Genomic DNA, 55,869 nt, shown 5'->3' with positions numbered 1-55,869 from the left:
GGTCCTCGCGGAACAGGCCCTGGCGGATCATCTGGCTGAGATCGCGGTGGGTGGCGGCGACGATACGGACATTGGTCTTGATCGAACTGCGCCCGCCGACCATGGTGTATTCGCCCTCCTGCAACACGCGCAGTAGGCGGGTCTGGGCATCCATCGGCATGTCGCCGATCTCGTCGAGGAACAGCGTGCCGCCCTCCGCCTGCTCGAAGCGGCCGGATGAGCGGGTGTTGGCGCCGGTGAAGGCGCCCTTCTCATGGCCGAACAGTTCAGCCTCGATCAGGTCACGCGGAATGGCGGCCATATTGATGGCGACGAAGGGCCCGTTGCGGCGCTTGCCGAAGTCGTGCAGCGCGCGGGCGACCAGTTCCTTGCCAGTGCCGCTCTCGCCGGTAATCATAACCGTCAGGTCGGTCTGCATCAGCCGCGCCAGGGCGCGATAGATGTCCTGCATGGCGGTGGAGCGACCCACCAGCGGCATGGTTTCGCCCGGCTCATCGGCCTTGCGCTCCGCATTGGTCGGCTTCTTGGCGTCGGCCAAGGCACGGGCCACAACGGAAAGCACCTCGGTAATATCGAACGGCTTGGGCAGGTATTCATAGGCGCCGACCTCGGACGCCCGGATCGCAGTCATGAAGGTGTTCTGTGCGCTCATCACGATCATGGGCAGGTCGGGACGAAGCTTCTTGATTTTGGGCATCACCTCGAAGGCGTTGCCGTCCGGCATGGCGACGTCGGTGATGAGGATGTCCCCTTCCCCGCGGCTGACCCAGTTCCACATGGTCGAGATGTTGCCGGTTGGGCGCACCTCATAGCCCGCGCGCGTCAGTGCCTGGTTGAGCACCATGCGGATGGCGGCGTCGTCGTCGGCGAGCAGGACAACATGGCTCATTTTGCCACTTCCTCATCAATTGGTGTCTGGAATGCCCCGCTCGCAACGGGAAGGAGAATTCGGAACTTGGTGCGGCCCGGCCGGCTGTCGCAATCGATCACGCCGCCATGGTCGCCGACGATCTTGGCCACCAGCGCCAGCCCGAGGCCGGAACCGTTCTGCTTGGTCGTGACGAAAGGGTCGAACAGGAAGGGCAGGATATCTGGCGGCACGCCGGGGCCGTTGTCTTCGATGACGATTTCGAGCGGCAAGGAGATGCGCTCGGACACGCCCGTCACGCTGATGCGGATGCCGGGGCGGAAGGCCGTGGAAAACTTGATTTCGGGTTTCTGAGTCCGCTCAAGGGCTTCCGAGGCGTTCTTCACCAGGTTCAGGAAGACCTGAATGAGCTGGTCGCGATTGCCGAAGACTGGTGGCAGCGAGGGATCGTATTCTTCCGAGAAGGCGATGCCGCGCGCTACACCATTGCGGGCCAGCAGCTTAACCCGATCCAGCACGACGTGGATATTGATCGGTTCGCGCTCCATGGGGCGTTCATCGCCGAACACTTCCACCCGGTCGATCAGCCCGACGATACGGTCTGTCTCCTCGCGGATGAGCCGGGCCAGCGGGATTTCATCGCTGGTGACGGTCTGCTCCAGCAGCTGCGCCGCGCCGCGAATGCCCGAGAGGGGGTTCTTGATTTCATGAGCCAGCATGGACGCCAGGCCCGTCACCGAGCGCGCTGCTCCGCGCGAGACCATCTGGCGGTCGATCTTGTCGGCCATGGTGCGCTCCTGGATCAGCAGGGCGACGCGCCCGTCGCTGTCCGAGAGCGGACTGGCAAAAACGTCGGCAACCCGCTCGTCGCCGAAGCGCGAGGAACCGACGCGAACGCGATATTCGGTCATCGGCGCGCGGCGGAGCATCACGGTTTCCACGAGCCCGATAATGGGCGAGCCGAAGGCGATGAGGTCATCCAGCCGCTGCCGCGTCAGCACACTCAGCGAACCGCCGAAAAAGGCCTCGGCGGCATAGTTCACGAAGATGATCTGCCGGTTTTCGCCACAGACAATGATTGGCTGCGGCAGGGCCTGCAGAACCGCCATGGCCGGGATGGTGCTGGCCGCAGTCGGCGCAGTGGCCTCAATTGCACTCATGCCGCCGCCCTTTGTTCGCTGGAAAAGATGGAATCGATCTGGCGCAGTACGTCCGCCGGCGTTTCGCTGTTGAGGAAGCGGTTGCGCGTCGACTTGTCGAGCGTCAGGCCCGCGGCCTGCATATACCAGTCGAGATGCTTGCGCGCGGCGCGCAGGCCGACGGCAGTGCCATATTCGACCAGCATGTCCTCATAGTGCTCGGCCACCAGAGCCGTAAGCTCATGGCCCTGCGGCGCTGCCTGACTGGGCTGGCCGGAGAGCCCCGCCCCAATCTGTCCGACCGCCCAGGGGCGCCCCTGCGCCCCGCGCCCCAGCATCACCGCGGCAGCGCCGGATTGCTCGAGCGCTTCGCGCGCCGTTGCCAGATCCAGAATATCGCCATTGACCACGACCGGCACGTCGACGGCCTCGACGACGGCTCGCACCAGTTCCCAGCGCGCGATGCCCTTGTAGAACTGCTGCCGGGTGCGGCCGTGCACGGTGATCATCTTGGCACCGGCGTTGACAGCGCGCCGGGCCATTTCGGGGGCGTTGAGGCTGTCATCGTCCCAGCCCAACCGCATCTTCACGGTCACCGGAAGTGGCGTCGCGCTGACCACCGCGTCGATCAGGGTCATGGCATGGTCGGGCACGCGCATCAGCGCCGAGCCCGAATAACCATTTGTAACGCGTTTGGCAGGGCAGCCGAAATTGATGTCGATGATATCAGCGCCAGCGTCCTGGGCGATGCGGGCGCCGCGATCCATCCATTCGGCTTCGCAGCCGGCCAGTTGTACCATATGCGGGAGCGTGCTGGGACGGCCAAGTTTGCGCGCCATCTCGTGATTGCCGACGGCCAGGGCATTGCTGGCAATCATCTCGGACACGACCATGCCAGCACCGAAACGCTCGGCCAGCTTACGGAATGGGCGATCGGTGATTCCGGCCATCGGTGCCAGAAAAGCATTATTGCGAACCACGTGGTTCCCGATGCTCAACTTGCAGGCACCCTTAGACACTAACTGCCCCAGAAATGGTCATTTTCGGCATAATGCCTGCACAATAGTCAAAACCACCAACTGCGCAACACCTTATGTGGCGGTTACCGGGGTGCGGCTGCCCTGCACTTGCCGCATGTCATGGCGGGCGCTAGACCACGACGATGTGACGGTTTCAAGTCCCGAGTATCCCTTGTCCATGCGTCAAAAATCCATTGCCGTCATCATTGTTGCTGCGGGACGAGGCGAGCGCGCCAGTGCCGATGGCTCCAACGAGCCCAAGCAGTACCGGCCGATTACCGGGGTGGCGATGCTGGCCCGCACGATGCGTGCGTTTCTTGCCCTGCCGGAGGTGACGCGTCTGGTCACCGTGATCCATGCCGAGCACGCGGAGCGCTACGCAGCGCTCGGTCTCGCCGATGACAGGCTGCTGGACCCGGTTATTGGCGGCGCGTCGCGACAGGCTTCGGTGTTGGCGGGGCTCAAGGCGCTGGCGCCACTGCGGCCTGACCTGGTGCTGATCCAGGATGCTGCTCGTCCCTTTGTCACGCCCATGGTCATCGGCGATGTGATTGCTGCGCTCGACGAAAATGAAGGCGCCCTGCCCGTTCTGCCGGTCACGGACACGATCAAGCGCTCGCTCGATGGCCAGCAGGTGGCAATGACCGAAGACCGCAATCAGCTCTTTGCTGCGCAGACGCCACAGGGCTTCCGGTTCGGCCAGATATTCTCTGCCCATATGCGGGCGTCCACCATCCGTCGACAGTTTACCGACGACGCCGAGATCGCCGAGTGGGCCGGGCTGCGGGTCGCGCTGGTCCAAGGGGACCGCGACAATATCAAGCTGACCCATCCCGAGGACTTTGCCCGGGCCGAGCGTATCATCTCTGGAGATCAGGCAATGGAAACCCGTGTGGGCACCGGCTTCGACGTGCATCCCTTCGAGCCCGGCGATGCCGTGTGGCTGGGCGGTGTCCGTATTCCGCACAAGGCCAAGCTCAAGGGACATTCGGACGCCGATGTGGCGCTGCATGCCCTGACCGACGCCATTCTCGGGGCCATCGGCGAGGGCGATATCGGCGTGCATTTCCCGCCGTCGGACATGCAGTGGCGCGGCGCTGCGTCGACAATATTCCTTAAGCATGCCGGCGGTCTTGTTGCCAAGGCCGGGGGGCGCATTGTCAATCTCGACGTGACAATCGTCTGCGAAGCGCCGAGGGTTGCGGCTCACGTGCCGGCGATGCAGGCTGTCATCGGCGAAACCCTTGGAATCGCGACGACAAGGATCGCGATCAAGGCGACGACAAGCGAGCAACTCGGGTTTACCGGGCGAGAGGAAGGTATCGTGGCAATGGCCAGCGCAAGCGTAGAAATGCCAAGGGGGGAATGATGGCAGCCAAGGGTGCGCCCGATCCGGGCAAGAAGATCATCAAGATACTGACCGAGAAACAGCAGACCATCGTCACCGCCGAGAGCTGCACCGGCGGTATGATCGCCGCGGCGCTGACGGATATTCCGGGCGCTTCGGCGGCAGTCTATGGCGGTTATGTCACCTATGCCAACGCCGCCAAGTCACGCATGATCCATGTGCAGGCCCGGCTCATCCGCGACTATGGCGCGGTCTCCAACCAGGTGGCGCGAGCCATGGCCGATGGCGCGCGCAACACGGCGCGGGCCGACTTTGCGGTGGCGGTCACCGGCATTGCTGGCCCGGACGGCGGCAGCGAGAAGAAGCCCGTAGGGCTGGTCTATGTCGCGGTGTCCTCAGAACTGGCGACGGTGGTCATCGAGCACAGGTTTGGCGATCTGGGTCGCGACGAAGTCCGCAAGGCCAGCGTCAGGGCCTCGCTCGATCTCGTGCTGCAGGTACTGACCAGCGACCAGGCTTAGTCTTGGGCTGACCAATTGTGCCTAGGGCGCGGAGGTGCCCAGCCGGACATACCCTACCAAAGCTACGTCATCGAAGCGTCGATCTACCAGTCGAAGTCCCTCGTTTGTATTTCCGGTAATTATGACCATGCCGTCAGAACCGACTTCCTTCACGACGCCGGCAATACCCAGCCACACGCCGTCGTCTCGGGCGTTCTCGCCAGTAGTTCCCCGTGCGAAAAAGGCCAGATCGCCTGGAAGAGGTTTGGCTGGCGGCAAGATCGTCATCTTCTTGTCCAGGGCACTTTGCCACATGCGATAGTGCGCTGGAGATAACTCCAGACCATCAGGATTGCCCGCGCCGACGATGGCCCACGACAGGAATGCCGCACTCCACAACAGCCGGCTCTGTTCGTCGAGACTGCCTGCATCCGGAACAACCGACCAATATTTATCTATAGCTTCCCGTTGGTTGAATTCGTCCACATCGTTGTTGAGCTCCTCAACGGCAATTCTGAGAAGTATATTGGCCGCCTCGGTTTGCCCCTCGATGTTCGTAGGGATTGGTTCGTCATACGAAGGCGGCGAAAACTGGCCAATCGTCGATGGAATTGTCACGCTGGCCGTTTCGGCAGTGTTTTGTGCAATTGAGGCCAGCGCCTCCAGGTCAAGCCCCTGCAGGATGCCCACCTTCGTCAGGAAGAGCAAAACGTTGGCCCGCTCCGTCTGGTCGTCGGTCTTACTCAGTTCTGATGTTATGGTTTCGTACGAGAATTGTCGCTGGGCCTGAAGCGCACTCGCATCGGCGGTCTGATCGGACTGCACCCAGCTCACTGCACCATTTGCAGCAATGGTGATTACGCCTACCAGTGCAACGACCAGAGGAGTGTTGTGCCAGAACTCCAGGCGCTTTTGCCGCTGCTCCTCGCGTCGCTGCTCGCTAGTTTCAATGCGCTCCCGGCGGGCCGTTTGCGTGGCAAGATGGTCTTGCAGCAACATCGTTTTTAGTTCTATCGGGATGCCTTCATCCTTGATGAAAGCCAATGCCGTTTCATCAGTCAAGGCGCCCCCACAGCAACAGCATATTCCTACTATGCTACTATAGAGCTTCAGGGAACATCCATACTATTGGTAGTTTACCCATGGCGTGGAGATCTGGGCCGCGATGACATCCGCAAGGCCAGCGTCCGGGCCGCGCTCGACCTGGTGCTACAGGTGCTGACCAGCGACAAGGAATAGCTCAGGCGCCGACGAGCACGAAGACGTTGCCGTCCGGCGCCTCCATCACGGCGACGTGCCCTGATTCCGTAGCGAAGGGTTCGCGAATCCAGGTCACAGCCGGATTGCTGCGTATTTCGGCGTAGCTGACCCGCACGTCATCGACTGCAAGCTCGATTTCCGTGAAGTCGATTTCGGGATTGTCACTCAGCACCAGTTCCGAACTGGCAGCATCGGGGAATTTCAGCCCGATCAGTGTCCAGGTCGTGCCATCGGCCTGCGGCCGCTCAATGATCCATGCGCGGCGCAGGCCCAGCGACAGGTAGAAAGCTTCGGAGGCGGCAATATCCTTCGTCGGAACGCAGACACATTCGATTTTGCGGATCATGATCACTCGGTGAGTTTGCCCTGAACAAATCAGGAACCGTTACGCACCATAGCGACGATCGGCCTCGTCCGCAAATGCCTGCATGATCTCGTCCTGCTTGGCGGCGAAGGCCGGCTCGGCTACCGCCGCGATGAAGGGATTGGAGATCTTGAAGTCGATTTCGAACCGCACTCGTGTTCCCATGCCCTCGGGCTCGAAGCTCCAGACGCTGTCGAGATAGGCGAAGGGACCATCGACGGCCTTGGCCTTGATTGTCAGCGCCTCCGCATCGACCGTGACGCGGCTGGTATAGGCCTGCGTCACCGGGCCGAAATACAGCGTCATCCGGGCCAGGCGCACATCGGCATCGCCGGCGGCGGGGTCCCTGCGGACCACCATCGCCTTGCAGTTGGGAACGAAGCGCGGATAGTCATTCAGATCGGCGACAATCTCGAACATGCGCCGTGGCAGATGCGGCACGTGCCGCTCGAAAAAACGCTTCATCAGTGACCGAGCTTTGCCATCCGGGCGGCTTTGAGACGGGCGAAGTCCTCGCCGGCGTGGTGGGACGAGCGGGTGAGCGGGCTGGATGAAACCAGACCGAAGCCCTTGGCCGTCGCCACGGTGGCAAAGGACTTGAACTCATCCGGCGTCACGAAGCGGATCAGCGGCGTGTGTTTCTTGGTCGGCTGGAGATACTGGCCGATAGTGAGGAAATCGACGTCGGCCGAGCGCAGGTCGTCCATGAGCTGGAGCACTTCATTGCGCTCCTCGCCGAGGCCCACCATGATGCCCGACTTGGTGAACATGGTCGGGTCGAGTTCCTTGACCTTCTGCAGCAGCCGGATGGAGTGGAAGTAGCGGGCGCCGGGGCGTACCTTGAGGTACTTGGACGGCACCGTCTCCAGATTGTGGTTGAAGACGTCGGGCTTGGCCGCCACGACGATCTCCAGCGCGCCATCCTTGCGCAGGAAGTCTGGCGTGAGGATTTCGATGGTCGTGCGCGGATTGCCGGCGCGGATGGCCAAGATGACATCGGCGAAATGCTGGGCGCCGCCATCGGCAAGATCGTCGCGATCCACCGAGGTGATCACCACATGCTCGAGACCGAGCTTCTGCACGGCCTGGGCGACGCGCTCGGGCTCGTTGGCGTCGAGCGGTCCCGGCATGCCGGTCCGCACATTGCAGAAGGCGCAGGCGCGGGTGCAGATCTCGCCCATGATCATAAAGGTCGCGTGCTTCTTGCTCCAGCACTCGCCAATATTGGGGCAGCCAGCTTCCTCGCAGACGGTGACGAGGTTGTTCTCGCGCACGATCTGCTGGGTTTCCTTGTAGACTGGCGACCCCGGGGCCTTGACGCGTATCCAATCCGGCTTGCGCAGCACCACGCTGTCAGGCCGGTTGGCCTTTTCCGGGTGACGGGGCTTGAGCGCTGAAGTGTCGATCAGAGTGACCAAGGGATGTCCTGACTTCTAGGGTGTGATCGCTAGGCGATCAGCCGTGCAAGCAGCACGACGACGATGGCGCCGACCGTCGAGGTCACGATCTGGCGGACCAAATCGTTGCGGATGCCAAGCTCGATCCGCAGCGCCGTGAACAGATACCCTCCCACGAACGAACCGATCACCCCGCTGATGAGGTAAGTGATCAGCCCGCCGCCTCCGACGATCAGGCTGGCGAGAAACCCCGCCACAATGCCGATGCCCAGGAATACCAGGATCGCCCGGTTATTGTTGCCGCCCATGGTGAATCCGCCGCCCGCAGTTTGCCGTTCCGGTAATGCCATTCTTTGTGCCCTCTCAAACTCTCCGCGAGATATTGCGTCTCGTCGAGCGTCCTTCAAGCCCCTGCTCTTATCGCGCAACCACCCGGGCCACGACAATCACGACGATAGCACCAATCGTCGCGGTAATGACCTGGCTGACCAGTGCATTGCCGATCGGCAGCGAGATTCCCGCCGCCGATAGCAGCCATCCGCCTACGAAGGCGCCGATCACGCCGACGATCAGGTTGCGCAGCAATCCGCCGCCGCCCAGCACGAGGCCGGCCAGCCAGCCGGCGACCAGGCCGATGGCCAGGAAAATCAACAGTTCCGTCATGCCAACGCTCATTGCAGCAGTTCCTCTATTTCAACCCATTCGCCGTTTCGCGACGCCGATAGAATGGCGGCCTGGACCAGTGCCAGGGAATGTAGATTATCCTCACCCGAGCTGAAGCGCGCCGGGATCGAGCCGGTCTCGATGACCTTGGCGATAGCTGCCAGCGTGCCGGTGCGGTCGGGGAATTCGACGGCCTCGAGTGGAAAGCTCACCGCCTCGCCGTCGCGCTCGCGCAAGCTGAGCTTGTCGGGTCCGGCCTTGCCCATGAAATGATCGCGCGAGCTCCAGATGATCTCTCCTTCGGAGCAATCCATGGTCCATTCGCCTGCCCATGGCGTCACCGGGCCGCTGCTCATCCAGCTACCGCTATAGGACACGATGGTGCCCTTTTCGAATTCGAGCGTCGCCACGCCGATCGGGTGGTGGCCGAAGGGGCTTGCGGGCGGGTTCCAGGTGCGGCAGGAGACGCGCTTGGGGTTGTCGTTAAGCACCATGCGCATCAGGTCGAAATGGTGGATCGACATGTCGGCCAGCAGCGGATCGGGCATGTCCCAATAGCGGTAACCCTGGCTGGGTGCGTGCCGGCGGAAGTCGATCGAGACCAGGTTAACCGGCCCGAATTTCTGCGCGCCAATCAGCTCGGCCGCGGCGATCGGGGCCGGCTGATGACGATAATTCTGACTCACCATCAGCACCCGACCGTTTTCCTTGGCGAGGGTCACCAGTTCCTTGGCCTGGGCGATGGTGGAGGCAAAAGGCTTCTCAACGATGACGCTGAGCCCAAGCTCGAGGCAGCGCTTGACCACAGGGTAATGGGCCTCGGTGCGCAGGGTGCAGATTGCCAGCTGGGCGCTCGACGCGTTGACCGCGTCTTCCAGGCTCAGGAAGCACAAGCTCTCTGCGATGCCGAGTTCCGTTTGAACCCGCTGGGTGGCCTCAGGATTGGAATCCACATAGCCCACCATCTCGATATTGGGAACTTTGGGGATAACTTCCTTGGTCCAGCTGGAACCCCAGTGACCGAGGCCGACCTGTATCGCCTTGACCATGTGGATAACTCCTTGAAAAGCAGTGATCTGGCTGTGGAAAAGCCGCGCGCTACATGTTCAGCGCGCGGCCATACGCGTCCAGAACGCTTTCCTTCATGGTTTCGCTCAGGGTCGGATGCGGGAAGATGGTGTGGATCAGCTCTTCCTCGGTGGTTTCGAGGTTCATGGCGATCACGAAGCCCTGGATCAGCTCGGTCACTTCCGCCCCTACCATGTGGGCGCCGAGCAATTCGCCGGTCTTGGCATCGAAGATGGTTTTGACCAGCCCGTCGGGCTCGCCCAGAGCGATGGCCTTGCCATTGCCGATGAAGGGGAAACGGCCGACCTTGATCTCGCGCCCGGATTCCTTGGCTTTTGCCTCGGTCAGGCCAACGCTGGCGACCTGCGGCTCGCAATAGGTGCAGCCGGGGACCTTGGTCTTGTCGAGGCCATGCACCTTGAGGCCGGCGATCTTTTCGACCGTGATGACCGCTTCATGCTCGGCCTTGTGCGCCAGCATGGGCGGGCCGGCGACGTCGCCAATGGCCCAGATTCCCTCGACATTTGTCTTGCCGTAGCCGTCGATGACGATAGCGCCGCGCTCGGTCTTGACGCCGACCGTCTCGAGGCCAAGGCCTTCGATATTGCACTGCACACCGACAGCCGAGATCAGCTTCTCGCCGGAAACTTGCAGCTTGCTGCCGTCTTTCTGCAAGACATCTGCCGTTATGCCTGCACTTGTCTTGCTGACTTTCTCGACCTTGGCGTCGGTCAGGATCTTGATGCCGCGCTTTTCGAGACGCTTGCGGGCAAGGCCCGCGATCTCGGCATCCTCCACCGGCATGATCTGCGGCAGCAGCTCGATGATGGTCACTTCGGCGCCCATGGAGCGATAGAAGGAGGCGAACTCGACGCCGATGGCGCCCGAGCCCATCACCACCAGTGACTTGGGCATGGTGGCCGGCTTCATGGCCTCGAAATAGGTCCAGATCTTGTCGCCATCGGGCTCGATACCCGGCAGCACGCGCGGACGGGCGCCGGTGGCGATGATGATGTGCTTGGCCTTGTAGGTGCCTTCACCCAGCGCATTCTTGGGCACCGGGCCCTGCGGCTGGACAATGGCCTTCTTGGTCGGCGCGACCTTGACCTCGCCCGGCTTGGCGATGACCGCCTCGCCCCAGATGATGTCGACCTTGTTCTTCTTCATCAGGAACTGGACGCCATTGTTCATCTGCGCCGCGATGGCGCGCGAGCGCTTCACCACGCCGTCGATGTCGACGCCGAATTTCTCGACCGTCAGGCCATAGTCCTTGGCGTGGCTCATATGGCCGTAGATTTCGGCCGAGCGCAGCAGCGCCTTGGTCGGGATGCAGCCCCAATTGGAGCAGATGCCGGCCATGTGCTCGCGCTCGATAATGCCCACCTTCATGCCGAGCTGCGCGCCGCGGATGGCGGCAACATAGCCGCCGGGGCCGGCGCCGATGACGAGAAGATCGTATTGGTCAGCCATTTGGGCCTCCGAAAAGTCGATTGGTGCAGGTCAAAGACCCAGCATGGATTTGACGACCGGCACGAGCCCCTCGCCGATCGCCCTGGTGTTCTTGGCATCGAGATGCACGCCATCGAGCGGATCGGCCACGGCCACCGTCGAGGCGTCGAAAAAGCCGGTATCCCATTCTTCTGCCCGGCGGGCATAGTGGGCGGCAAACTGGCTGGATTGCTCCAGACCGTGCGCGAGGCCACCGAAATGGCCAAGCATGTCGGCATTCTCGGTGTCGCAAATCAGGGGCGGGGCCACGAGGACGATTCTGGGTGCGGTCTCGCCCTTGCCGGCATAGTGGCCGCGGATGATCTGCACCAGCCGGCGCATGCCGAACGAAGCCTCCAGCGCCGAGCCACAGATGGCGGGCTTGAGATCATTGGTGCCGAGCATGATGATGACCATGTCGAGCGGCGAATGGCTTTCCAGCAGCGTCGGCAGGATGCGGGCGCCATTGCGATCTGCATTGGCGTACCAGTCATCGGACACGGTGGTGCGGCCGCCCAGCCCTTCGGCGATGACCCTTGCCTTGCCGGCAAGGCCCGATTCGAGCACGGCCGGCCAGCGATCCTCATAGGCGTGCCGCAGCCCGTCGGGCTGCGGATTGGCGCCGAATGTCAGGCTGTCGCCATAGGCGAGAATGGTCTTCATGCGCCCTGCCCCTAGGCCAGCATCATCACGGGATTTTCGACCAGGCCCTTGAACACGCCGAGCAGTTCGGCGCCCAGGGCGCCATCGACAGCGCGGTGATCGCAGCTCAGGGTCACCGTCATGAAATTGGCAATTTTGACCTGGCCGGCATCGGCATAAACGCGTTCTTCACCCACGCCGACGGCGAGGATCGTGCCGTGCGGCGGGTTGATGACGGCGGCGAATTCCTTGATGCCAAACATGCCCAGGTTGGAGACCGAGGTGGCCCCACCCTGGTATTCATGCGGCGCCAGCTTCTTGTTGCGGGCGCGGGTCGCCAGGTCCTTGACCTCTTCGGAGATTTCCCGAAGCGTCTTGGTATCGCAGCTCTTGACCACAGGGGTGAACAGGCCGCCGGGGACCGCGACCGCCACGGCGACGTCGCTGCGCTTGTGGTAGAGGATCGAGTCGCCAGCCCAGGTGGCATTGGCCATCGGCACACGCTGTAGCGCCACGGCCCAGGCCTTCATGACGAAGTCATTGACCGAGAGCTTGTAGGCCGGCTTGCCGTCCTTGGACTTGGGCGCAGACGCATTGATCTGCTCGCGGGCGGCCAGCAGCGCGTCGATCCTGCAATCGAGCGTCAGGTAGAAATGCGGCACGGTCTGCTTGGATTCGGTCAGACGTGCGGCCACGACCTTGCGCATGCCGTCGTTGGGAACCAGCTCGTAGCTGCCTTCTTCGTAAAGGGCCAGAACCTGGGCTTTGGTCATGCCGGTTGCAGCTACACCAGCGGCGGCAGGTGCGCCGGCCGGTGCCGCAGCAGCAGCCTTGAGCGGCGTCTTGCCGGACTTGGCGGCCTCGACGTCGGACTTTACGACGCGGCCCTTGGGGCCCGAACCGGAAATAGCAGACACATCGATGCCGGCCTCCTTGGCGAGGCGGCGGGCGAGCGGCGACGCAAAGGTCTTGCCGCCTTCGGTCTTCGCGGGCGCAGGCGCAATGGAGGCTGTGCTGCTGGTGGCAGTCGGCGCCGGAGCGGCGGCAGGCTTGGGAGCTTCGGCCTTGGGCGCCTCTACGGCCGGAGGCGCCTTGGGAGCTTCGGCCTTGGGCGCGGCAGCCGCATCGGCGCTTTCGCCTTCCTGCAGCAGCACGGCGATCACCGCGTTGACCTTCACGCCCTCGGTGCCTTCGGCGACCAGGATCTTGCCGATCTTGCCTTCGTCGACGGCCTCGACTTCCATCGTGGCCTTGTCGGTTTCGATTTCGGCGATTACGTCACCGGAAGAGACGCTGTCGCCCTCCTTGACGTGCCACTTGGCGAGCTTGCCCTCTTCCATCGTCGGAGAGAGCGCCGGCATGGTGATATCAATTGGCATCCCGGTTCTCCTTACGAGCGGTAGGTCACGGCGTTGACCGCCGCGATCACTTCATCGACGTTCGGCAGCGCCAGCTTTTCGAGGTTGGCAGCGTAGGGCATGGGCACGTCCTTGCCGGTGACACGCATCACCGGGGCGTCGAGATAATCGAAGGCCTGTTCCATGACGCGGGCCGAGAGTTCAGCGCCAATGCCGCCCTGCGGCCAGCCTTCTTCCACGGTCACCAGGCGCCCGGTCTTCTTGACTGAGGCGATGACGGTGTCGCTGTCCATCGGGCGCAGGGTGCGCAGGTCGATCAGTTCGACATCGACGCCGGCAGCGACCAGCTTCTCGGTGGCCTGGGTGGCATAGCGCATGCCCATGGAGAAGGAGACGATGGTGACATCGGCGCCCTTGCGGGCAATGCGGGCCTTGCCGATCGGCAGCAGGAAGTCATCGACCTTGGGCACGAGGCCGGTCGAGCCGTAGAGGATTTCGTTTTCGAGGAAGACGACTGGATTTGGCGACCGAATGGCGGCCTTGAGCAGGCCCTTGGCATCGGCGGCACTATAGGGCGCGATGACGGTGAGGCCGGGAACGTGGCTGTACCAGGCCGAATAGTCCTGGCTGTGCTGGGCGCCGACGCGCGACGCGACGCCGTTGGGGCCGCGGAACACCATCGGCGCCTTGACCTGGCCACCCGACATATAGAGCTGCTTGGCGGCCGAGTTGATGATCTGGTCGATCGCCTGCATGGCGAAGTTCCAAGTCATGAATTCGACGATGGGCTTGAGGCCGGCAAAGGCGGCGCCAACTGCGAGACCGGCAAAGCCGTGCTCGGTGATGGGGGTGTCGATGATGCGCTGGGGGCCGAACTCCTGCAGCAGGTTCTGGGTGATCTTGTAGGCGCCCTGATATTCTGCGACCTCCTCACCCATCACGAAGACGTCCTTGTCGCGGCGCAGTTCCTCGGCCATGGCCTCGTTCAGCGCCTGGCGCACGGTCATTTCGACCATCTCGACGCCTTCCGGCAGGTCGGGATCGTCCTGCGCTTCGAACTTGGGCGCGGCGGGCACGGCGGCCAGCGATGGCGCCGCTTCGGCGGCCTTCTCGGCCGCGACGACCGGAGCCTCGGACGGCTCGGGCGCGGTCTTGGCGACCGGCGTTGGCGCAGCGGTCTCGCCTTCTTCCAGCACCAGCGCGATGGGGGTGTTTACCTTCACGCCCTCGGTGCCTTCGGCAACGAGGATTTCCTTGACCACGCCGCTATCGACCGACTCGACTTCCATCGTCGCCTTGTCGGTCTCGATTTCGGCCAGCACGTCGCCGGACTTGACGGTATCGCCGACCTTGACCAGCCATTTGGAGAGCTTGCCCTCTTCCATGGTGGGCGACAGCGCGGGCATCAGGATTTGGGGCATATCAGCTCTCCAGCAGAAGGGCGCCGGGCATGGTGGCCACGCGGCGATTGTCGGTATTGAAGGCAAACTCGGCAGGGATGACGCGCGGATCGTTGATCAGCCGCGGTTCGGCGGATGCGCTTTGCGGCGCCGGCGTCTGGTTGATGGTCCAGCTACTGAGGAACAGCCCCAGCAGCAGGAAGACGATGAAGGCAATCACGGCGCGCTTGTAGATGGTCAGCGGTTGCGCGGCGGCCGGACCGGCCTTGGCTTCGATCTGGCGGAACTTCCACCAGCCGAGCGGCAGGAAGGAGCCCAGCTTCTCGCCGGCCGGCGCTACCCGCACGATCGCGACGGCCTGCATGACCGCGACAACCAGGGTGAAAACCGCAAAGAGCGTGATGACGCCGAGCAGAACGCTCATCTATCGCCTCAGGCGCTGATGGTGATGTCGGTCCAGAGCTCGGAAGCATCCGGCTCGGGATCGTTGGTGGCGAAGTCCGCAGCGGCGGTGACGACGGCGCGGATGTCGTTCTCGATAGTCTTGAGCGATTCCTCGGTCTCGGCACCGGATTCGAGCAAGCGCGCCTTGACCTGCTCGATCGGGTCGCGCTCCTGACGGTACTTGGTCACTTCGTCCTTGGAGCGATACTTCGCCGGGTCGGACATCGAATGACCACGATAGCGGTAGGTCAGCATTTCAAGGATGAAGGGACCCTTGCCCGAACGGGCATGCTCGATGGCGCGCTTGGCCGCATCATAGACCATGCGGACGTCCATGCCGTCGACCTGCTCGCCCGGGATATTGAACGAGGCGCCGCGCATGGAGAAATCGGTGGTCGCCGCGGCGCGCTCGATCGAGGTGCCCATGGCGTATTTGTTGTTTTCGATGACGAACACGACCGGCAGGTTCCAGAGCTTGGCCATGTTGAAGCTCTCATAGACCTGGCCCTGGTTGGCCGCGCCATCGCCGAAATAGGCCAGCGATACGGAGCCGTCGCCCTTGTATTTGGCCGCGAAGGCCAGGCCGGTGCCAAGCGACACCTGGGCACCGACAATGCCGTTGCCGCCGTAGAATTTGTGTTCGTTGCTGAACATGTGCATCGAGCCGCCCTTGCCGCGGCTGAGGCCGCCCTGGCGGCCGGTCAGCTCGGCCATGACGCCCTTGGGGTCGAGCCCCATGACCAGCATGTGGCCGTGGTCGCGATAGCCGGTGATCTGGGCGTCCTTGCCCTTTTCCGAGGCCATGGTGATGCCGGTGACGACAGCTTCCTGACCAATATAGAGGTGACAGAACCCGCCGATCAGGCCCATGCCATACATCTGGCCGGCCTTTTCCTCAAAACGCCGGATCAGCAGCATTTCGCGATAGGCTTCGAGGTCCTGTTCCTTGTTGAATTCAGGTATGTTGGATTGCGTCTTGGCCTTGGTGGCCACAGCCTTACGCGCCATAGAGAACGCTCCGCATCGAAATGGATTTGCCGCTTGGCCCGAGTTGGCCACAGTTGCGCATCATAGTGCAAGCGATGCAGGGAAAGCAATGCTCCCTCGACCCGATTGGTCGCCGCTAGAGAGTTGAATCTGCTTGGATAAGTTGAATTAACTCATCTGTGGCTAATTCCTCGAATTTACCGGAAAGTGGTTTACCGGAATTCGGGTCCACCATGACGATAATATCGTCTGCATGGGCCATGTTCAGCAGCGCGCGGGCGCGTTCGGTGACGATATCGGGATCGAGCCGTCTTGTGTCCATCAGCGTGGCGCGGTGGCGGTAGGAGTCGATCTCAGCCTGCAGCGCCGACGACCTCGCCTTGAGCTGGTCGATGTCGAGCATGATCTGCGTCCGGTTTTCGATGCCGAACTGCCCGCCAATGGCAGAGAAGCCGAGATAACCCTGAAACCCCAGCAGTGCCACGGTCAGCGCCAGCGGGCGCCAGAATGCAGGACGTTTAAGGCGGGTGGGCATGGGCAAACCATAAGTGAACCCGCCCAGTATGGCTCACAAGGGCTTAACGTCCGGTTTCGGACCCGCGCATCTCAAGAGGACAGATTGCCGACCGAGGTCTGATAGAGCCAGACACCGCCCCAGATCAAGGCAAGCAAAAGTGCCCAGCAAACAAATGCCAAGACCAGGATGACAGGTAGCCTGTGTCGCTTCAGCCAGTCGATTCCGGCCCTGGGGTAGCCGAAAGTCAGCAGGCGTTCGTAGAGCTGGTCCAACCCGGCGCGCATCGTTTGTCCGATCTCTTCGCCACGGACCATAGGCGCACACTTCCTGGGCATTGCATATGCAATTAAAGTGCGATTTGAATTACTTCAAAATGATGCTGAATCGCAGGCTTGAAGCGATTTTCTAACGTGCTCTGGTGCCTGGAGATTTATTCGACAGGGACGTAGTCGATTTCCAGAAACTCCGCCACCTCGGGCACCCAGCGGTCCCGCACGAATGCCACGTGGTTGGGGTGGTCATTATATCCCACATAGGCCGCCTGGTCGGCGAACTCCATGGAGAAGCCGAAGGCATAGCCGTTCTTGGGGCTGATCTGCCGCAGCTGTTCAAACTTTTGCACGCCCGGAATGGCTTCCAGCACCTTGGCGTCCCGCAGGAATGCGCCCTCCTCCGCCGAGCCGGCTGCGTGCTTGAGGGTGAAGACCACCGTATGGCGGATCACGCTTCGGCCCCGATGGCTTCGGTCGCCGCGATGGCGGCCATGTTGACGATGCCGCGGCTGGTCACCGATGGTGCGAGGATATGGGCGGGCGAACGGGGGCCCATCAGGATAGGACCGACCGACAGGGCATTGTTCATTTCCTTGAGCAGCGTCATGGAGAGGTTAGCGGCGTCAAGATTGGGGAAGATCAGCAGGTTGGCTTCGCCGCCGAGCACGCTGTCGGGAATGTAGCGGTCACGCAGTTCCTGATTCAGCGCCAGATCCCCCTGCATTTCGCCCTCCACGATCATGGTTGGGGCCATGGCCTTGAGCTTCTGATAGGCCTCCCGCATCTTGAAGGCGCTGTCGCCATCACGCGAGCCGAAATTGGAGTAGCTCAGCAGCGCCACCTTGGCTTCGATGTTGAAGCGCTTGAGGTGATCGCGGGCCTGCAGGGCGATACCGACGATCTCGTCGGCGGTCGGGTCCTGGTTCACATAAGTGTCGGCCAGGAAGAAGGCGCCGCGCGGCATGATCAGCATGGAGAGCGCCGAAACATCGGCTACGCCGTCCTGCAGCCCGATGATGGAGCGGATGTCGCGCACATGCTTGATGAAGCGCCCCTGCAGCCCGCAGATCAAAGCATCGGCTTCGCCGCGCTTCACCGCCAGTGCGCCGATGACCGTGGTATTGGTGCGCACGACCTGGCGTGCCGTATCCGGCGTCACGCCGTCGCGGCCCACCAGTGAGTGGAAGAGGCTTACATAGTCGCGGTAGCGCGGATCGTCCTCGGGGTTGATGATCTCGAAGTCGGTGCCCGGGCGCAGATTGAGGCCAAAGCGCTCAATGCGCGATTCGATGACTGCCGGACGACCGATCAGGATGGGCCGGGCAATGCGTTCTTCCAGCAGGACCTGGGTGGCGCGCAGGACGCGCTCATCCTCGCCATCGGCAAAGGCGATGCGCTTGTTCTGTCCCTGTGCCCGATCGATGATGGGCTTCATCACCAGACCGGAGCGGAAGACAAAGCGATTGAGACTGTCCAGATAGGCGTCCCAATCGGCGATCGGCTTCTTGGCTACCCCCGATTCCATGGCCGCGCGGGCCACGGCCGGGGCGATGCGCAGAATCAGCCGCTGGTCGAAGGGATTGGGAATGATGTGGTCGGGTCCGAACACGGCCGGCGCGCCTGACGGCGATACTTCCAATCCTGGTTCATGCGCCAGCTTGGCGATGGCGCGCACGGCGGCGAGCTTCATTTCCTCATTAATGGTGGTGGCGCTCACATCGAGCGCGCCACGGAAGATGAATGGGAAGCAGAGAACGTTGTTGACCTGGTTGGGATAGTCCGAACGTCCGGTGCAGACCATGGCGTCCGGCCGCGTTGCCTTGGCCAGCTCGGGGCTGATTTCAGGATTTGGGTTGGCCAGTGCGAGGATCAGCGGCCGGGGCGCCATCTTGAGCAGCATTTCAGGCGTAAGCGCGCCGGGACCCGACAGGCCGACGAACACGTCGGCTCCGTCGATCACCTCGGCAAGCGTGGTGGCCTCGCTGGTGCGGCGGAACTGGCCGCGCCACTTGTCATTCACGTCGTTGCGCTTGTGGGTAACGAGACCATCCTTGTCGGCAACCCAGATGTTCTCATGCTTGGCGCCGAGTGCGACGAGTACATTGAGGCAGGCGATGGCCGCGGCCCCTGCCCCCGAGGCGCAGATCTTGACGTCGTCGATCTTCTTGCCCTTGAGCTCCAACCCGTTGAGCACGGCAGCGCCGACGATAATCGCCGTGCCGTGCTGGTCATCGTGGAATACCGGAATCGGCATGCGCGCCCGCAGCGCTTCCTCGATCTCGAAACAATCCGGGGCACGGATATCTTCGAGATTGATGCCGCCAAAGGTTGGCCATAGTGGCGCCACGGCATCAATGAACTTCGTCGGGTCGATTTCGTCGATCTCGAGATCGAACACATCGATGCCGGCGAATTTCTTGAACAGGACGGCCTTGCCCTCCATCACCGGCTTGGATGCCAGCGCGCCGATATTGCCCAGGCCCAGCACGGCCGTGCCATTGGAAATGACGGCGACAAGGTTCTGCCGCGAGGTATAGCGGGATACCGCTTCGGGATTCTCGGCGATTTCCTCGCAGGGCGCGGCGACGCCGGGCGAATAGGCCAGCGCCAGGTCGCGCTGGTTGCCCAATGGCTTGGTCGCCTGGATCTCCAGCTTGCCGGGTTTGGGAAACTCGTGGAAATGCAGGGCCGCTTCGCGCAGGGCTTTCCGCTGTTCGTTGACGTCGGTCGTCACGCAATCCTCCTCGCCCGCGTCCAGTTTGCGACGGGCATAGCTTCAGGCAGCGTTGGTGCCATCAATTGCCGGCGATGGAAAGTGGCTATGTCCGGTGCGGGATGCAACTAAAGTCGCAACAGGGTCAGGCGGCGCTGGCGACGATGTTCTCGATCCGGCTGCGCGGTTCCTTGGTGACGTGAAGAGCCGTCGCCAGCTCGCGGAAGGCGCCGATCTTGAGGGCCGGCGCAAAGATGAAGCCCTGGGCCTGTATCACGCCGCGGGCCCGCAGGTAGAGTGCCTGCTCTTCGGTTTCGACGCCCTCGGCGACGATTTCGCAATCGAGGTCCTTGGCCATGGCAATCAGGCCATCCAGTACCGGGACCTGAGTGGTGCCGGGCTTGACCATATCGACGAAGATGCGGTCGATCTTGATGACGTCGACGCCCAGCGTGCCAAGATAGGCCAGGTTGGAATGGCCGGTGCCGGCGTCGTCCATGGCAAGCCGCGATCCCAGGGCATGCAGGCCCGCTATCACGCTGCTGGCGATGGCGGAGTTGGCCAACGGGTGCCGCTCGGTTATCTCGAACACCAGTTGGCGGAAGCTGATGGGAGAATTGCCGAAAATGGCCTGCACGTCCTCGACGATGCTGTCGTCGCGGAAATGGCCCTCGAACAGATTGATGGAAATCTTGAGGTCCGGCATCATCTGGCTGAGGTCGCTGAGGTCGAACTTGACCTGCTGCATCAGGGAGAGGGTCATAGGCATGGCGAGGCCGGTGACCTCGGCATAGTCGATGAATGCGCCCGGCGGTATGACCTGGCCGTTCTTCTTCTCCCAGCGGCACAGCACCTCGCAACCCATCAGTTCGCCGGTGCGCAGATTGATGACTGGCTGGTAGTATGGCTTGATCTCGCCACGGGCGATGGCGCGCTCCAGGTCAAAGGCGGGCACGCGCGAGCGCCGGACATAATTCAGCGCCATGATCAGGAAGCCTGCGCTCAATATGCAGGCGATGAGGGTCAGACCGACATCCAGGTCGGCATACCCGGTCCGAGCCATGGCAAAGGGAATGGCGTATTCCACCTTCAGCGGCATTTCCCCGGCAAAGCTCTGCGCGAAGATGAAGTCCGAGTTCGAGTTTCGTCGGTCGAAGTCGGTCGTGCCGCCCACGTTCAGTATGGGCGTGCCGTTGGTCAGCAATATGCGCATCATCGCGGCGTTCGACAGCCCTTGCGCCAACCCGGCCTGAGTTTGTCCTACCAGCGGCACGAAGGCGGAGACGCGCCTGCTGTCGCCGAATGCCTGGGTGATCTTGAGCGCCGGCATGTCCATCCCGCCAAGCTGGACGATGGTGATGGTCTCGGTGTGCCCGGGGATGGGCAGGCTTTCGGAAAGGGGCGAATAAGCCACCGTGCGCCCCACCGCGTCGCAATATTGCACACCGTCGGCGTTCTCGACGAGCACCTGCTTCATATTGAGGCTAGATTCGATCTCGCGTTGCACATTGGCAATGAAGGTCGGTGTGCATAGGGAAGGGCTTTCGGCGAGAATGCGTCGCAGGGAAGAGATGGCGTCGTTGACGCCAATTTCGATCTGTGAAGTTACTGCTGTAACGTATTGCTGCGTCGTTATTTTCTCTCTTGCGCGGACGTAGCCGTCCAGCAGGTAATCCACCGCAATAATGGGGACGAACGCCAGCAGCGCACCCATCAGCGTGAGGATATGAGAGTATTTCGACTTCAAGAATCGAATCCGAATGAGCCGTTCAATAGCTCATCGGTAGCAAGCAGCCTTTAACGGATCATTAACGCTGATTAACCGATCGGAAACATACAAAATGAGCAGGCGGTCTCCGTTGCCGGAGGCCGCCTGTCAATTACATGCCAATGCTACGACTGAACGCTGAGTCGGATGCTCAGCTCGCGCAACTGCTTGGGTGCCGCGGGGCTTGGCGCGCCCATCAGCAGGTCTTCGGCCTGCTGGTTCATCGGGAATGCCGTGATTTCGCGCAGGTTCTGCACGCCGCACAGCAGCATGACGATGCGATCCACGCCGAAGGCCGCGCCGCCATGGGGTGGAGCGCCATACTGGAAGGCGCGGTAGAGGCCGCCGAACTGCTCCTCGACCTCGCTGCGCGACTTGCCGGTCAGCTCGAACGCCTTGACCATGGTTTCTGGCAACTGGTTACGGATCGAGCCGGAGGCGATTTCATAGCCGTTGCAGACCGCGTCATACTGATAGGCCTTGATGGTTAGCGGATCCTGGCCATTGAGTGCGTCGATCCCGCCCTGCGGCATCGAGAAGGGGTTATGCGCGAAGTCCACGCGCTTTTCTTCCTCACTCCACTCGTAGAACGGGAAGTCGACGATCCAGCACAAAGCGAACTGCTCGGTATCGATCACGTCAAGGTCGGTGCCGACCTTGGTGCGGGCTTCGCCGGCGAACTTGTAGAACTTTTCGGGGCGGCCGCAGACGAAGAATACGGCATCGCCGTCATCGAGGCCAAGCTGGGCCTTGAGCGCCGCGGTACGCTCCTCGCCAATGTTCTTGGCGATAGGGCCACTGCCCTGCCCGTCCTTGAAGAAGATATAGCCCAAGCCCGGCTGGCCCTCGCCCTGCGCCCAGGCGTTCATGCGGTCGCAGAAGGCCCGGCCGATCGGCTCGGCGCCGGCCTTGTTCTTGGCCGGGATGGCCCAGACTTCGACCTTGGCGTCGGCTTCGATCTGATTGGCGAACACTTTGAAGCCCGAACCGGCGAAATGCTCGGTCACGCCCTCGATCTCTATCGGATTGCGCAGGTCGGGCTTGTCCGAGCCATATTTGCGGATCGCCGTGTCATAGGGAATGCGCGGCCAGTCCTTGGTGACGCGCTTGCCATCGGCAAACTGCTCGAAGATCGAGGTGATCACCGGGGTCATGGTATTCCACACGTCTTCCTGGGTGACGAAGCTCATCTCCAGGTCGAGCTGGTAGAACTCGCCCGGCAGACGGTCGGCGCGCGGGTCTTCATCACGGAAGCATGGCGCAATCTGGAAATAGCGGTCAAACCCAGCCACCATCAGCAACTGCTTGTACTGCTGGGGCGCCTGCGGCAGCGCGAAGAACTTGCCCGGATGGATGCGGCTGGGCACCAGAAAGTCGCGCGCGCCTTCCGGCGACGATGCCGTCAGGATCGGCGTCGAATATTCGGCAAAGCCCTGCTCGGTCATGCCCTGGCGCATCGCCGCGATCACCTTGGTGCGCTTGACGATATTGGCGTGCAGCTTCTCGCGGCGCAGATCGAGGAAGCGATAGCGCAGGCGCACGTCCTCGGGATAATCCTGATCGCCGAAGACCGGCAGCGGCAGCTCCTTGGCGACGGACAGCACTTCGAGCTCCTGGATGAACACTTCCACCGTGCCAGTGGGCAGGTTCGGGTTCACCGCAGCGGCGTCGCGCAGCTTCACTTCGCCATCGATGCGGATGACCCATTCCGAACGTACCTTCTCGGCCGCGGCGAAGGCAGGCGAATCAGGGTCGATGACGGCCTGAGTCAGCCCGTAGTGATCGCGCAAATCCATGAACAGCAGGCCGCCATGGTCGCGGATGCGATGCACCCAGCCGCTGAGGCGCACGGTCTGGCCGGCATCCTTGGCAGTAAGGGCCCCGCAGGTGTGCGAGCGGTAGGGGTGTGAGGTCATGGTCGGAACTCTGAAAAAAGGCCGGAATCTTGGCGGGAAAAGCGCATGGGAGTCCCTGCTTGTCAAGCTGGACGGGCTGTCCGCCCGTGATCGACGCGGCGCTCGCGATAACCCGTGGCCAATACTCGACAAATGCGGTCTGGAGTGGACCTGCCTCACCTGCTAGGAAGAATATTGACGAATTTGAGACGGAAGCCGGTATGGACCTGATTGTTTCCACAGATGTGCTCGCCGCATTCTGCGAGCGCGCTGCGAAGTTCGATTTTGTGACGGTGGATACCGAGTTTCTGCGCGAAACGACTTATTGGCCGAAACTCTGTCTCATCCAGGCTGCGACCAATGACGAGGCGGTGCTGATCGATCCACTGGCACCGGACTTCGATCTGGCGCCGTTTTTCGCGCTGCTCGCCAATCCGAACATCACCAAGGTGTTCCACGCAGCGCGCCAGGACATCGAAATCTTCGTCAAACTGACGGGCAAGGTGCCGGTCAATATCTTCGATACCCAGATCGCGGCCAGCGTCTGCGGCTTCGGCGACAGTGTCTCCTACGACAATCTCGTGCGTTCGATCACTCAGGTGGAACTGGACAAGTCGAGCCGTTTCACCGACTGGGCCGCGCGCCCGCTGTCGGAAAAGCAGCGTCTTTACGCGGTGGCTGACGTGACCCATCTGCGCGACATCTATCGCGAGCTGCGCAAGCAGGTCGACGCGACCAAGCGTTGGGACTGGGTGGAGGACGAGCTGGGCGTGCTGCGCAGCATCGACACCTATGTGGTCCAGCCCGAACAGGCGTGGGAACGCCTCAAGATGAAGATCAACCGCCCACGCGACCTGGCAGCCCTGAAAAAACTCGCTGCCTGGCGCGAGAAGCGGGCGCAGGATGGCGACCAGCCGCGCAGCCGCGTGCTCAAGGACGACGTGCTGTTCGAGCTGGCCATGCAGCGGCCGCTGACGGCGGAGGCCTTCGAAAAGCTCCGGGCCGTGCCGCGCGGCTTCGGCCGCAGCTCGGCCGCGGCCGAGATCATGGTGTTGCTCAGGGACGTCGAGGCCCTCGGGAAGGCCGACCTGCCCGATATGCCGGAACGCTATCGCGGTCCTTCGCCCAAGGGCGCGGTCGGCGATCTGGTTCGCGTACTGCTGAAATCGGTAGCTGAACAGCACGGCGTGGCCGCGCGCATCATCGCCACCTCCGACGAGATCGACGCGCTGGTGCTGGACGACGAGGCCGATGTGCCGGCCCTCAAGGGCTGGCGCCGCAAGCTGTTTGGCGACAAGGCGCTGGATATCAAGCACGGCCGCATCGGGCTCGTCGCCACGCGCAAGGGCGTGGTGGAGATCGCGGTCAAGGACACCGTGCCGGCCGAATAGGCCGCGCGGGGCTACGCGACCCGCACTGCCGAGCTCTTGAATCCGGCCACGCCGGCGAATTGATCCAGCCGGCCCTGCAGGTGCTCGCCATCGAGAAACGCCAGGTCGGCGGGCAGCACCAGCGACAAGGCGTCGTCGGCGACCTCGAAGCGGATGCGCGGCAGGATGCCAGGCATGGCGGCGGTCATCGGATAGGCCACGCGAAACAGCGTACCGATCAGGCGGGCGCGTGCTGTGTGTTCCGCGGAACCAAGGCTGGCGAGCTTGCCTGCAGTCTTGCTCTTGAGACCGTCATAGCGCACGGCGATCACCTGGGCGAGAAAGGCCCGGCCGGGATGGTCCACGCCACTTAAGGATCCATAGGCCACCGAATCGACACTTTGTGGACCGCGATAATCGGGGTGAGCGCGCCAGCCGATGTCGGCGAGCAGACAGGCAACGGTCCGCAACCGCGCCTGTTCGCCCGTTTCGGCCGTGCCGGAAGCCGCGAGAAACTGTCCGGCAAACTCGACAAGGTCGCTGGCATGCGAGGGCGAGCGAGACCGCAGCACCGAAAGTTCCTCGGCGCCCTGGATCAGCGGGTCGATCGCCTGCTCGCGCCGGTCCAGCATGCCATAGAGGTAGCCTTCGCGGACGCCGAGGGCGGAAAACACCACCTCGGCAAACCCTCCGGCCTTGAGCACTTCGGCAAGCACAGCTGCGCCGAATGGCACCAGTTCGCGGCGTGACGAGCTTACGTGCTCGGCGCCCTCGTAGGACTTGAGCGAGTTGGCCCCGACAATCGCCGTACAGAACTGGACCATCTCCTCGGCCGGCACGACATAGTGCTGTACCATGCGGAGCGGATAGCCGCGCACGATCTGATGCAGCTTGGCCAGCGAACGCCAGGTGCCACCGATGGCGGCGAAGGCCGTGCCCGGTTGTGCCTTGGACAAAGAGGACTGGCGCAGGCGGTCGCGAATGATGCTCGTGGCGTCGACCGGCGCACCATTGCTGTCGTCCTGCAGCCGGATAACCCCGATTTCGAAGGATTCGCCGTCGGTGTCGCTGCCATTGGTGATGCTCGACAGCTCAAGGCTGCCGCCGCCCAGATCGCCCACCACACCCGAGAAGCCGGGAATGCCGGCCACGGCGCCAAGCGCGGCGTAGTGAGCCTCCTGCTCGCCACTCAGCACCTGCACCTTGGTCTCCATCAGCGCCTCGACGGCATCGACGAATTCCTGGCGGTTGGCGGCGTCGCGCACGGCCGACGTGGCCAGCACATAGACCTTGCCTACTCGCATCATCCGCGCCACCAGGGCGAAGCGCTTGATTGCATTGAGGGCCTGGGCCACGTTGGCGTCAGCCAGCCGACCGGTCTGGCCCACACCGCGTCCGAGGGCGCAGGCCGATTTTTCGTTATAAAGCGGGGTCAGTGCGCGGGCATGGCGCTCATAGACCACCAGACGCACGGAGTTGGAGCCGATATCGAGCACGGCGACGGGCTTGGCACCCTTGATACGGCCCTGCGCCGTCGGATCGGCGTCGACGCCCCAGAACTGGTTCAAGCCTAGCCCTCGTCACCCTCGACCCCGCCGGCGCTGCCACGACCGGACAGCGACGGATTGGTCATGAAGTAGTCGTGCGCGTTGAAGGGCTCTTCGCCCTCGGCCACACGCATTCGATGCGAGCTGCCGTCAGGCAGCACTTCCCAGCTCTGCTGGTTGTCGCGCAGATAGGCAACCAGAATCCGGTCGAGGATCTGCTTATGCACGGTCCTGTTGAGGATCGGTACCATCACTTCGACGCGCCCGTCGAGGTTGCGGCCCATCAAGTCGGCGGAGGATATATAAACCTTGGCGCGCGGGTTGGGCATGGCCTCGCCATTGCCGAAACAGTAGATGCGGCTGTGTTCAAGGAACCGGCCGACGATCGATTTCACCCGAATATTGTCCGAGAAACCGGGGATGCCCGGCCGCAGGCAGCAGATGCCGCGCACGATCAGGTCCACCTTCACCCCGGCCTGGCTTGCATCGTAAAGCGCGTCGATGATTTGTGGGTCGACCAGCGAGTTCATCTTCAGCAGGATGCTGGCCGGCTGGCCATTGCGGGCAAATTCGATCTCGCGGGCAATGTCGTTCAACAGCGTCTGCCGCAGGTTGACTGGCGACACGGCGATGGTCTCGAGCTCGGTCGGCCTTGCATAGCCGGTGATGAAGTTGAACACCCGTGCCACGTCCCGGGTAATCGCCGGGTCGATGGTGAAATAGCTGAGGTCAGTATAGATCTTGGCGGTGATCGGGTGATAGTTGCCGGTGCCAATGTGGCAATAGCTGACCAGCTTGCCCTTTTCGCGCCGCACCACCTGGCTGAGCTTGGCATGGGTCTTGAGCTCGATAAAGCCGAACACCACCTGCGCCCCTGCCCGCTCCAGATCGCGCGCCCAGCGGATATTGGCTTCCTCGTCGAAGCGCGCCTTGAGTTCGACCAGGCACGTCACGGACTTGCCGGCCTCGGCGGCCAGTACCAGCGCCTTGATGATCGGGCTGTTGGCCGAGGTGCGATAGAGCGTCTGCTTGATCGCCACCACTTCGGGGTCGCGCGCCGCCTGCATCAGGAACTGCGCCACCACGTCAAAGCTCTCGAACGGGTGGTGTACCAGAATGTCCTTGGCACCGATGGCGGCGAAACTGTCGCCGTTGAAGTCACGGATGCGCTCGGGGAAGCGCGCATGATATGGCGTGAACTTGAGGTCCGGCCGGTCGACGTCGCAGACCTTGCTGGCATCGGCGAGGCCCAGGAATCCCTGCACCTCGAACACCTCGCCTTCCTTGACGCTGAGCTGTTCGCCGATCTGGCGCTTGAGCGCGCGGGGCATGGAGCTTTCGATTTCCAGCCGGATCACCTGCCCGCGCCGGCGCTGGCGCAGGGCCGATTCGAATTCCACCACCAGGTCGGCGGCTTCGTCGTCGATTTCGATTTCGCTGTCACGGATAACCCGGAAGGCGCCCGAGCCGACCACTTCGTGGCCGGGGAACATCTTATGGAAGAAGAGCTTGACCAGCGTGTCGATGGTAACGACCTCGCTGCGCCCTTCGGAGACCAGTCCGCTCGGCAGGTTGATGAAGCGGTCGAGATTGCCCGGGATGCGCACCAGTGCAGTCAGTGGCAGATCGTTGTCGGGGCGCTTGAGTTCAAAGGCAAGCGCTAGGCCCAGATTAGGAATGAAGGGAAACGGGTGCGCCGGATCGACCGCGATCGGGGTCAGCACCGGGAATATTTCCTCGCGGAACAGCTTCTGGAGATAATTGACCTGATCGGTCGTCAGGTCGTCTGCCTCGTGGATCACCACGTTCTGTGCGAACAGTTCCTCGCGCAGGCTTTGCCAGTGGTCCTGCTGCTCGAGCTGCAGATGCTGGGCGAGCGTGGCGATTTCTTCCATCTGTTCGGCCGGGGTCAGCCCGTCGGCGCTCTGCTTGGTGAGACCGGCGCGCATCTGCCCTTTGAGGCCGGCGACACGGACCATGTAGAATTCGTCGAGATTGTTGGCCGAGATGGAGACGAAGCGTAGTCGCTCCAGCAGAGGGTGGTTGATATTGCCGGCCTCTTCGAGCACCCGCATGTTGAATTGCAGCCAGCTAACCTCGCGATTGACGAAACGCGCCGGGCTCTTGCGCAGCGCCTCGGTATCGGGAACCGAGACATCGGCTTCGGCGAAATCGCTCAGGTCATTCATCGTCTTGGGTATCCCAGTCCTGTTCGTGGCTCGCCTGGCCGCGCGCGGCCCGCCGGCGGTCGAGTGCATCGGCGGCGATGCTGCGGGTGATGGCCGTGCCTTTGGTGAGGGCCAGCCGGTCCATGAGGTCAGCAAGAATCACCACTTCCTCGGTGGAGCGCTCCATGCGCGCTACCAAGTAAGCGATGGTTTTTGGATCGACCATGATCTGGCGATCGCCGAAGAGTTTCACGAACATCTGTGACAATTGAATGTCGTCCGTCAGTTCCAGCGTGAATGCGGTGGCCCGGCGGGCCCGCGAGCGCACATCATCGGTCGTCAGCGGCCAGTTCGCAACGTCTTCCCGTGCGGTCAGCAGAATTGGCCGCAACTCGCGCATGGATTGGTTGAGCAGGTGGAACAGGCCCGCCTCGTCGTAGCCGAGCCGATCCACATCTTCGACGATCAATGGCGCGGTACCACCTTCGGTGGCCAGCTTCTCCAGGTCGTCGACTGCGGCAAAGCGGGCGCCGGAGCGGTCTGCAAAGATGCGCGCCAGGTGCGACTTGCCCGATTTGGCCGGGCCGGTCAGCAGCGTTATCGGGTCAGGCCAGTGCGGAAAGGCCATGACGCGACCGTGGGCCAGCGCATTGCCCTCCCCGACTAGGAAGTCGGCCTCCCCATGCGCCGGCGTATGGCCCAGCTCCAGTGTCAGCTGGCCCTTGGGCTCACCGCTTTCAGGGGTTGCTGGCAGGGCCATGGGGGCCACCGTTCTGCCCGAGATAAAGGGTGCTTGCCTTGTACTTGGCCACGCCGTAGCGCACCAGAACCGAGGCAATGGCCGCCATGGGCACCGCCAGCAACAGGCCGACAAAGCCGAACACGGCGCCAAGGGCCAGCAGGGCAAACATCATCCAGACCGGGTTGATGTTGATCGAGGAGCCCACCAGCTTGGGATAGAGGATGTTGCCCTCGATGAACTGCCAGAACAGGAAGATGGCGGCAACGGCACCCACCATCCACGGGTCCCCCGAATACTGCACGATGGCGATGCCCACCGACAGGCCGAAGCCGAAGATGAAGCCAACAAAGGGCACGAAGCTGAGCAGGCCGGCTATGAGCCCGACGACCAGACCGAAATTCAGCCCGAGCAGGCTAAGCGCCGTAGCGTAGAACGCCGCGTCGATCAGCAGCACGCCGCCCTGCCCGCGGATGACGCCGGCCATGGCCTTGTCGATGTCGCCGAGGATGGTGTTGATTTCGCCCTTGTGATCCTTGGGCAGCAAGCTTTCGATGCCGTGCACCATGCCTTCCCAGTCCAGCAGCAGATAAAAGGCCACCACGGGAGTCAGCACAGTAAAGCCGATGACTGCCGCGCCGGTCAGGCCGATACTGACCAGTTCTCCGGGCAGCGTGGTGATGAAGCCGAGCAATTGCCGCGTCACGTCGTTGATGCTGGTCTGCAGTTGAGCGGCCCGTTCAGGGCCGAGCCATTCATTGATGTCCGGCGACCAGCGGGCAAACAGCGCCTGCAGATCGGCTACATATCCGGGCGCGCGCTGCAGCAGTTCGATGATCTGCTGGCCGATCAGCGGCAGGAACATCAGGAACAGGCTGAGTACGATCGTGATGACGCAGAGCAGCACGACGGTGGTGGCCCAGGCCCGGTTGAAACGCCATTTTTGCAACTGGTTGACGAGCGGATTGAGCAGGTAGGCCAGCGCCGCGCCGACGACGAATGGCAGCAGGATGCCCCGGAAGATCCAGAGCAGCAGGATGAGGACCACCAGGAATGTGACCCAGATCAGCACTTGATTTCGCAGTACCATGGTGCTGGGCGGCCCTTGCGTCGGTGTGGTGGAGAAGCTATCAGGCCGTCTAGCTTCCGGCTCCGGCGTTGGCAACCGCCTTGCTCTTCCGGTAACGGCTTTACGCACGCTTTCCCCACACGGTATTGAGGCCAATGTCCGATCCACAAAACCTGACATCAAACGGTCTGTCATACAAGCAGGCTGGCGTCGATATAGATGCCGGCAATGCGCTGGTCGAGGCCATCAAGCCGGCGGTTCGTTCCACGCGCCGCCCTGGCGCGGATGGCGAGATCGGTGGCTTCGGCGGCCTCTTCGATCTCAAGGCAGCCGGGTTCACGGATCCTGTGCTGGTCGCCGCCAATGACGGTGTCGGCACCAAGCTCAAGATCGCCATCGATACCGGCAATCACACCACCATCGGGCAGGACCTGGTGGCCATGTGCGTCAACGACATTATCGTGCAGGGCGCTGAGCCGCTGTTCTTCCTCGACTACTTCGCCACCGGCAAGCTCGATGTGGAACAGGGCACCGCCATCGTCAACGGCATTGCCGAAGGGTGCCGCATCGCCGGCTGCGCGCTGATTGGCGGCGAGACTGCCGAAATGCCCGGCATGTATCACGGCAAGGATTATGACCTGGCAGGCTTTGCCGTCGGCGCCGCCGAGCGCGGCACCCTGCTGCCCCGCGCTGATATTGCCGAAGGCGATACGCTAGTCGCCATCGCATCGTCGGGTGTGCATTCCAACGGCTATTCGCTGGTGCGCAAGATTGTCGAGCTCTCGGGCGTCGACTGGTTCATGGATGCGCCTTTCGCGCCGGGCCAGTCGCTTTCCGAAGCGCTGCTGACGCCCACCCGCATCTATGTGAAGCCGCTCCTTTCCGCCCTCAAGGCGGGCATCGCCATCAAGGCGCTGGCCCATATCACCGGCGGCGGCTTCATCGACAATATCCCGCGCGTGCTGCCCGATCACCTGGCGGCCCATGTCGATCTCAATGCCGTCACCGTGCCCAAGGTCTTCGGCTGGCTCAGCCATGTCGGCGGCATGAACGAGCGCGAAATGCTGCGCACCTTCAATTGCGGCGTCGGCATGCTGGTGGCGGTGGCTCCGGAGGACGCCGCAAGGCTGGTGGAACACCTCAACGCCGCCGGCGAAATTGCTTCCGTGGTCGGCGAGCTTACCGCCCGCACTGGCGAGCCAGTGACCTTCGAAGGCAAGCTGGCGCTGTGAGCCGCAAGCGCGTCGGCATTCTCATCTCGGGCCGCGGCTCGAACATGCAGGCACTGATCGAGGCCGCCAAGGCGCCTGACTATCCCGCCGAGATCGTCGGCGTGTTCTCCAATCGCGCCGCCGCGCCCGGGCTGGCGATAGCCGCCAGTCATGGCATCGCTACGGCGTCTCTTGCGCAAAGCAAGTTCCCCAGCCGCGACATGTTCGAGGATGTCATGACCCAGACGCTGGAAAGCTGGGACGTTGACATCGTGTGCTTCGCCGGCTTCATGCGCATCCTGGGCAACGACTTCATCGATCACTGGCTGGGCAGGATGATCAATATCCACCCCTCGCTGCTGCCCCTCTACAAGGGCCTCCACCCCCATCAGCAAGCGCTCGACGCTGGCGCCGTCGAACACGGGTGTTCGGTGCATTTCGTCACCCACGGCATGGACGAAGGCCCGGTGATTCTACAGGCAAAGGTGCCGATCCTGCCCGGTGACGACGCCGAAACGCTCGCTGCCCGTACGCTGATCGCGGAACATCGCCTCTACCCCGAGGCGCTGCGGATGCTGGCTTCAGGTGAAATTACCGCTCCCTGACGGCCCCTCGGTCATCACCAGATTTGATCGAACCCATCGTCAAAATCGGTTCGACCTTTGTTCTCATCAGGCGTAGCTTCCCGGCTCAACCCGGGAGGCCCCCATGGCGCAACGCGACTGGTTCTGGATCATCTTTCTCGGCGCCATCTGGGGCTGCTCGTTCATCTTCAATGCCGTGCTGATCCGCGAGATCGGTCCGCTCTGGGTTACCTCGTTCCGCGTCGGCATCGGTGCGCTGGGGTGCTGGGCGGTGATGATCGCGCTGCGCAAACCCATCCCGCGTGACCCGGTCCTCTGGTTGAAGCTCGGCGCGCTGGGCGTGCTGGCCTATGCCATCCCCTTCGCCTTGTTCCCCCTGGCGCAGGCCAATCTTGCCAGCGGTGTGGCGGCCATCATCAATGCCCTCACTCCGATCATGACGGTGATCGTCAGCCATTTCTGGATCGGCGGCGAGCGCGCCGGTCGGGTCAAGAGCGCCGGCGTGGTCGTCGGCTTTGTCGGCGCCGCGATCCTGGCTTCACCGGCCCTGCTCTCCGGCGGTCAGTCGCAGCTCTGGGCCGTCGGCGCCTGCCTGCTGGCCACGTTCTGCTACGCGCTCACGCTCAACATTACCCGCAGTTTCAAGGCGATCGAGCCCACGGCCCTGGCGGCTATTGCGCTCACCGGTGCGGCCATCGTCGCCATTCCGGTCGCCTACATCACCGAAGGCACGCCGGTCATGGTGCGCACCGAAACCTGGCTGGCGGCCGCCGCCATCGGGCTGATCTCGACGGCCTTCACCTTCCAGATCATGTACCGCATCCTGCCGCGCGTGGGCGCCACCAACTTTGCGACCACGACCTTCATCGCCCCGATCTCGGCGGTCATCCTCGGCGTCACGATCCTGCGGGAAACGGTGTTGCCGATCCAGATCCTGGGCATGCTGGTCATCTTTACCGGCCTGCTGTTGATCGACGGTCGCATCGGCAAGCTCTGGCGGCAAAGAGCGGCCTGAGGCGGAACAGACCGGGCCGCCGGGACGTTCCTGTCACCACAGGAGCGTCAATCATGAACCAGCCCAGACCCGATATCGATCCACGTCCGATTCCAGAAATCGTGCCGCAGCCCGAGCCAACCCAGCCTCAGCCGGTCGAACCCTATCCGCCGCATCCGCAGGAACTGCCCGACACGCCCCAGCCGGTGGAAGACCCGACGCCCGGGCAACCTATGCCCGAGCCTGGCCCTGGAGAAGATCAGCCGCCGACGCGCGCCTGACCCCTGCAGAGGGGCTATTCGATGCCCAGCTTCTTCTTCATCAGATCGTTGAGCGCCTGCGGGTTGGCCTTGCCGCCCGAGGCCTTCATGGCCTGGCCGACAAACCAGCCGATCATGGTCGGCTTGGCCAGGACCTTGGCCACCTGATCGGGATTGGCGGCGATGATCTCATCGACGATGGCCTCGATGGCGCCCATGTCGGTCACCTGCTTCATGCCGCGGCGTTCGACAATTTCGGCCGGCTCGCCCTCGGGCTCCTCAGCGATGATGACCTGCAGCAAGTCCTTGGCGCCCTTGGACGAAATTGTCCCGGCGGAGACGAGATCGACGATTCCGGCGATCTGCCTTGGCTTGAGATGTGTCTCCCAAACCGCGAGCCCCTGGCTGTTGGCAAAGGCAGCTACGTCGGCATTGAGCATGTTGGCCACGGCCTTGCCGTCGCGCTTGGTGCCGTCGAACGCCACGCAGGCTTCATAGAAGTCCGCGGTCTCGCGGTCGAGTGTCAGCACCATGGCATCATAGGTGGTGACGCCATAATCAGCGACGAAGCGTGCCTTCTTTTCGTCTGGCAGTTCTGGCAGTCCTTCTGCCAGCATGCTGACGAATTTCTCGTCGAATTCGAGCGGCAGCAGGTCCGGGTCGGGGAAGTAGCGATAGTCATGCGCTTCTTCCTTGGACCGCATCGACCGCGTCTCGCCGGTCTTGGGATCGTAGAGGCGCGTCTCCTGGTCGATCTTGCCGCCATTTTCCAGGATATCGATCTGCCGCCGCGCCTCATATTCGATGGCCTGGCCGGCAAAGCGGATGGAGTTGACGTTCTTGATCTCGCAGCGCGTGCCGAATTCGCCACCCGGCTTGCGCACCGAGACATTGACGTCGGCGCGCATGGAGCCCTGCTCCATATTGCCGTCGCAGGTCCCCAGATAGCGCAGGATGGTGCGCAGCTTGCCGAGATATTCCTTGGCCTCTTCCGAGGAGCGCAGGTCTGGCTTCGACACGATTTCCATCAGCGCCACGCCCGAGCGGTTGAGATCGACGAAGCTCATGTTGGGGTGCTGATCGTGGATGGACTTGCCGGCGTCCTGTTCGAGATGCAGGCGCTCGATACCGATCTCGATCTGGCCGTCGGGCATGTCGAGATAGACCACGCCTTCCCCGACGATGGGGTCCTTGAACTGGGAGATCTGGTAGCCCTGCGGCAGGTCGGGATAAAAGTAGTTCTTGCGGTCGAAGACGCTGCGCTTGTTGATCTGCGCCTTGAGGCCGAGCCCCGTCCGCACGGCCTGGCGCACGCATTCCTCGTTGATGGTCGGCAGCATGCCGGGCATGGCCGCATCCACGAAGGAGACGTTGGAATTGGGCGGATTGCCGAATTCGGTCGAGGACCCGGAGAACAGCTTGCTCTCGCTGGTCACCTGGGCATGGACTTCCATGCCGATGATGACTTCCCAATCACCGGTGGAGCCGGCAATGAAGCTCTTGGGGTTCGGCGTACGGGTATCGATGAGGGTCAATTGGACGTCCTGAGGCGAAGGCAAAGGTAGTATGTGATTACTTAGGACGAGCCAGCGATGCAACGGCTCTTTCTCCCCTCGTCCCTTGAGGGAGAGGGTGATTTTCCGCGTTCAGCGGGAAATCGGGTGAGGGGTACTGCGCTGGCCCCCTCGCGAAAAGTAGGTGGTTTCGGAGCGTGCGGAGCGTCCGCAGCCGTTCGAGCGTAGCTCTCATGGCCTTCTTCACTCAAATCGCTCCACCGGAGCGATTTGCCCTACGGGACGCTTATAAGTCCTCGTCGTCGATATCGCCCTCGAAGGGGCGCAGGCGCTTTTCGAGGTGCACGCTCATGAAGGGCTCGTGCGCTGCCCTTCCGTCCGGTCGCAGCGCCAGGATGCGGTAGCCTTGGCGCTCGTAGAAGCGGACCGCGCGTACATTGTCGGCTGGCGTCTCCAGATGCACCCGCTCGGCGCCCTCGAGCTCCAGCATGGATTCCATGCGTCGCAGCAGCATCGAGCCGATGCCGTGACCCTGCAGCTCCGGCATGACGAAGAGATAGGGAATGTAGGCGCGTCGTGACGAGCGCGAACACCAGGCGACCGCAATGCCATCGACTTCGGCCACGATGATGCGCGACAGCGTCTCGGCCACGGCCTGCGTCAGCCGGCGCTGCTCGGCCTCCTTGAGGCCCGCTTGTTCCGACAGCAAGGGGAAGATGCCGCTCTCCCAGGCACGATAGGCGATATCGGCTAATCGGCGGGCGTCGGCGGTCTCGGCCTTGCGAATGGAAATGCCTGCCATGGTGACCTCCTGCCTAGCTGCGGCGGCGCGCCGCGATGATACCCTTCTCGTAGTTGATGTTCCAGTCGATCAGGGTCCGCCACACAAGTTCGGCCTGATCCTCGTCAAGATCAAGGGCCAAACTGCGGTCGCGAACCTTGGCGATCACCGCCTCGATGCGGGCGGGGTCGCGCGCCTCGTGCGGATCGGTCTTGATCTGCGCCATTCGCGTCACATAGCGGTGCCGCTCGGCAAACAGCGCCAGCAGCGCGTGGTCGACGCGGTCGATCTCGGCGCGGACATCGTCCTTGGTCTCACACTGGTCGGGCGATTTGGCTTCGGTCACGGCGGGTTCCAGTCAGGTTTGCTGTTGCTGGTTTGCACCGCCCGGCCGGCGATTTCAACCGCCTGTCTTGCGCAATTGGTCGTGTCGGCGCTATCAAACCCGAATGTCTAGTCAGTCTGAAACCGCCTGAAGCCCCGTCCATCTGCGACGGGGCATGAATGAACCGATCGACCGCCGCGCGCGACGCCGGCGGCCGGTTTTGTTTGTTCGCGGGTTCTGCCCGCTTGTTCAGGCAGCCGACTTCCCATGGATATTTCACGAGACGAACAGCGGGTGCTGCATGCCCTCGCGCAGGGCGGCCGCATTGCGCTGCTCAAAAACGATGCCGGCAAAGTGACAGGCCTCGAATTCTTCAACCGCGATGGCTGGCTGATTAGCAATTGCAGTCTGCTGGTGTTCAAGAAGCTCAAGGCAAAGAAAGCCATCCGCTCGCAGGACGGCAGGCCCTATTGTATCACAAAACGGGGCCTCGAACTGGTGCGGAGCGAGTACGACAACCGCTAGGCAGTGGAGCGTGGATGGTCGGCCAGGTGGCCGGCCATCCGGGTTTCTCGGTCAGCGCGCTACGGCACGTCCAATGGCAATGATGATGCAGGCGCCGATGAAGCCTGCAATGAGGTAGCCGATCCAGCCACCGAACGAAATGCCAAGGAACCCGAGTATCAGGCTGGCGAGAATGGCGCCCACAATGCCCAGCACGATGTTCATGAGCAGCCCGGTATTGGTGTTCATGAACTGCTTCGCAAGCCATCCGGCGATACCGCCGATGATGATGGCCGCGAGCCAACCTACACCGTCAAATCCCATTTATTCCTCCTCAGGTGGAATCCCCACCGGGAGAGCCTGCCACAGTAGGCGAGGAACGCAAGAGTTCTCGACGGGAAGGAATTGTCAGTGCCGGGTGACCTCGCTCAGCGCCGCGGCGATGTGTTCCCACTCGCTGGCCACACTGGCGGTGGCCCGGCGCTTGCCGGCGCGTCGATACCAGTAGTCGGCATTGCCCATGTCGGCCTCAATCCAGTGCATCAGTGCATGCACCCAGTCGAAGGCCTGCACGCCTTCCATCGCCTGGACGATGACATGCGCCTGCTCCCATTCCGGGCCAACGCGGAGCTCGCCCTTCTTGAGCCACCACAGCGCCTGCAGCGGTTTGCTCATGTCCTTGGGTGGCTCGGACCAGTCGAGCGAGGTGAAGATATCAGAGGCCATCGGTGAAACCCTTGTCGGCCCGGACGCCATACGCGGCGACGTCACAACCAATTTCAATTTGTGCATTGGGGCCAAATAAGGCGGATCGGCGCCCCGATCAAGAGGCGCCTGCCAAAGCGGTTACCACCAGAGCTTGGGCGAAAAGTCCATATCGGCGCTGCGTTCGATGACTCTCGCCGCCGCAAACAGCGTTTCCTCGTCGAACGGCTTGCCGATCAACTGCAGGCCGAGTGGCAGTCCCTTGCCGTCCTTGCCGGCCGGCACGGCGATACCCGGCAGGCCCGCCATGTTGACGGTCACCGTGAACACGTCCTGCATATACATGGCCACCGGATCGGCCGCCAATGTCTCATCGCCGATGCCGAAAGCGGCTGACGGCGTCGCTGGGGTCAGGATGGCGTCGACGCCAGCATGGAAGGCGGCCTCAAAATCCTGCTTGATCAGCGTCCGCACTTTCTGCGCCTTGACATAATAGGCGTCAAAGTAACCAGCAGACAGCACGTATGTGCCGATCATGATGCGGCGCTTGACCTCGCGGCCGAAGCCGGCGGCGCGGGTCAGCTCATACATGTCGGTGATATCTTTGCCGGATACACGCAGCCCGTATTTAACGCCGTCATAGCGGGCGAGGTTCGACGACGCCTCGGCCGGCGCCACGATGTAATAGGCCGGCAGCGCATATTTGGTGTGCGGCAGCGAGATGTCCTTGACCGTGGCGCCCTCGGCCTTGAGCCATTCCAGCCCCTGGCTCCACAGTTTCTCGATCTCCTCGGGCATGCCGTCCATGCGATACTCGCGCGGCACCCCGATGGTGAGGCCCTTCACCCCGCGCTCGACGGCGGCAGCGAAATCGGGCACCGCCAGATCGACGCTGGTCGAATCCTTGACATCGAACCCCGCCATTGAGGTCAGCAGCAGCGCCGCGTCTTCCACCGTGCGCGCGATCGGCCCTGCCTGGTCGAGCGAGGAGGCGAAGGCCACAATACCCCAGCGCGAGCAGCGGCCATAGGTCGGCTTGATGCCGACGGTGCCAGTGAGGGCCGCCGGCTGGCGAATCGAGCCGCCGGTATCGGTTGCCGTGGCCCCGGCGCAGAGCCAGGCTGCCACCGCCGCGGCCGAGCCGCCCGACGAGCCGCCCGGCACCAGATTTGCATTGCTGCCCGCGGCGCGGAACGGGTTGATTACCGGGCCGTAATAGCTGGTCTCGTTGGACGAGCCCATGGCGAATTCGTCCATATTGAGCTTGCCCAGCATCACCGCGCCATCGCGCCACAGATTGCCGGTGACCGTCGATTCATATTCCGGCTTGAAGCCATCGAGGATGTGGCTGGCCGCCTGGGTGTGGATGCCCTTGGTGCCGAACAGGTCCTTGATGCCCAGCGGAATGCCCTCGAGCGTACCGCCCTGCCCCTTGGCCAGCTTCTCGTCGCTGTTCCTGGCCATGTCGAGCGCCTGCTCGGGCGTCACCGCCACATAGGCGTTGAGGCTCGGATTGGCCGCCTCGATTGCCTTGAGATAGGCGCCGGTCAGCTCGGTGGCGGTGAAGCTCTTGGCCTTGAGGCCCTTGCGGGCGTCGGCCAGGCTGAGTTTGGTCAGGTCAGTCAAGGGGGATCTCGCTCAGGTTGTCGCAGCGGTGATAGATTGTCGTCCCTGCGGGATAGGGGCTTTCCGGGTCCGGCTCGATACCACCCAGCAGCGCCAGCGTGCTATCTGCGCTGGAAACCAGACGGATCGAGGCGGCGTCATTGGGCGCAATGGCGATGGTATCGGCATAAAGTTCGCCGGGCAGCTCGCAGACGGCATCCACGAACAGCAGCGGCGTATTGGGGCGGCTCTTGATGTCGTAGAAGTTGCAGTGGAACTCCATCGACTGGATGCCACCGGTAAAGGTCAGGCTCAGGAAGTCCATGTCCGTCCAGGCATTGAGGCCCTGCTTTTCCAATGCCTGGCAGGCCGCCGGATCGCTGACATAGAGCTTGGTCTGGTCGATGACCAGGTCTTCCTGCGCGAGGGCGGCGCCCGCGAGCAAGGCCAGGCCAATGGTGATCAGCACCGCCTTCACGCGCTGGCCTCCACCTTGAGGGGCATTTCGTAGAAGGCGGACCATTCGCTGTCGGGATAATCGAGAAATGGCCCGCGCGGGGTGAAGCCGCTGCGGCTGTAGAGCCGATGTGCTTCGGCCATGCCATCGCCGGTGCCGGTTTCGAGCATCAGCATGGGCAGGCCCCTGTCGCGCGCCAGCCCCACGATGGCGTCAAGCAGCGCCGAGCCGATGCGCTTGCCGCGCACTTCGGGGTCGGTGAACATGCGCTTGACCTCGCCCAGCTCAGCCGAATGCACCTTGAGCGCACCCATGCCGACGGCCTTGCCGGTCTCGTCGCGGGCGACGAACAGCGTCGTGTCCGCGCCGGCCATCTGTTCCACGGTCATCTTGAACTGGAATTCCAGCGGCGACAGCGGCAACAGATGCGCGTTGAGTCGGGCGACGAGATCGCGCACGTCGTCCTGCAGCGGGGTCTCGATGGCGATGCTGATCGCCATTCTATTCGACCACCTTAGGCACCATGAAGAAATTGTCTTCGCTCAGCGGCGCATTGCTGACGATTCTGTCGGCATAGCCGCCATCGGTGATCGCATCGTCGCGGCGGCGCAACGCCATGGGTGTTACCGAGGTCATCGGCTCCACGCCCTCGACGTTCACTTCGGACAGATGTTCGACAAAGCCCAGTATGGCATTGAGCTCGCTCTGGTAGCTCGCCACTTCGCTCTCTTCGATGCGGATACGCGCCAGGCGCGCGATGCGCTTTACGGTTGCGGCGTCGACAGACATGGGAAAACTCCAACAAACAGCGGCTCGTTCGCGGCGTTATTAGCAACGGGGCGGCACAAAAGACAATGAAAATGGCTGATGCGCCGGATCAGATTTCCAAGGCCAGTCTGGCTTCGAGGGCGACCAGCCCCGTTCCGTCCAGCCTGTCGCGCAATAGCGGGATAGCCGCATCGACGGCGGCATCGTCCCCGGCCAGGGCCAGCAGCCGTGGCGGCGTAGCGTCCAGCACGGCCTGGCCCAGGGCCGAAAGCTGCTCGATATCGCCGAACACGGCCACTACCGCGCCATCGGCCCAGCGCCCCAGCGCCGGAACATCTGCGGCGACCAGCAGCAGAGGTGGCTCGCCCACTGCGTCGATCAATACGGCCCCTGCCCCCACCGAGAACGCCTCGACCGCCGGCAATTGCTCCGCTTCATCGAGCAGGCGTGTCGGCTTGCGCTGCTTCCAGCGCGCGGCGTCCACGGAGGGCAGATGCGCGCCGAAGTCGGCAATCACGCGGTCGGCGCCCGATACCAGCTCGGCCGCATCGATTCCCGCCGGGGCAGCCGCCGCGTCGACCACCAGAATCGCGCCGCCGATATGGATGCGGATCGTCGTACCGCCGAACCAGGTGAGTTTCATCCGTGCTTTCCTGTCGCCAAACCGTGCCGCAGCCTATAGGACGGGCCGACACTGGCAAGCGAGCCTGCAATGACCGACGAATTTGCCAATCCGCTCGAAAAGATCCCTGCCACGGGCCGGATCATGGGGCTTGATCTGGGCACCAAGACCATTGGCGTCGCCATTTCCGACGGTATGCGCTATTCGGCCACCCCGCTCGAAACCATCAAGCGCACCAAGTTCACCCAGGACGCCATTCGCCTCGACGAGCTGATCGCGCAGAACGCCATTGTTGCCATCATCCTGGGCCTGCCGCTCAATATGGACGGCTCCGAGGGGCCGCGCGTGCAGTCCACCCGGGCTTTCGCGCGGAGCCTGGCGCAGCGGGTCGCGCTGCCCATCGCCTTCTGGGACGAGCGACTCTCCACCAGCGCCGTCACCCGCATGATGATCGAAGCGGACCTGCGCCGCGACCGCCGCGCCGAGGTCGTCGACAAGCTGGCCGCCAGCTATATCCTGCAGGGCGCGCTCGATCGCCTACGCCACAGCTAAACGGCGTACGCCGCCTGGTGGCACTCCGAAAAACTGCTTGAACGCCCGTCCGAATGCCGCTTCGGACTCGTAGCCGGCCCGGCGGGCCACAGTTCCCACGGGTTCGCGCGTCTCCAGCAATTGCGCTCGTGCAAGATGCAGGCGCCACTGCGCCAGGTATTGCATGGCTGGCTGCCCGACGAGGTCGGTAAAGCGCGCGGAAAAGGCCGACCGGGACATCCCCGCCTCGCTGGCCAGTTCCGCCACGCTCCATGACCGGTCGGGCCTGCGGTGCATCAAGGCCAGCGCATGGCCGAGCTGGGGATCGCGCAGTGCCGCCAGCCAGCCCAGATTGGCCTCGGGCGCGGTGTCGAGCCAGGCGCGGATCGCCTGGATGACCAGGATATCGGCCAGCCGGGTCATCACCGTCTCGCCGCCCGGCCGCAGCGCGCTGGCTTCGCGGGCGATGAGGCCCAGCGTGCTTTGCAGCCAGCTTCCTGCATCGTCGCCCCAGGCGTCGATATGCAGCACCGGTGGTAGCAGGCTCACCAGCCGTCTGGCCGCCACATGGTCGAACTGCACCACGCCTGCAGTGGCCCGCGTCACCTCGCCGCCGCCGCCATGGCGCATGATTTCGTAGCGCTCGCTGACCTTCTCGACCGGAATGTCGAACAGCGGCATGGCCCCGGCATCGGGAGCGCTCAGCAGGCGGTAGCTATGGCCATGCGGCAGCAGCACCATGCTGCCCTGCCCGACCAGCAGCGGCTCATGCCCGTCCATCACCAGCCAGCCGTGCCCCGCCGTGACGATCACGAACATCATCGAGTCGATCAGCTGCGGCATGACAATGCCCCAGGGCGCGGTCATTTCGGCCCGGCAATAGAGCGTGCCGGTCAGGTGCAGCATATGCAGCACCTCGCCCAGCGGGTCGGACAATGGCGCTGGTTTGAAGTGACTATCGGTCATGGGGCCTTCTACCACCATTTGCCCAATAGTCCACATGTCTGGACGATCTGCACAAAAACTCGGCCCAACCGTTATTGATGATCCGGGCGGCGCCCCGCATCTTCAGCGCATCGCAACCCAAACACGGATCACACCATGTCTTCAACCACGCCCATCCTCGTCATCGGCGCCACCGGCAAGGTCGGCAGCCGCATCGTTTCCCGCCTGCAGGCTTCCGGTACGCCGGTGCGTGCCGCCTCCCGCCGCAGCAGCCCGGCCTTCGACTGGGAAGATCAGTCCAGCTGGGCACCCGCCCTGGCCGGCGCCGAAGTGGCGTTCGTCGCCTTCGTGCCTGATCTGGCTGCCAAGGGCGCGCCCGAGACCATCCGGGCCTTTGCAGCCACGGCCCTTGCCTCCGGCGTCAGACGCGTCGTGCTGCTGTCGGGTCGCGGCGAGGCCAATGCCCAGCTCAGCGAGCAGATCATGATGGCCTCGGGCCTCGGCTGCACCGTCGTCCGCGCCAGCTGGTTCGCACAGAATTTCAGCGAGGGCATCATGCTGCCGTCGGTACTCTCCGGCGTCATCGCCCTGCCAGCCGGCCAGCGCCGCGAGCCGTTCATCGATGTCGACGACATTGCCGACGTCGCCGTCGCGGCGTTGACCGATGCGCGTCATGTCGGTGAAATCTACGAAGTCACTGGTCCGCGCCTGCTGACCTTCGCCGATGCCGCTGCCGCCATCAGCGCTGCCTCCGGCAGCCATGTGGACTACGTTCCAATCAGCCTCGACGACTTTCATGCAGCCCTCCTGCCCGAAGTCGGCCCCGATCACGCCGAGTTTCTGACCCGGCTCTGCGAGGAGGTCTTCGACGGCCGCAACGAATCGCTCAGCGACGGGGTGCAGCGCGCCCTTGGCCGTCCGGCCCGCGATTTTGCCGACTATTGTGTCGCAATGGCCGCCACCGGCATCTGGAGACGGGCGGCATGACCCGCATCTATCTCATCATTACCGGCATCATCGGCGCCGCGCTCGGGACGATGATCCTCTTCGCCCCAGTCGCCTTCTATGCCGGCTACGGCATAGAGCCTGCGGGTCAAGTGAACCTGCTCAACGAGCTGCGTTCGCATGGCCTCTCGCTTCTGGGCGCCGGCCTGTTCATCGCCTCCGGGGCCTTCCTGCCACGGTTCGGCGCGCTCGCCACCGTGGTCGCAGCTGGTCTCTATCTTAGCTACGGCCTTTCCCGCCTCGTCGCCGTGGCATTGGACGGCATGCCGTCATCCAGTCTGCTACTGGCTGCGGGTGTCGAGATCGCCATAGGCCTCGTCGGCGTGGCGCTGATGCTGCGCTCGCCCCGGGCCGCCACCGCCTGAAAAGACGCTATCTGATATTACGAAGATCACGTGGAGGTGTGACTGAGGTCACATCTTCATGTGATTTGCGTCACATAAATTCACAAGACTTCTTGCCCCTCCCGCCTGCCTCCGCTAGACCGCAGCAAATATCAGGGATGGGAGCGCATGGCCCAAGCACGTGCCAGCACAGCCTCGACGTCGTCTGCCGGCTCCACCGGCGATTTCCCCCCATTCAACCAGCGCCATCTGCTGTCGATCGCCGACCTGCAGCAGCACGAGATCATCGATCTGCTCGATCGCGCTGAGCGCATGGTTCCGGTCTCCCGGCAGGAGCGGAAGAGTCATCCGACGCTCACCGGCAAGACGCAGATCAACCTGTTCTTCGAGCCATCGACCCGCACCCAAGGGTCGTTCGAGATCGCCGGCAAGCGCCTTGGCGCGCTGGTGATGAACATGTCGGTCAAGACCAGCTCGGTCTCCAAGGGCGAAACCCTGATCGATACCGCCGCGACGCTCAACGCCATGCGCCCGGACGTTATCGTGGTCCGTCATTCGGCAGCTGGTGCGGTCGAACTGCTCAGCCAGAAGGTCGGCTGCTCGGTTATCAACGCCGGCGACGGCGCGCATGAGCATCCGACCCAGGCCCTGCTCGATGCGCTGACCATCCGCCGCCACAAGGGGCGCATTTCCGGCCTCACCGTCGCCATCTGCGGGGATATCGCCAACTCCCGCGTCGTCCGCTCCAACCTGCTGCTGCTCGGCGCGCTCAATGTTCGTACTCGCGTCGTCGCCCCGCGCAACCTGCTGCCGGCCGGCATCGAACATCTCGCTACCGAGGTCTTCACCGACATGCGCGAGGGTCTCAAGGATGTCGATGTGGTGATGATGCTGCGCCTGCAGCATGAGCGGGCCAATGGCCGCATGATCCCTTCGGTGCGCGAATACTACCGCTTCTATGGCCTCGACGCCGAGAAGCTGGCCTTTGCCAAACCCGACGCCATCGTCATGCATCCCGGTCCGATGAACCGCGGTGTGGAGATCGACCCCGCCATCGCCGATGGCGTCCAGTCGGTGATCAACGAACAGGTCGAAATGGGTGTTGCTGTCCGTATGGCTGTACTCGATGCGCTGCTGCCGGCGAGGAACGACGCATGACCCGGCCCCTGCTTATCGAAAATGCCCGCCTCGTCGATCCGGCTTCCGGCACTGATCAGCCGGGCGCCGTGCTGATCCAGGACGGTCTGATCGCCGAGGTTGCGCTGGGCGCTCCCGTCGGCGTGCCCGAAGGCGCCGAAGTCATCGATGCCCGTGGCCTGATCCTCGCCCCCGGCCTCATCGACATGCGCGTTTTTACCGGCGAGCCGGGCAAGGAATACCGCGAGACCCTGCAGTCGGCCGGCGAGGCCGCCGCTGCCGGTGGCGTCACCAGTTTCGTGATGATGCCTGACACCGCTCCGGTGGTCGACGACGGGGCGCTGGTGGATTTTCTCATCCGCCGCGCCAAGGCGACGGCCAAGGTCAACGTCCTGCCGGCCGGGGCCATCACCAAGGGTCTCAACGGCCAGGAGATGACCGAATTCGGCCTGTTGCAGGAGGCTGGCGCCGTCTGTCTCACCGATGGGCGCCATTCCATCCAGTCGACCTCGCTGCTCCGCACCGTCATGAGCTATGCCGCCAATTACGGCATGACCATCGTGCACCATGTGTCCGATGCGAGCCTGACCGGCGACGGCGTGATGAACGAAGGTCTCTTCGCCACCATTTTGGGGCTAAAGGGCATCCCCCGCGAAGCCGAGACCATCCCCCTCGCGCGTGACTTGCAACTCGCCGCCCTCACCGGCGTCAAATACCACGCGGCCCAGATCTCCTGTGCCGCCTCGATCGAGCTCGTTGCAGCGGCCAAGAAGCGCAACCCGTCGGTTACGGCAGGCGTGTCGATCAACAATGTCGCGCTCAACGAGAACGACATCGGCCGCTACCGCACCTTCTTCAAGCTTTCCACGCCGCTGCGCTCCGAGGATGATCGGCAGGCGGTGATCGAGGGTCTGCGCAACGGCACCATCGACACCATCCATTCCGATCACGACCCGCAGGACACCGAGGTCAAGCGCCAGCCGTTCGCCGAAGCCTCCGATGGTGCCATCGGGCTGGAGACCCTGCTGGCGGCGGCGCTCCGACTCGTCCATTCCGGCGATGTGGATCTGCTGACTGTGTTGCGCGCCATGACCAGCCGGCCAGCCGAAATTCTTGGCCTGCCATCGGGTCGCATCGCCGGCGGGGCGCCGGCCGACCTCATCCTCTTTGATCTCGACTACCCCTGGCAGGTCAGCGAGCGCGAAATCCGGTCAAGATCGCGCAATACCAGCTTTGAGGGCGCGCGGCTTGCTGGCAAGGTGATGCGCACAATCGTGGGCGGACAAACCGTCCATACACATACGGAGGAAAGCTGAGCCATGGACATATACCTGCTCTACGCAGCAGTTCTCGGCTATCTCTGCGGCTCGGTGCCCTTTGGCCTGCTGCTGACGCGCGCCGCCGGACTGGGCGATATCCGCTCCATCGGCTCTGGCAATATCGGCGCGACCAATGTGCTGCGCACCGGCAATCGCTGGTTGGCTGCAGCGACGCTGGTGCTCGACGCCGCCAAGGCCGCCCTGCCCGTGCTCTTCGCGCGCTACTATTGGGGTGAGGACGCCGCCATGGTCGCGGCCATCTTCGCCTTCCTTGGCCACTGTTTTCCCGCCTGGCTCGGCTTCAAGGGCGGCAAGGGCGTGGCGGTGATGATCGGCTCGCTGCTGGCGCTGAGCTGGCCCCTCGGGCTCATTTTCTGCGCCGTCTGGCTGTTCATCGCCTTTGCCCAGAAGCTGTCCTCGCTGGCGGCGCTGACCGCCGCCGCCACGGCGCCGATTTTCGCATTCGTCATCGTCAACGAATGGCTGGCCGGCGCTGTCGCCGCCATGGCGCTGCTGCTGTTCTTTCAGCACCGCGAAAATATCGGGCGGCTGATGGCCGGCAACGAGCCCAAGATCGGCTCAGAGAAGAAAGCGCCCTAAGCCTTGGCGCCGCTGCCGGGTGCCGCTCTCACCGACGCGCAACGCATCGCCTGGCTGCGCCTGGTCCGGTCCGACAATGTCGGCCCCGCGACATTCCGCCAATTGCTCAATCGCTTCGCCTCGGCCGAGGCGGCGCTCGAGGCCCTGCCCGGCCTGCTCAAGCGCACCGGCAAGCCGCTGCGCATCACCAGCCAGGCCGCTGCCGAGGATGAGATTGCCGGCCTGTCGCGCTATGGTGCGCGGCTGGTCGCCGGCGGCGAACCGGACTATCCCGAACTGCTCAATTACATTCCCGCCGCGCCGCCTTTGATCACCATGGCCGGCGGGGCCAACCTCGACTGGCAGCGCGCGGTGGGTATTGTCGGCGCCCGCAACGCTTCGGCCGCCGGCATCAAGATGACCCGCATGCTGGCCGGCGACCTGGGCGAGCGCGGCTATACCGTGGTCTCGGGCCTCGCCCGCGGCATCGACACCGCTGCCCACAAGGCGACGCTCAATACCGGTACCATCGCCGTGCTGGCGGGCGGTTTCGACAAGATCTACCCCGACGAGAATATCCCACTCGCCCACGACATTCTCGACCACGGTGGCGTCCTGCTCACCGAAATGCCGCTTGGCTGGGAACCGCGGGCCCGCGACTTCCCGAGGCGTAACCGATTGGTTTCCGGTTTGTCGCTCGGCATTGTCGTTGTGGAAGCAGCAAAGCGCAGCGGGTCGCTGATCACGGCGCGCCTCGCCCTCGAACAGAACCGCGACGTCTTCGCCGTTCCCGGCTCGCCGCTCGATCCGCGTGCCGAGGGCGGCAATGCGCTGATCCAGCAAGGAGCCAAGCTCGTCACCTGCGCCGAAGACATTATCGAAACCCTGGGCAGCGCCGACCCCGCGCGGAGCGCATTGTTTGACCGTGATTGGGAGCCCGATCTGGCGCCCGAAGCGCCGCCACCCAGCGACGACGACAGATCGCGTCTCCTCGCTGCGCTCGGCCCCACGCCCGTGGAAGTGGACGAACTGGTGCGCCAATCCGGCCTCAGCGCCTCGGCCATGCAGATGCTGCTGCTGGAACTCGACCTGGCGGGCCAGATCGAGTGGTCGAGTGGGCAGTTGGTGGCGCTGAAGTACTAGCGCCCACCCTCGATCTTGCGGTGCCGCTGGCCGATCCCGCCGGTCCCATAGGGATAATCCGACATTTCCGGCTTGCTGACATCGCTGAGCGTGGCGATCTCTTCGCCTGTCAGCACGAGCGAGGCCGCGCCCAGATTGTCCTTGAGCTGCTCGGTCGTCCTCGCGCCCAGGATCACTGACGTCACGGCCGGCTGCGCCGAAACCCAGGCCAGGGCCACCTGGGCCATGGTGACGCCGCGGGCCTTGGCGATATCTTCCACTGCCCCGATCACGTCCCAGGTCACCGACTTGGCATTGCGTTTCTCGAAGGCTTCCATGCCGCGCGTCGGGTTCTCGCCCAGACGCGTCGCGCCGGTGGGCATCTGGTCGCGCTTGTACTTGCCGCTCAGCCAGCCGCCGCCCAGCGGCGACCATGGCAGCAGTCCGATCTGGGCATCCATCGCCGCCGGCACCACCTCGTGCTCGATGTCGCGCACCAGCAGGTTATATTGCGGCTGCAGCGTTACGGGCGGAGTATAGCCATTGGCCTTGGCCAGCCACACCGCCTTGGTCAGCTGCCAGCCGAGGAAGTTGGAGAAGCCGTAATAGGCAATCTTGCCGTTACGGATCGAGTCATCGAGAAAGCGCAGCGTTTCCTCCAGCGGCGTCAGCGCATCGAAGGCGTGCATCTGGTAGAGATCGATATGTTCCACCCCAAGCCGCTTGAGCGACGCGTCCAGCGCCTCGCGCAGGTTCTTGCGCGACAACCCGAGATGGTTCGGCCCATTCCCCATCGGAAACCGCCCCTTGGTGGTGATCACCAGGTCGCGCAGCACGCCCGGCTTGCGCTTCAGCCAGCGTCCGACGATCTCTTCGGAGACGCCGGCGCTATAGGTATTGGCCGTATCGATGAAATTGCCGCCCGCCGCCACATAGTCTTCCATCAATCGGAACGAGGTGGCCTCGTCCGATTCCGCGCCGAATGTCATGGTGCCGAGGCAATAGGCCGAAACGACAGCGCCGCTATTGCCGAGCTTGCGATATTCCATATCAAAATCCTCCTGAGGCCCCGGCGATGCTCGGCGGACGGCAGCGCACAGGGTACGGGCCGGTCAATCGGGGAGCATGCATAGAATGGGGCAAGCGCAGAACGCGCAGGCCTATTTCTGCACATCTTGTATGGCAGTTGCAAGGCATGCTCGGCGACTTGGTTGGAGGCCGCGAATATTCCTCTCTCTAAGAGAGAGTGCCGCGCCGCCGTTTTCCGCCCGTTGACACCTCCTCCCGCCTTCACCATGTTGCGCCACTTCACACAAGCGGTTGCGGAACGGATACTCCATGAAGGTCGTCGTCGTTGAAAGTCCGGCTAAAGCCAAGACAATCAACAAATATCTGGGTTCGGGCTATGAAGTCCTGGCCTCCTTCGGCCATGTCCGCGATCTGCCGGCCAAGGACGGTTCCGTCCGCCCCGATGAAGACTTTGCCATGTCCTGGGAGGTCGACACCGCCTCCAAAAAGCGCCTCAGCGACATCGCCAATGCCCTCAAGGGCGCCGATGGCCTGATCCTGGCGACTGACCCGGATCGCGAAGGCGAAGCCATTTCCTGGCATGTGCTCGACGTGCTCAAGCAGAAGAAATCCATCAAGAAGGACATGACCGTCCAGCGCGTGGTGTTCAACGCCATCACCAAGGACGCGGTGACGGCCGCCATGGCCAAGCCGCGCGAAATCGACATGCCACTGGTGGATGCCTATCTGGCCCGCCGCGCGCTCGATTACCTCGTCGGCTTCACCCTTTCGCCCATCCTCTGGCGCAAGCTGCCGGGCTCCCGCTCGGCCGGCCGCGTGCAGTCCGTCGCCTTGCGCCTGGTGTCCGACCGCGAAGGCGAGATCGAAAAGTTCAAGGCCGACGAATACTGGTCGGTCGAGGCCAAGCTGGCCCAATCGGGCAAGAGCTTTCTCGCCCGCCTGTTCTCGGTCGATGGCAAGAAAACCGACAAGCTCGACATCAAGACCGGCGAGAACGCCGCCGAGCTCAAGAAGCTCATTGAATCCGGCCAGTTCAACGTCAGCTCTGTCGACAAGAAGCCGACCAAGCGCAATCCCTATGCGCCCTTCACCACGTCGAGCCTGCAGCAGGACGCCTCCTCGCGCCTGGGCCTGTCGCCCAACCGCACGATGCAGATCGCCCAGCGGCTCTACGAAGACGGTCTCATCACCTATATGCGTACAGACGCCGTGCAGATGGCCCCCGAAGGCATCGCCATGGCCCGCTCGGTGATCGGCAAGTATTTCGGCGATGAGTACCTCCCCGACAAGCCGCGCATCTACCAGACCAAGGCCAAGAATGCCCAGGAGGCGCACGAGGCGATTCGTCCGACCGACATGTTCAAGCGCCCCGAGCAGCTCAGCCTCGATGCCGACCAGTCCAAGCTCTACGGCCTGATCTGGCGCCGGACGCTCGCTTCACAGATGCGTTCTGCCGAGATCGACCGCACCACGGTGGATATCGCCGTCAACGTCCCTGGCCGCGCTGTCGAACTGCGCGCTGTGGGCTCCGTCGTCACCTTCCCCGGCTTCCTCAAGCTCTATGGGGTCGAGGTCAAATCCGACGAACCCGACGACGAGGATGAGGAAAGCCGCGAGCTACCGCCGCTGGCAGTCGGCGACAAGCCGGCTTTGCAGGCAGTCGAGATCGAGCAGCATTTCACCCAGCCGCCCAGCCGCTATACCGAGGCGAGCCTGATCAAGAAGATGGAAGAGCTCGGCATCGGCCGGCCCTCCACCTATGCGGCGACGCTGACCACGCTCAAGGACCGCGACTATGTCCGGCTCGAGGGCAAGGCTTTGCATCCCGAGGATCGTGGCCGCATCGTCACCGCCTTCCTCGAGAGCTTCTTCACCCGCTATGTCGAGTATGGCTTCACCGCCGGCCTCGAGGAACAGCTCGACCAGGTCTCGGCCGGCGAGCTCGACTACAAGACCGTGCTGCGTGATTTCTGGAAGGACTTCACCCACGCCACCGACGAGATCAAGGATCTCCGCGTTTCCGAAGTGCTTGATGCGCTCAACGAAATGCTTGCCAGTCGCATCTTCCCGCCCAAGGAAGACGGCTCCGATCCGCGTAAGTGCCCCACCTGCGGCACCGGCCAGCTCTCGCTGAAATTGGGCAAGTTCGGCGCCTTTATCGGGTGCTCGAACTATCCCGAATGCAAGCACACAATGCAGCTTTCCGACGCGGCCAATGGCCAGTCGAGCGAAGCCGCTGCGGGCGACGGCGTGCTCGGCACCGATCCGGAATCGGGCGAAGAGGTTTACCTCAAGACCGGCCGCTTTGGCCCCTATGTCCAGCTCGGCGATGGCAAGGAACCCAAGCGCAGCTCCCTGCCCAAGGGCTGGGAAGCTGGCTCGATTACCCTCGACAGGGCCCTGCAACTGCTGTCGCTACCGCGCGATGTAGGCCTTCATCCGGATGGCGGCCTGCCCATTGTCGCCGGTCTCGGCCGCTACGGTCCCTTCATCCTGCATGACGGCAAGTATGCCAATCTGCCCGACTTCGACGAAATCTTCACCGTCGGCCTCAATCGCGCCGTCGATCTGCTGGCCCAGAAGGCCGCCGGCGGCTTCAAGCGCGGCGGCGGAGCCTCTATCGCCGCGATCCAGACCTTCGAGCACGACAACGGCCCGATCAGCGTTCGCGGCGGCAAATACGGCCCCTATGTCAACCAGGGTAAGGTCAACGCCACCATCCCCAAGGATGTGAAGCCCGAGGATGTGACGCTGGAGCAGGCCCTGGTCTGGATCGCGGCAAGGGCCGAAGCGACCGGCACCAAGGCGAAAAAGGCTCCGGCGAAAAAGGCCGCAGCCAAGAAGCCAGCGGCCAAGACCGCTGCGGCAAAAAAGCCCGCGGCCAAGAAGGCCGCGCCGAAGAAGGTCGTCGCCAAGGAAGACGTGCCGTTTTAGGCACGTCTAGTTCTCCAGCACGGTCTCGGTGTGCAGGGCGCATTTCCAGCGCTTGCCGTCGCGCACCCACGTGGTGCTGTCGACGCAGCGCAGGTCCATGGCCTTGCCACCCGTCTCGCCCTTCTGGTGGACCTTGTAGGCGACGATGGCGGTATCGTCCGAGGGGAAAATCACGTTCAGGTCGCTGAACTTGAAGCTCTCCAGCGTCCACTTCCCATCCTGGGTCATCGCTTCGTACTTGTCGGGATCGATCCTCATGGCGCCCATGGGGCCGGTGATGAGACAGTCGTCCGCAATCATGGTCTTGGCGAGCTTGGCATCCTTGTCGACCATGGACTGCCAGAACCTGGTCTCCAGATCGACGATGACTTGCTTGTTTTCCTGCATGGCCGTTCTCCTTTTGCTGGAAAACGGACTGGCCTAGGGGAGGTTCCGCTACCCCATCACCCGCTCAACCATCCCCAGCCAATTTCCTAGCGCGATCTTGTGCACCAGGTCCTCGCCATAGCCCTTGTCCAGCAGCGCCTGCAGCAGCGTCTGCACGCCGGTGACGTCGCCGATCGCAGCCGGCACCATGGCGCCGTCGAAATCGCTGCCCAGCGCCACGCCGTCCTCGCCGAGCGCTTCGACCAGCGCATCGACATGGCGGACCATCAGTTCGATCTCGGTGTTGGCGTCGAACCGTCCATCCGGCCGCAGGAAGCCGGTGGCATAGTTCAGTCCCACCACGCCCTTGCTTTCGGCAATGGCGGCGAGCTGCCAGGCGACGAGGTTGCGCGCATGCGGGCTGATGGCGTGGACATTGGAATGGGTGGCCACCAGCGGATGTGTGCTGATCGCTGCCACGTCGCGGAAGCCGGCGGCATTGAGGTGCGACAGGTCCAGCATGACGCCCGTGCGGTTGCAGACCCGCACCAGCTCTTTGCCGGCATCGCTCAGTCCCGGTCCGATATCGGGATCGGCATTGTGGCGGAACGGCACGCCGGTGCCGAAGGCATTGGCCCGGCTCCAGGTGATGCCGATGGAACGCAGCCCCGCCGCATAGAGCACATCGAGCGCATAGAACTCGGTATCGATGGCCTCGGCACCTTCGATATGGAGGATGGAGGCCAGCACGCCCCCGTCGATGGCGGCGCGGACCTCCCCCGCCGTCCGGCAGATGGCCACCGCGCCCGCCCGCTCCAGCTGCAGCAGGATCGCGGCCATGGCGTTGGTCGCGGCCTGGGCATCAGCCATGGCCAGTTGTGGTGGGAGCTTGTCGTCGAGACCGGCCGCGCCGGCCACCACTGATCCCAGATTGCCCTTGAGCGGCGGCGGGAAGATCGCGAAGAAACCGCCCGCCATGCCACCGGCTTTGGTCCGCGGCAGGTCGATATGGGCGCCCGGCAGGCCCTCGATGAACGGCCGTACCTTGTCCGCGCCCTCCACCTCCAGCAGCTTGAGCAGGGTGTCATTGTGGCCGTCGAAGAAGGGGATGGTCATGGGGCAGTCCAGGAGAATCATGGGTTTACGGGACACCCTATCACCCCCTCCCGGCCTCCCCCATCAAGGTGGAGGTGCTGCCCTGTGGTGGTGGCTGGATCGTGCCCCAAGAGTGGCGGGATACATCCCCTTGATGGGGAGGCTGGGAGGGGGTGGAGTCGCGCATGCCGCTCTATCGATCTTCCCCCAATCCAAATTGGCAATCTCTCGCGAACTGCCCTATCTATCGCCTACCTCTTCAGAAACGACCCAATGGCCAAGCCACCAACTCGAAAACCCAAAAACCTCTCCGGTCCCAAGCGTGCGCGCCAGCCTGCCGCCGGTGCCCTGCCCACCCGCGAACAGCTCCTGGCCGCCCTCGCCGAACAGGCTGACATCAAGGGTAAGCGCGATCTTGCCAAGGTGTTCGGCATTCGCGGCGACATGCGCCGCCCGTTCAAGGCCATGCTGGCCGAGCTCGAGGGCGAGGGTGTCATCACGCGCACCCGCAAGGCCTTGCGCCGCACCGCCGCCCTGCCCCATGTCACCGTGCTGGACATTCCCACCGATGCCGATCCGGACGATCTGCATGCCTTCCCGGCCCAATGGAACGAGGAAGAAGGCGAAAAGCCGCGGGTGACTGTGCTGGGCGGCCGCGATGCCCGCGTCGTGCCGGCGCCGGGCGACCGCATCCTGGCGCGGATCGATGCCGGTGAGGGCGAGGTGCCCGTCTATACCGCTAAGGCCATGAAGATCCTCGACAAGCCGCGCCGTGGCCAGATTGGCATCGTGCGCATGGACGAGGACGGGGCGCGCCTCATCCCGGTCGATCGCAAGCAGAAGGAAATGCGGATACCCCTGGGCGACCTGCTGACCGCCGCCGATGGCGACCTGGTCGAAGTCGAGGTCAAGCTTTCCGGCCGGCTGATGATTCCGCGCGCCAAGGTCACCTCCGTCATCGGCAACCCGATGTCGGAAGGGGCCGTCAGCCTCATCGCCATCCATAATCTCGAAATCCCCTATCGTTTTCCGGAATCGGTGATCCGCGAGGCGGACGAGGCCAAAGAGGCGACGCTCAAGGGCCGCGAGGACTGGCGCGACCTGCCGCTCATCACCATCGATCCCTTCGACGCCAAGGATCATGACGACGCCGTCTATGCACAGCCGGACGAGGACAAGGCCAATCCCGGCGGGCATATCGTCACCGTCGCCATCGCCGACGTCGCCGCCTATATTCGCCCCGGCACCGCGCTTGACCGCGAGGCCTACCTACGCGGCAATTCGGTGTATTTCCCCGATCGCGTCGTGCCCATGCTGCCCGAGCGCATTTCAAACGAACTGTGCTCGCTCAAGCAGGGCGAGGCCCGCGCCGCGCTTGCCGTGCGCATGGTCTTTGACGCCGGTGGCCACAAGAAGAGCCACAGCTTCCACCGCATCCTGATGCGCTCGGCCGCCAAGCTCAGCTACCAGCAGGCCCAGGCGGCCATTGACGGCAATGCCGACGACCAGACCGGGCCGCTGCTCGAACCCATCCTGCGGCCGCTCTACGCCGCCTATGACGCCATGGCATCGGCGCGCGACCGGCGCGGTCCGCTCGATCTCGACCTGCCCGAGCGCAAGATCGTGCTCGACGACAAGGGCATGGTGCAGGACATCCGCATTCCCGAGCGACTGGCGGCTCATCGCCTGATCGAGGAGATGATGATCGCCGCCAATGTCGCGGCGGCCGAGACGCTGGAGCAGAAGCGCTCCGAGCTGCTCTACCGGGTGCATGACGAGCCCTCGAGCGAGAAGCTCCAGGCGCTGCGGGATTTCCTCGGCTCGCTCAATATTGCGGTCAAGAAGTCCGACGCGGTCCGCGCATCCGACTTCAACGGCATCCTGGCCCAGGCCCGCAAGGCCGGCAATATCGAGCAGGTGTCCGAAATGGTGCTGCGCAGCCAGGCGCAGGCCGTCTATGACAATGAGAATCTGGGTCATTTCGGCCTCAACCTCGATCGCTATGCCCACTTCACCTCGCCCATCCGCCGCTATGCCGACCTGATCGTGCACCGTGCGCTGATCAAGGCGCTGGGCCTGGGCGGAGATGGTCTGACCGAGAATGAAGCGCTCAAGCTGGCTGGCATCGCCCAGCACATCTCGGCCACCGAGCGCCGGGCCATGCTGGCCGAGCGTGAGACGGCCGATCGGCTTTTGGCGCAGTTCCTCGCCACCAAGATCGGCGCGCGCTTCGAGGGTCGCATTTCCGGCGTCACCCGTTCGGGTCTGTTCGTCCGGCTGCTGGAAACCGGGGCGGACGGCTTCATCCCGGCCTCGACGCTGGGCCAGGACTATTACCGCTATGCGGAAGACCAGCAGGCCATGATCGGGGACCGGACGGGCGAGAAATTCGGCCTCGGCGACCGGGTCTCGGTGCGGCTGGTGGAAGCCGCGCCGGTGGCCGGCGCGCTGCGGTTCGAACTCTTGTCGGAGGGCGTCCGCGTCAATCCGTCATCTGCACGACGAAACCAGAAGCGCCCATCTAGGAGTTACGGTCCCAAGGGCCGCAAGAAGGGATGACGCGATGACAGGCAAGGCTAAGGCAATCGAGCAGCGCAATCTGGGCCAGGCGGTCTGGCGCGGCACGCTGTGCAAGTGCCCCCATTGTGGCCAGGGCAAGATGTTCCGCGCTTACCTCAAGGTCGCCGACCATTGCGACACCTGCGGCGAGCAGCTCGACCTGCACCGCGCCGACGACTTCCCGCCCTATATCGCCATCATGATCGTTGGCCACCTGCTGGTCGGCATCATGCTGCATATGGACATGGTGTGGCACGTCGATCCGCTGACCTATCTCTATACCCTCGTACCCCTCGCCGTGATCCTGCCGCTGGCCATGCTCCCCTCGATCAAGGGCGCCATTGTCGGCATGCAATGGGCCAACGGCATGTACGGCTTCGGCACCGGCCAGCGGGACTAAGCTTCGGCTTGACAATCGGCGCCAAATCCGTAGTTTGCGCCCAACTTCCGGCGCCGGGGATTCCACGGCGCCTTTCGTATTGTGAGGACTAACCATGGCCAAAGCCGCTTCCGTCAAGATCAAGCTCGTGTCGACGGCTGATACTGGCTACTACTACGTCACCAAGAAGAA

General features: G+C 63.3%; 58 protein-coding genes and 1 pseudogene. 19 read left to right on the top strand and 40 right to left on the bottom strand.

Features of this window, described 5'->3' with window-relative positions:
• The 3 genes from V6M52_RS03310 to dusB all read right to left on the bottom strand — a co-directional run.
• A partial coding sequence (locus V6M52_RS03310; RefSeq protein WP_332699413.1) for a sigma 54-interacting transcriptional regulator occupies positions 1-889 on the bottom strand: 889 nt, incomplete at its 3' end.
• Complete coding sequence (locus V6M52_RS03305; protein ID WP_332699410.1) at positions 886-2,028, bottom strand: two-component system sensor histidine kinase NtrB; 1,143 nt, start codon at positions 2,026-2,028, stop codon at positions 886-888. The genes V6M52_RS03310 and V6M52_RS03305, both read right to left, overlap by 4 nt.
• Positions 2,025-2,957: a tRNA dihydrouridine synthase DusB gene (dusB, locus tag V6M52_RS03300; RefSeq protein ID WP_332699407.1), complete on the bottom strand. Its 933-nt coding sequence runs from the start codon at positions 2,955-2,957 to the stop codon at positions 2,025-2,027. The genes V6M52_RS03305 and dusB overlap by 4 nt, the downstream gene beginning before the upstream one ends.
• 247 nt (positions 2,958-3,204) lie before the next feature.
• On the opposite strand from dusB, the gene V6M52_RS03295 reads away from it, so the two are divergent.
• Both V6M52_RS03295 and V6M52_RS03290 read left to right on the top strand, forming a co-directional pair.
• A complete protein-coding gene (locus V6M52_RS03295; protein ID WP_332687868.1) occupies positions 3,205-4,395 on the top strand; it encodes a bifunctional 2-C-methyl-D-erythritol 4-phosphate cytidylyltransferase/2-C-methyl-D-erythritol 2,4-cyclodiphosphate synthase in 1,191 nt (396 codons plus the stop codon).
• Complete coding sequence (locus V6M52_RS03290) at positions 4,392-4,895, top strand: CinA family protein (RefSeq protein ID WP_332699405.1); 504 nt, start codon at positions 4,392-4,394, stop codon at positions 4,893-4,895. The genes V6M52_RS03295 and V6M52_RS03290 overlap by 4 nt, the downstream gene beginning before the upstream one ends.
• Before the next feature lie 21 nt (positions 4,896-4,916).
• On the opposite strand, the gene V6M52_RS03285 is transcribed toward V6M52_RS03290, so the two are convergent.
• The 19 genes from V6M52_RS03285 to aspS all read right to left on the bottom strand — a co-directional run bounded on the left by V6M52_RS03285 (position 4,917) and on the right by aspS (position 23,131).
• A complete protein-coding gene (locus V6M52_RS03285) occupies positions 4,917-5,936 on the bottom strand; it encodes a hypothetical protein (protein WP_332699402.1) in 1,020 nt (339 codons plus the stop codon).
• A gap of 178 nt (positions 5,937-6,114) precedes the next feature.
• Positions 6,115-6,486: a VOC family protein gene (locus tag V6M52_RS03280; RefSeq protein ID WP_332699399.1), complete on the bottom strand. Its 372-nt coding sequence runs from the start codon at positions 6,484-6,486 to the stop codon at positions 6,115-6,117.
• Positions 6,487-6,519: 33 nt separating this feature from the next.
• The gene (locus V6M52_RS03275; RefSeq protein ID WP_332699396.1) at positions 6,520-6,963 is read right to left on the bottom strand and encodes a type II toxin-antitoxin system RatA family toxin; all 444 of its coding nucleotides are present in this window, start codon (positions 6,961-6,963) and stop codon (positions 6,520-6,522) included.
• Positions 6,963-7,916: a lipoyl synthase gene (gene lipA, locus V6M52_RS03270; protein WP_332699394.1), complete on the bottom strand. Its 954-nt coding sequence runs from the start codon at positions 7,914-7,916 to the stop codon at positions 6,963-6,965. Before lipA ends, V6M52_RS03275 begins: the two co-directional genes overlap by 1 nt.
• Positions 7,917-7,945: 29 nt before the next feature.
• Complete coding sequence (locus tag V6M52_RS03265; RefSeq protein ID WP_332699416.1) at positions 7,946-8,203, bottom strand: GlsB/YeaQ/YmgE family stress response membrane protein; 258 nt, start codon at positions 8,201-8,203, stop codon at positions 7,946-7,948.
• Positions 8,204-8,312: 109 nt separating this feature from the next.
• Complete coding sequence (locus tag V6M52_RS03260; protein WP_332699391.1) at positions 8,313-8,570, bottom strand: GlsB/YeaQ/YmgE family stress response membrane protein; 258 nt, start codon at positions 8,568-8,570, stop codon at positions 8,313-8,315.
• Positions 8,567-9,607, bottom strand: a complete 1,041-nt coding sequence (locus V6M52_RS03255) for a Gfo/Idh/MocA family protein (RefSeq protein WP_332699388.1) — start codon at positions 9,605-9,607, stop codon at positions 8,567-8,569. Before V6M52_RS03255 ends, V6M52_RS03260 begins: the two co-directional genes overlap by 4 nt.
• Positions 9,608-9,656: 49 nt before the next feature.
• A complete protein-coding gene (gene lpdA, locus V6M52_RS03250; RefSeq protein ID WP_332699385.1) occupies positions 9,657-11,096 on the bottom strand; it encodes a dihydrolipoyl dehydrogenase in 1,440 nt (479 codons plus the stop codon).
• Between the two features lie 30 nt (positions 11,097-11,126).
• On the bottom strand, positions 11,127-11,777 hold the full coding sequence (locus V6M52_RS03245; protein ID WP_332699382.1) for an SGNH/GDSL hydrolase family protein: 651 nt from the start codon (positions 11,775-11,777) through the stop codon (positions 11,127-11,129).
• Between the two features lie 11 nt (positions 11,778-11,788).
• Positions 11,789-13,135 (bottom strand): pyruvate dehydrogenase complex dihydrolipoamide acetyltransferase, encoded by a 1,347-nt coding sequence (locus tag V6M52_RS03240; RefSeq protein WP_332699379.1) that lies wholly within the window; start codon positions 13,133-13,135, stop codon positions 11,789-11,791.
• An 11-nt stretch (positions 13,136-13,146) separates the two neighbouring features.
• A complete protein-coding gene (locus tag V6M52_RS03235) occupies positions 13,147-14,535 on the bottom strand; it encodes a pyruvate dehydrogenase complex E1 component subunit beta (protein ID WP_332687223.1) in 1,389 nt (462 codons plus the stop codon).
• A gap of 1 nt (position 14,536) precedes the next feature.
• A complete protein-coding gene (locus V6M52_RS03230) occupies positions 14,537-14,938 on the bottom strand; it encodes a hypothetical protein (protein ID WP_332699376.1) in 402 nt (133 codons plus the stop codon).
• A gap of 8 nt (positions 14,939-14,946) precedes the next feature.
• Entirely contained in the window at positions 14,947-15,966 is a 1,020-nt protein-coding gene (gene pdhA / locus V6M52_RS03225) for a pyruvate dehydrogenase (acetyl-transferring) E1 component subunit alpha (protein WP_332687218.1), read from the bottom strand.
• 115 nt (positions 15,967-16,081) lie between these two features.
• The gene (locus V6M52_RS03220) at positions 16,082-16,480 is read right to left on the bottom strand and encodes an FtsB family cell division protein (protein WP_332687216.1); all 399 of its coding nucleotides are present in this window, start codon (positions 16,478-16,480) and stop codon (positions 16,082-16,084) included.
• 71 nt (positions 16,481-16,551) lie between these two features.
• The gene (locus tag V6M52_RS03215; RefSeq protein ID WP_332699373.1) at positions 16,552-16,776 is read right to left on the bottom strand and encodes a hypothetical protein; all 225 of its coding nucleotides are present in this window, start codon (positions 16,774-16,776) and stop codon (positions 16,552-16,554) included.
• Positions 16,777-16,892: 116 nt separating this feature from the next.
• On the bottom strand, positions 16,893-17,186 hold the full coding sequence (locus V6M52_RS03210) for a Dabb family protein (protein WP_332699369.1): 294 nt from the start codon (positions 17,184-17,186) through the stop codon (positions 16,893-16,895).
• Complete coding sequence (locus V6M52_RS03205) at positions 17,183-19,468, bottom strand: NADP-dependent malic enzyme (protein WP_332699366.1); 2,286 nt, start codon at positions 19,466-19,468, stop codon at positions 17,183-17,185. The genes V6M52_RS03210 and V6M52_RS03205 overlap by 4 nt, the downstream gene beginning before the upstream one ends.
• 124 nt (positions 19,469-19,592) lie before the next feature.
• The gene (locus tag V6M52_RS03200; protein ID WP_332687208.1) at positions 19,593-21,194 is read right to left on the bottom strand and encodes an EAL domain-containing protein; all 1,602 of its coding nucleotides are present in this window, start codon (positions 21,192-21,194) and stop codon (positions 19,593-19,595) included.
• Positions 21,195-21,340: 146 nt separating this feature from the next.
• Positions 21,341-23,131 carry an aspartate--tRNA ligase gene (gene aspS / locus V6M52_RS03195; protein ID WP_332699363.1) on the bottom strand — a complete coding sequence of 597 codons (1,791 nt, stop codon included), beginning with the start codon at positions 23,129-23,131 and terminating at the stop codon, positions 21,341-21,343.
• A 200-nt stretch (positions 23,132-23,331) separates the two neighbouring features.
• On the opposite strand from aspS, the gene rnd reads away from it, so the two are divergent.
• Positions 23,332-24,501: a ribonuclease D gene (gene rnd, locus V6M52_RS03190; RefSeq protein WP_332687204.1), complete on the top strand. Its 1,170-nt coding sequence runs from the start codon at positions 23,332-23,334 to the stop codon at positions 24,499-24,501.
• A gap of 11 nt (positions 24,502-24,512) precedes the next feature.
• On the opposite strand, the gene V6M52_RS03185 is transcribed toward rnd, so the two are convergent.
• The 4 genes from V6M52_RS03185 to V6M52_RS03170 are packed head-to-tail and all read right to left on the bottom strand — an operon-like array spanning position 24,513 to position 30,024.
• Positions 24,513-26,048 carry a Ppx/GppA phosphatase family protein gene (locus tag V6M52_RS03185; RefSeq protein ID WP_332687202.1) on the bottom strand — a complete coding sequence of 512 codons (1,536 nt, stop codon included), beginning with the start codon at positions 26,046-26,048 and terminating at the stop codon, positions 24,513-24,515.
• A gap of 2 nt (positions 26,049-26,050) precedes the next feature.
• Entirely contained in the window at positions 26,051-28,216 is a 2,166-nt protein-coding gene (locus V6M52_RS03180) for an RNA degradosome polyphosphate kinase (protein WP_332687198.1), read from the bottom strand.
• Positions 28,209-28,955 carry a hypothetical protein gene (locus V6M52_RS03175; RefSeq protein WP_332687196.1) on the bottom strand — a complete coding sequence of 249 codons (747 nt, stop codon included), beginning with the start codon at positions 28,953-28,955 and terminating at the stop codon, positions 28,209-28,211. Before V6M52_RS03175 ends, V6M52_RS03180 begins: the two co-directional genes overlap by 8 nt.
• Positions 28,933-30,024: an AI-2E family transporter gene (locus V6M52_RS03170; RefSeq protein ID WP_332699360.1), complete on the bottom strand. Its 1,092-nt coding sequence runs from the start codon at positions 30,022-30,024 to the stop codon at positions 28,933-28,935. Before V6M52_RS03170 ends, V6M52_RS03175 begins: the two co-directional genes overlap by 23 nt.
• Before the next feature lie 134 nt (positions 30,025-30,158).
• Here V6M52_RS03170 and purM point away from each other — a divergent pair, with 134 nt between their 5' ends.
• The 4 genes from purM to V6M52_RS03150 all read left to right on the top strand — a co-directional run bounded on the left by purM (position 30,159) and on the right by V6M52_RS03150 (position 33,073).
• Positions 30,159-31,235, top strand: coding sequence for a phosphoribosylformylglycinamidine cyclo-ligase (purM, locus tag V6M52_RS03165; protein ID WP_332699357.1), 1,077 nt, complete (start codon positions 30,159-30,161; stop codon positions 31,233-31,235).
• Complete coding sequence (gene purN, locus V6M52_RS03160) at positions 31,232-31,819, top strand: phosphoribosylglycinamide formyltransferase (protein ID WP_332699354.1); 588 nt, start codon at positions 31,232-31,234, stop codon at positions 31,817-31,819. The genes purM and purN overlap by 4 nt, the downstream gene beginning before the upstream one ends.
• Positions 31,820-31,922: 103 nt before the next feature.
• Positions 31,923-32,813 (top strand): DMT family transporter, encoded by an 891-nt coding sequence (locus tag V6M52_RS03155; RefSeq protein ID WP_332699351.1) that lies wholly within the window; start codon positions 31,923-31,925, stop codon positions 32,811-32,813.
• Positions 32,814-32,866: 53 nt separating this feature from the next.
• Positions 32,867-33,073, top strand: coding sequence for a hypothetical protein (locus V6M52_RS03150; protein WP_332687186.1), 207 nt, complete (start codon positions 32,867-32,869; stop codon positions 33,071-33,073).
• A gap of 14 nt (positions 33,074-33,087) precedes the next feature.
• Here the strand turns inward: V6M52_RS03150 and gatB are convergent, their stop codons facing one another.
• The 3 genes from gatB to V6M52_RS03135 form a co-directional block, all read right to left on the bottom strand.
• A complete protein-coding gene (gene gatB / locus V6M52_RS03145) occupies positions 33,088-34,587 on the bottom strand; it encodes an Asp-tRNA(Asn)/Glu-tRNA(Gln) amidotransferase subunit GatB (protein WP_332687184.1) in 1,500 nt (499 codons plus the stop codon).
• Positions 34,588-34,852: 265 nt separating this feature from the next.
• Positions 34,853-35,368, bottom strand: a complete 516-nt coding sequence (locus V6M52_RS03140; RefSeq protein WP_332691393.1) for a GNAT family N-acetyltransferase — start codon at positions 35,366-35,368, stop codon at positions 34,853-34,855.
• 13 nt (positions 35,369-35,381) lie between these two features.
• On the bottom strand, positions 35,382-35,693 hold the full coding sequence (locus V6M52_RS03135) for a chorismate mutase (protein WP_332691390.1): 312 nt from the start codon (positions 35,691-35,693) through the stop codon (positions 35,382-35,384).
• Between the two features lie 246 nt (positions 35,694-35,939).
• Between V6M52_RS03135 and V6M52_RS03130 the strand changes: the two genes are divergently transcribed.
• Positions 35,940-36,197 (top strand): YjhX family toxin, encoded by a 258-nt coding sequence (locus tag V6M52_RS03130; RefSeq protein WP_332699347.1) that lies wholly within the window; start codon positions 35,940-35,942, stop codon positions 36,195-36,197.
• Positions 36,198-36,248: 51 nt separating this feature from the next.
• On the opposite strand, the gene V6M52_RS03125 is transcribed toward V6M52_RS03130, so the two are convergent.
• The 7 genes from V6M52_RS03125 to V6M52_RS03095 all read right to left on the bottom strand — a co-directional run bounded on the left by V6M52_RS03125 (position 36,249) and on the right by V6M52_RS03095 (position 40,354).
• Positions 36,249-36,500: a GlsB/YeaQ/YmgE family stress response membrane protein gene (locus V6M52_RS03125; RefSeq protein WP_332699344.1), complete on the bottom strand. Its 252-nt coding sequence runs from the start codon at positions 36,498-36,500 to the stop codon at positions 36,249-36,251.
• Between the two features lie 84 nt (positions 36,501-36,584).
• The gene (locus tag V6M52_RS03120; RefSeq protein WP_332691382.1) at positions 36,585-36,902 is read right to left on the bottom strand and encodes a hypothetical protein; all 318 of its coding nucleotides are present in this window, start codon (positions 36,900-36,902) and stop codon (positions 36,585-36,587) included.
• A gap of 120 nt (positions 36,903-37,022) precedes the next feature.
• Positions 37,023-38,507: an Asp-tRNA(Asn)/Glu-tRNA(Gln) amidotransferase subunit GatA gene (gene gatA / locus V6M52_RS03115; RefSeq protein WP_332699341.1), complete on the bottom strand. Its 1,485-nt coding sequence runs from the start codon at positions 38,505-38,507 to the stop codon at positions 37,023-37,025.
• Complete coding sequence (locus V6M52_RS03110) at positions 38,500-38,964, bottom strand: hypothetical protein (protein WP_332699338.1); 465 nt, start codon at positions 38,962-38,964, stop codon at positions 38,500-38,502. The genes gatA and V6M52_RS03110 overlap by 8 nt, the downstream gene beginning before the upstream one ends.
• Entirely contained in the window at positions 38,961-39,443 is a 483-nt protein-coding gene (locus V6M52_RS03105) for a GNAT family N-acetyltransferase (protein WP_332699335.1), read from the bottom strand. The genes V6M52_RS03110 and V6M52_RS03105 overlap by 4 nt, the downstream gene beginning before the upstream one ends.
• Before the next feature lies 1 nt (position 39,444).
• Positions 39,445-39,732 (bottom strand): Asp-tRNA(Asn)/Glu-tRNA(Gln) amidotransferase subunit GatC, encoded by a 288-nt coding sequence (gene gatC / locus V6M52_RS03100; protein WP_332691371.1) that lies wholly within the window; start codon positions 39,730-39,732, stop codon positions 39,445-39,447.
• Between the two features lie 88 nt (positions 39,733-39,820).
• A complete protein-coding gene (locus V6M52_RS03095) occupies positions 39,821-40,354 on the bottom strand; it encodes a hypothetical protein (RefSeq protein WP_332699332.1) in 534 nt (177 codons plus the stop codon).
• Positions 40,355-40,423: 69 nt separating this feature from the next.
• On the opposite strand from V6M52_RS03095, the gene ruvX reads away from it, so the two are divergent.
• Complete coding sequence (gene ruvX, locus V6M52_RS03090) at positions 40,424-40,885, top strand: Holliday junction resolvase RuvX (protein WP_332691365.1); 462 nt, start codon at positions 40,424-40,426, stop codon at positions 40,883-40,885.
• On the opposite strand, the gene V6M52_RS03085 is transcribed toward ruvX, so the two are convergent.
• On the bottom strand, positions 40,871-41,830 hold the full coding sequence (locus tag V6M52_RS03085) for an AraC family transcriptional regulator (RefSeq protein ID WP_332699329.1): 960 nt from the start codon (positions 41,828-41,830) through the stop codon (positions 40,871-40,873). The two genes, ruvX and V6M52_RS03085, sit on opposite strands and share 15 nt — an antisense overlap.
• Before the next feature lie 135 nt (positions 41,831-41,965).
• On the opposite strand from V6M52_RS03085, the gene V6M52_RS03080 reads away from it, so the two are divergent.
• The 6 genes from V6M52_RS03080 (at position 41,966) to dprA (ending at position 47,336) form a co-directional block, all read left to right on the top strand.
• Positions 41,966-42,796 (top strand): SDR family oxidoreductase, encoded by an 831-nt coding sequence (locus V6M52_RS03080; RefSeq protein WP_332699326.1) that lies wholly within the window; start codon positions 41,966-41,968, stop codon positions 42,794-42,796.
• The gene (locus V6M52_RS03075; protein WP_332699323.1) at positions 42,793-43,179 is read left to right on the top strand and encodes a DUF4345 domain-containing protein; all 387 of its coding nucleotides are present in this window, start codon (positions 42,793-42,795) and stop codon (positions 43,177-43,179) included. Before V6M52_RS03080 ends, V6M52_RS03075 begins: the two co-directional genes overlap by 4 nt.
• Before the next feature lie 147 nt (positions 43,180-43,326).
• On the top strand, positions 43,327-44,316 hold the full coding sequence (locus tag V6M52_RS03070; protein WP_332699320.1) for an aspartate carbamoyltransferase catalytic subunit: 990 nt from the start codon (positions 43,327-43,329) through the stop codon (positions 44,314-44,316).
• Positions 44,313-45,611 carry a dihydroorotase gene (pyrC, locus tag V6M52_RS03065; protein WP_332699317.1) on the top strand — a complete coding sequence of 433 codons (1,299 nt, stop codon included), beginning with the start codon at positions 44,313-44,315 and terminating at the stop codon, positions 45,609-45,611. Before V6M52_RS03070 ends, pyrC begins: the two co-directional genes overlap by 4 nt.
• Before the next feature lie 3 nt (positions 45,612-45,614).
• Positions 45,615-46,214 (top strand): glycerol-3-phosphate 1-O-acyltransferase PlsY, encoded by a 600-nt coding sequence (plsY, locus tag V6M52_RS03060; RefSeq protein ID WP_332699314.1) that lies wholly within the window; start codon positions 45,615-45,617, stop codon positions 46,212-46,214.
• 3 nt (positions 46,215-46,217) lie between these two features.
• Positions 46,218-47,336 carry a DNA-processing protein DprA gene (dprA, locus tag V6M52_RS03055; RefSeq protein ID WP_332699311.1) on the top strand — a complete coding sequence of 373 codons (1,119 nt, stop codon included), beginning with the start codon at positions 46,218-46,220 and terminating at the stop codon, positions 47,334-47,336.
• Here the strand turns inward: dprA and V6M52_RS03050 are convergent.
• A complete protein-coding gene (locus tag V6M52_RS03050; protein ID WP_332699308.1) occupies positions 47,333-48,364 on the bottom strand; it encodes an aldo/keto reductase in 1,032 nt (343 codons plus the stop codon). The two genes, dprA and V6M52_RS03050, sit on opposite strands and share 4 nt — an antisense overlap.
• A 289-nt stretch (positions 48,365-48,653) precedes the next feature.
• Here V6M52_RS03050 and topA point away from each other — a divergent pair, with 289 nt between their 5' ends.
• Positions 48,654-51,278 (top strand): type I DNA topoisomerase, encoded by a 2,625-nt coding sequence (gene topA, locus V6M52_RS03045; RefSeq protein ID WP_332699305.1) that lies wholly within the window; start codon positions 48,654-48,656, stop codon positions 51,276-51,278.
• A gap of 6 nt (positions 51,279-51,284) precedes the next feature.
• On the opposite strand, the gene V6M52_RS03040 is transcribed toward topA, so the two are convergent.
• On the bottom strand, positions 51,285-51,665 hold the full coding sequence (locus V6M52_RS03040; protein ID WP_332693030.1) for a nuclear transport factor 2 family protein: 381 nt from the start codon (positions 51,663-51,665) through the stop codon (positions 51,285-51,287).
• A gap of 48 nt (positions 51,666-51,713) precedes the next feature.
• On the bottom strand, positions 51,714-52,760 hold the full coding sequence (locus V6M52_RS03035; RefSeq protein ID WP_332699302.1) for a dipeptidase: 1,047 nt from the start codon (positions 52,758-52,760) through the stop codon (positions 51,714-51,716).
• Positions 52,761-53,012: 252 nt separating this feature from the next.
• On the opposite strand from V6M52_RS03035, the gene rnr reads away from it, so the two are divergent.
• The 3 genes and pseudogenes from rnr to V6M52_RS03020 all read left to right on the top strand — a co-directional run.
• Positions 53,013-55,298, top strand: coding sequence for a ribonuclease R (gene rnr, locus V6M52_RS03030; RefSeq protein WP_332699299.1), 2,286 nt, complete (start codon positions 53,013-53,015; stop codon positions 55,296-55,298).
• Positions 55,299-55,302: 4 nt separating this feature from the next.
• On the top strand, positions 55,303-55,698 hold the full coding sequence (locus V6M52_RS03025) for a DUF983 domain-containing protein (RefSeq protein ID WP_332699296.1): 396 nt from the start codon (positions 55,303-55,305) through the stop codon (positions 55,696-55,698).
• Between the two features lie 94 nt (positions 55,699-55,792).
• Positions 55,793-55,869 (top strand): annotated as a pseudogene (locus tag V6M52_RS03020) (50S ribosomal protein L33); the annotation flags it as partial.

It is taken from the genome of Devosia sp. (assembly GCF_036676215.1).
Classification (GTDB): Bacteria; Pseudomonadota; Alphaproteobacteria; order Rhizobiales; family Devosiaceae; genus Devosia.
The sequence above is the reverse complement of the archived record's forward strand: the minus strand, read 5'-3'. Positions and strand labels throughout refer to the sequence as shown.

What these genes read in the sequence shown, in the direction of transcription:
- V6M52_RS03305 (WP_332699410.1), bottom strand. Translation starts at nt 2,028, where the DNA reads ATGAGTGCAATTGAGGCCACTGCGCCGACTGCGGCCAGCACCATCCCG.
- pyrC (WP_332699317.1), top strand. Translation starts at nt 44,313, where the DNA reads ATGACCCGGCCCCTGCTTATCGAAAATGCCCGCCTCGTCGATCCGGCT.
- V6M52_RS03075 (WP_332699323.1), top strand. Translation starts at nt 42,793, where the DNA reads ATGACCCGCATCTATCTCATCATTACCGGCATCATCGGCGCCGCGCTC.
- V6M52_RS03150 (WP_332687186.1), top strand. Translation starts at nt 32,867, where the DNA reads ATGAACCAGCCCAGACCCGATATCGATCCACGTCCGATTCCAGAAATC.
- V6M52_RS03050 (WP_332699308.1), bottom strand. Translation starts at nt 48,364, where the DNA reads ATGGAATATCGCAAGCTCGGCAATAGCGGCGCTGTCGTTTCGGCCTAT.
- lpdA (WP_332699385.1), bottom strand. Translation starts at nt 11,096, where the DNA reads ATGGCTGACCAATACGATCTTCTCGTCATCGGCGCCGGCCCCGGCGGC.
- V6M52_RS03170 (WP_332699360.1), bottom strand. Translation starts at nt 30,024, where the DNA reads ATGGTACTGCGAAATCAAGTGCTGATCTGGGTCACATTCCTGGTGGTC.
- V6M52_RS03230 (WP_332699376.1), bottom strand. Translation starts at nt 14,938, where the DNA reads ATGAGCGTTCTGCTCGGCGTCATCACGCTCTTTGCGGTTTTCACCCTG.
- V6M52_RS03265 (WP_332699416.1), bottom strand. Translation starts at nt 8,203, where the DNA reads ATGGGCGGCAACAATAACCGGGCGATCCTGGTATTCCTGGGCATCGGC.
- rnd (WP_332687204.1), top strand. Translation starts at nt 23,332, where the DNA reads ATGGACCTGATTGTTTCCACAGATGTGCTCGCCGCATTCTGCGAGCGC.
- topA (WP_332699305.1), top strand. Translation starts at nt 48,654, where the DNA reads ATGAAGGTCGTCGTCGTTGAAAGTCCGGCTAAAGCCAAGACAATCAAC.
- V6M52_RS03290 (WP_332699405.1), top strand. Translation starts at nt 4,392, where the DNA reads ATGATGGCAGCCAAGGGTGCGCCCGATCCGGGCAAGAAGATCATCAAG.
- V6M52_RS03130 (WP_332699347.1), top strand. Translation starts at nt 35,940, where the DNA reads ATGGATATTTCACGAGACGAACAGCGGGTGCTGCATGCCCTCGCGCAG.
- V6M52_RS03140 (WP_332691393.1), bottom strand. Translation starts at nt 35,368, where the DNA reads ATGGCAGGCATTTCCATTCGCAAGGCCGAGACCGCCGACGCCCGCCGA.
- dusB (WP_332699407.1), bottom strand. Translation starts at nt 2,957, where the DNA reads ATGGCCGGAATCACCGATCGCCCATTCCGTAAGCTGGCCGAGCGTTTC.
- purM (WP_332699357.1), top strand. Translation starts at nt 30,159, where the DNA reads ATGTCCGATCCACAAAACCTGACATCAAACGGTCTGTCATACAAGCAG.
- V6M52_RS03215 (WP_332699373.1), bottom strand. Translation starts at nt 16,776, where the DNA reads ATGGTCCGTGGCGAAGAGATCGGACAAACGATGCGCGCCGGGTTGGAC.
- V6M52_RS03025 (WP_332699296.1), top strand. Translation starts at nt 55,303, where the DNA reads ATGACAGGCAAGGCTAAGGCAATCGAGCAGCGCAATCTGGGCCAGGCG.
- V6M52_RS03245 (WP_332699382.1), bottom strand. Translation starts at nt 11,777, where the DNA reads ATGAAGACCATTCTCGCCTATGGCGACAGCCTGACATTCGGCGCCAAT.
- V6M52_RS03040 (WP_332693030.1), bottom strand. Translation starts at nt 51,665, where the DNA reads ATGCAGGAAAACAAGCAAGTCATCGTCGATCTGGAGACCAGGTTCTGG.
- V6M52_RS03180 (WP_332687198.1), bottom strand. Translation starts at nt 28,216, where the DNA reads ATGAATGACCTGAGCGATTTCGCCGAAGCCGATGTCTCGGTTCCCGAT.
- aspS (WP_332699363.1), bottom strand. Translation starts at nt 23,131, where the DNA reads ATGACCTCACACCCCTACCGCTCGCACACCTGCGGGGCCCTTACTGCC.
- pdhA (WP_332687218.1), bottom strand. Translation starts at nt 15,966, where the DNA reads ATGGCGCGTAAGGCTGTGGCCACCAAGGCCAAGACGCAATCCAACATA.
- V6M52_RS03295 (WP_332687868.1), top strand. Translation starts at nt 3,205, where the DNA reads ATGCGTCAAAAATCCATTGCCGTCATCATTGTTGCTGCGGGACGAGGC.
- rnr (WP_332699299.1), top strand. Translation starts at nt 53,013, where the DNA reads ATGGCCAAGCCACCAACTCGAAAACCCAAAAACCTCTCCGGTCCCAAG.
- V6M52_RS03080 (WP_332699326.1), top strand. Translation starts at nt 41,966, where the DNA reads ATGTCTTCAACCACGCCCATCCTCGTCATCGGCGCCACCGGCAAGGTC.
- V6M52_RS03275 (WP_332699396.1), bottom strand. Translation starts at nt 6,963, where the DNA reads ATGAAGCGTTTTTTCGAGCGGCACGTGCCGCATCTGCCACGGCGCATG.
- ruvX (WP_332691365.1), top strand. Translation starts at nt 40,424, where the DNA reads ATGACCGACGAATTTGCCAATCCGCTCGAAAAGATCCCTGCCACGGGC.
- V6M52_RS03120 (WP_332691382.1), bottom strand. Translation starts at nt 36,902, where the DNA reads ATGGCCTCTGATATCTTCACCTCGCTCGACTGGTCCGAGCCACCCAAG.
- V6M52_RS03035 (WP_332699302.1), bottom strand. Translation starts at nt 52,760, where the DNA reads ATGACCATCCCCTTCTTCGACGGCCACAATGACACCCTGCTCAAGCTG.
- V6M52_RS03255 (WP_332699388.1), bottom strand. Translation starts at nt 9,607, where the DNA reads ATGGTCAAGGCGATACAGGTCGGCCTCGGTCACTGGGGTTCCAGCTGG.
- plsY (WP_332699314.1), top strand. Translation starts at nt 45,615, where the DNA reads ATGGACATATACCTGCTCTACGCAGCAGTTCTCGGCTATCTCTGCGGC.
- V6M52_RS03260 (WP_332699391.1), bottom strand. Translation starts at nt 8,570, where the DNA reads ATGAGCGTTGGCATGACGGAACTGTTGATTTTCCTGGCCATCGGCCTG.
- V6M52_RS03240 (WP_332699379.1), bottom strand. Translation starts at nt 13,135, where the DNA reads ATGCCAATTGATATCACCATGCCGGCGCTCTCTCCGACGATGGAAGAG.
- V6M52_RS03070 (WP_332699320.1), top strand. Translation starts at nt 43,327, where the DNA reads ATGGCCCAAGCACGTGCCAGCACAGCCTCGACGTCGTCTGCCGGCTCC.
- V6M52_RS03235 (WP_332687223.1), bottom strand. Translation starts at nt 14,535, where the DNA reads ATGCCCCAAATCCTGATGCCCGCGCTGTCGCCCACCATGGAAGAGGGC.
- V6M52_RS03085 (WP_332699329.1), bottom strand. Translation starts at nt 41,830, where the DNA reads ATGACCGATAGTCACTTCAAACCAGCGCCATTGTCCGACCCGCTGGGC.
- V6M52_RS03125 (WP_332699344.1), bottom strand. Translation starts at nt 36,500, where the DNA reads ATGGGATTTGACGGTGTAGGTTGGCTCGCGGCCATCATCATCGGCGGT.
- V6M52_RS03105 (WP_332699335.1), bottom strand. Translation starts at nt 39,443, where the DNA reads ATGGCGATCAGCATCGCCATCGAGACCCCGCTGCAGGACGACGTGCGC.
- V6M52_RS03095 (WP_332699332.1), bottom strand. Translation starts at nt 40,354, where the DNA reads ATGAAACTCACCTGGTTCGGCGGTACGACGATCCGCATCCATATCGGC.
- V6M52_RS03175 (WP_332687196.1), bottom strand. Translation starts at nt 28,955, where the DNA reads ATGGCCCTGCCAGCAACCCCTGAAAGCGGTGAGCCCAAGGGCCAGCTG.
- gatC (WP_332691371.1), bottom strand. Translation starts at nt 39,732, where the DNA reads ATGTCTGTCGACGCCGCAACCGTAAAGCGCATCGCGCGCCTGGCGCGT.
- V6M52_RS03220 (WP_332687216.1), bottom strand. Translation starts at nt 16,480, where the DNA reads ATGCCCACCCGCCTTAAACGTCCTGCATTCTGGCGCCCGCTGGCGCTG.
- V6M52_RS03155 (WP_332699351.1), top strand. Translation starts at nt 31,923, where the DNA reads ATGGCGCAACGCGACTGGTTCTGGATCATCTTTCTCGGCGCCATCTGG.